Source organism: Streptomyces sp. URMC 127 (genome assembly GCF_051386535.1).
Lineage (GTDB): Bacteria > Actinomycetota > Actinomycetes > Streptomycetales > Streptomycetaceae > Streptomyces.
In genome coordinates this window covers 54,269-111,016 of sequence record NZ_JBPQTW010000001.1, presented here as the reverse complement: position 1 = coordinate 111,016, position 56,748 = coordinate 54,269, and the positions used below count along the sequence as shown (strand labels likewise).

At 71.4% G+C, this 56,748-nt stretch carries 49 protein-coding genes and 1 pseudogene (1 of these 50 running past the window's edge); 26 read left to right on the top strand and 24 right to left on the bottom strand.

Going from position 1 to position 56,748, the window contains the following annotated elements:
- A protein-coding gene (locus tag ACSNOH_RS00535; RefSeq protein WP_436719115.1) for a nuclear transport factor 2 family protein crosses the window boundary here: on the bottom strand, positions 1-45 show its start. Its footprint begins 384 nt before the window's first position; 45 of the gene's 429 nt are visible here — the first part of the coding sequence; the start codon lies at positions 43-45; its stop codon lies off the left edge, out of view.
- Between the two features lie 121 nt (positions 46-166).
- Between ACSNOH_RS00535 and ACSNOH_RS00530 the strand changes: the two genes are divergently transcribed.
- From ACSNOH_RS00530 to ACSNOH_RS00520, 3 genes are all read left to right on the top strand, one after another.
- Complete coding sequence (locus ACSNOH_RS00530; RefSeq protein ID WP_436719114.1) at positions 167-754, top strand: PadR family transcriptional regulator; 588 nt, start codon at positions 167-169, stop codon at positions 752-754.
- Positions 755-916: 162 nt separating this feature from the next.
- Positions 917-1,330, top strand: a complete 414-nt coding sequence (locus ACSNOH_RS00525) for a hypothetical protein (protein WP_436719113.1) — start codon at positions 917-919, stop codon at positions 1,328-1,330.
- Between the two features lie 3 nt (positions 1,331-1,333).
- Complete coding sequence (locus tag ACSNOH_RS00520; RefSeq protein WP_436719112.1) at positions 1,334-5,299, top strand: nSTAND1 domain-containing NTPase; 3,966 nt, start codon at positions 1,334-1,336, stop codon at positions 5,297-5,299.
- Positions 5,300-5,411: 112 nt separating this feature from the next.
- On the opposite strand, the gene ACSNOH_RS00515 is transcribed toward ACSNOH_RS00520, so the two are convergent.
- The 5 genes from ACSNOH_RS00515 to sigJ form a co-directional block, all read right to left on the bottom strand.
- Positions 5,412-5,903 (bottom strand): PepSY domain-containing protein, encoded by a 492-nt coding sequence (locus ACSNOH_RS00515; protein ID WP_436719111.1) that lies wholly within the window; start codon positions 5,901-5,903, stop codon positions 5,412-5,414.
- A 304-nt stretch (positions 5,904-6,207) separates the two neighbouring features.
- Positions 6,208-6,852 (bottom strand): DNA alkylation repair protein, encoded by a 645-nt coding sequence (locus ACSNOH_RS00510; RefSeq protein ID WP_436719170.1) that lies wholly within the window; start codon positions 6,850-6,852, stop codon positions 6,208-6,210.
- A gap of 182 nt (positions 6,853-7,034) precedes the next feature.
- The gene (locus tag ACSNOH_RS00505; RefSeq protein WP_436719110.1) at positions 7,035-7,958 is read right to left on the bottom strand and encodes an alpha/beta fold hydrolase; all 924 of its coding nucleotides are present in this window, start codon (positions 7,956-7,958) and stop codon (positions 7,035-7,037) included.
- A 196-nt stretch (positions 7,959-8,154) separates the two neighbouring features.
- Positions 8,155-11,460, bottom strand: a complete 3,306-nt coding sequence (locus ACSNOH_RS00500; RefSeq protein WP_436719108.1) for an AAA family ATPase — start codon at positions 11,458-11,460, stop codon at positions 8,155-8,157.
- A 121-nt stretch (positions 11,461-11,581) separates the two neighbouring features.
- Entirely contained in the window at positions 11,582-12,508 is a 927-nt protein-coding gene (sigJ, locus tag ACSNOH_RS00495) for an RNA polymerase sigma factor SigJ (protein WP_436719106.1), read from the bottom strand.
- Between the two features lie 101 nt (positions 12,509-12,609).
- Between sigJ and ACSNOH_RS00490 the strand changes: the two genes are divergently transcribed.
- Together ACSNOH_RS00490 and ACSNOH_RS00485 are read left to right on the top strand one after the other, a co-directional pair.
- Positions 12,610-12,978, top strand: coding sequence for a hypothetical protein (locus tag ACSNOH_RS00490; RefSeq protein WP_436719105.1), 369 nt, complete (start codon positions 12,610-12,612; stop codon positions 12,976-12,978).
- A gap of 97 nt (positions 12,979-13,075) precedes the next feature.
- A complete protein-coding gene (locus ACSNOH_RS00485) occupies positions 13,076-13,507 on the top strand; it encodes a glutaredoxin domain-containing protein (protein ID WP_436719104.1) in 432 nt (143 codons plus the stop codon).
- Between the two features lie 114 nt (positions 13,508-13,621).
- On the opposite strand, the gene ACSNOH_RS00480 is transcribed toward ACSNOH_RS00485, so the two are convergent.
- Together ACSNOH_RS00480 and ACSNOH_RS00475 are read right to left on the bottom strand one after the other, a co-directional pair.
- Positions 13,622-13,879, bottom strand: coding sequence for a hypothetical protein (locus ACSNOH_RS00480; protein ID WP_436719103.1), 258 nt, complete (start codon positions 13,877-13,879; stop codon positions 13,622-13,624).
- Between the two features lie 51 nt (positions 13,880-13,930).
- Positions 13,931-14,386 carry a 4Fe-4S single cluster domain-containing protein gene (locus ACSNOH_RS00475; RefSeq protein ID WP_436719102.1) on the bottom strand — a complete coding sequence of 152 codons (456 nt, stop codon included), beginning with the start codon at positions 14,384-14,386 and terminating at the stop codon, positions 13,931-13,933.
- 400 nt (positions 14,387-14,786) lie between these two features.
- Between ACSNOH_RS00475 and ACSNOH_RS00470 the strand changes: the two genes are divergently transcribed.
- Positions 14,787-15,299 carry an NUDIX domain-containing protein gene (locus ACSNOH_RS00470; protein ID WP_436719101.1) on the top strand — a complete coding sequence of 171 codons (513 nt, stop codon included), beginning with the start codon at positions 14,787-14,789 and terminating at the stop codon, positions 15,297-15,299.
- Positions 15,300-15,495: 196 nt separating this feature from the next.
- Here the strand turns inward: ACSNOH_RS00470 and ACSNOH_RS00465 are convergent, their stop codons facing one another.
- Positions 15,496-15,963: a spore-associated protein A gene (locus ACSNOH_RS00465; RefSeq protein ID WP_436719100.1), complete on the bottom strand. Its 468-nt coding sequence runs from the start codon at positions 15,961-15,963 to the stop codon at positions 15,496-15,498.
- A 38-nt stretch (positions 15,964-16,001) separates the two neighbouring features.
- Between ACSNOH_RS00465 and ACSNOH_RS00460 the strand changes: the two genes are divergently transcribed.
- Positions 16,002-16,853 carry an ATP-grasp domain-containing protein gene (locus ACSNOH_RS00460; RefSeq protein ID WP_436719099.1) on the top strand — a complete coding sequence of 284 codons (852 nt, stop codon included), beginning with the start codon at positions 16,002-16,004 and terminating at the stop codon, positions 16,851-16,853.
- A gap of 69 nt (positions 16,854-16,922) precedes the next feature.
- On the opposite strand, the gene ACSNOH_RS00455 is transcribed toward ACSNOH_RS00460, so the two are convergent.
- Positions 16,923-17,690 carry an SDR family oxidoreductase gene (locus ACSNOH_RS00455; RefSeq protein ID WP_436719098.1) on the bottom strand — a complete coding sequence of 256 codons (768 nt, stop codon included), beginning with the start codon at positions 17,688-17,690 and terminating at the stop codon, positions 16,923-16,925.
- Positions 17,691-17,760: 70 nt separating this feature from the next.
- Between ACSNOH_RS00455 and ACSNOH_RS00450 the strand changes: the two genes are divergently transcribed.
- The 5 genes from ACSNOH_RS00450 to ACSNOH_RS00430 all read left to right on the top strand — a co-directional run bounded on the left by ACSNOH_RS00450 (position 17,761) and on the right by ACSNOH_RS00430 (position 27,284).
- Positions 17,761-18,687 (top strand): LysR family transcriptional regulator, encoded by a 927-nt coding sequence (locus ACSNOH_RS00450; RefSeq protein WP_436719097.1) that lies wholly within the window; start codon positions 17,761-17,763, stop codon positions 18,685-18,687.
- Positions 18,688-18,940: 253 nt separating this feature from the next.
- The gene (locus ACSNOH_RS00445) at positions 18,941-20,131 is read left to right on the top strand and encodes a cytochrome P450 (RefSeq protein WP_436719096.1); all 1,191 of its coding nucleotides are present in this window, start codon (positions 18,941-18,943) and stop codon (positions 20,129-20,131) included.
- A gap of 212 nt (positions 20,132-20,343) precedes the next feature.
- Positions 20,344-22,491 (top strand): BTAD domain-containing putative transcriptional regulator, encoded by a 2,148-nt coding sequence (locus ACSNOH_RS00440; RefSeq protein WP_436719095.1) that lies wholly within the window; start codon positions 20,344-20,346, stop codon positions 22,489-22,491.
- Between the two features lie 49 nt (positions 22,492-22,540).
- Positions 22,541-25,483 (top strand): BTAD domain-containing putative transcriptional regulator, encoded by a 2,943-nt coding sequence (locus tag ACSNOH_RS00435; protein ID WP_436719094.1) that lies wholly within the window; start codon positions 22,541-22,543, stop codon positions 25,481-25,483.
- A 754-nt stretch (positions 25,484-26,237) separates the two neighbouring features.
- The gene (locus ACSNOH_RS00430; RefSeq protein ID WP_436719093.1) at positions 26,238-27,284 is read left to right on the top strand and encodes an SDR family oxidoreductase; all 1,047 of its coding nucleotides are present in this window, start codon (positions 26,238-26,240) and stop codon (positions 27,282-27,284) included.
- Between the two features lie 154 nt (positions 27,285-27,438).
- Here ACSNOH_RS00430 and ACSNOH_RS00425 read toward each other — a convergent pair whose 3' ends face one another.
- Genes ACSNOH_RS00425 through ACSNOH_RS00415 form a run of 3 tightly spaced genes read right to left on the bottom strand, consistent with a single transcriptional unit; the run spans position 27,439 to position 28,483 of the window.
- On the bottom strand, positions 27,439-27,771 hold the full coding sequence (locus tag ACSNOH_RS00425; RefSeq protein WP_436719092.1) for a hypothetical protein: 333 nt from the start codon (positions 27,769-27,771) through the stop codon (positions 27,439-27,441).
- Positions 27,772-27,794: 23 nt separating this feature from the next.
- A complete protein-coding gene (locus tag ACSNOH_RS00420) occupies positions 27,795-28,133 on the bottom strand; it encodes a hypothetical protein (protein ID WP_436719091.1) in 339 nt (112 codons plus the stop codon).
- A 5-nt stretch (positions 28,134-28,138) separates the two neighbouring features.
- Complete coding sequence (locus ACSNOH_RS00415) at positions 28,139-28,483, bottom strand: hypothetical protein (RefSeq protein ID WP_436719090.1); 345 nt, start codon at positions 28,481-28,483, stop codon at positions 28,139-28,141.
- A 337-nt stretch (positions 28,484-28,820) separates the two neighbouring features.
- On the opposite strand from ACSNOH_RS00415, the gene ACSNOH_RS00410 reads away from it, so the two are divergent.
- Positions 28,821-29,483: a hypothetical protein gene (locus ACSNOH_RS00410; RefSeq protein ID WP_436719089.1), complete on the top strand. Its 663-nt coding sequence runs from the start codon at positions 28,821-28,823 to the stop codon at positions 29,481-29,483.
- A gap of 133 nt (positions 29,484-29,616) precedes the next feature.
- Here the strand turns inward: ACSNOH_RS00410 and ACSNOH_RS00405 are convergent, their stop codons facing one another.
- Complete coding sequence (locus ACSNOH_RS00405) at positions 29,617-30,861, bottom strand: MFS transporter (protein WP_436719088.1); 1,245 nt, start codon at positions 30,859-30,861, stop codon at positions 29,617-29,619.
- Positions 30,862-31,000: 139 nt separating this feature from the next.
- Between ACSNOH_RS00405 and ACSNOH_RS00400 the strand changes: the two genes are divergently transcribed.
- Positions 31,001-31,942, top strand: coding sequence for a LysR family transcriptional regulator (locus tag ACSNOH_RS00400; RefSeq protein ID WP_436719087.1), 942 nt, complete (start codon positions 31,001-31,003; stop codon positions 31,940-31,942).
- Positions 31,943-32,064: 122 nt separating this feature from the next.
- Here ACSNOH_RS00400 and ACSNOH_RS00395 read toward each other — a convergent pair whose 3' ends face one another.
- On the bottom strand, positions 32,065-32,577 hold the full coding sequence (locus ACSNOH_RS00395; RefSeq protein WP_436719086.1) for a TetR/AcrR family transcriptional regulator: 513 nt from the start codon (positions 32,575-32,577) through the stop codon (positions 32,065-32,067).
- 206 nt (positions 32,578-32,783) lie between these two features.
- On the opposite strand from ACSNOH_RS00395, the gene ACSNOH_RS00390 reads away from it, so the two are divergent.
- On the top strand, positions 32,784-34,226 hold the full coding sequence (locus tag ACSNOH_RS00390; protein ID WP_436719085.1) for an aldehyde dehydrogenase: 1,443 nt from the start codon (positions 32,784-32,786) through the stop codon (positions 34,224-34,226).
- A gap of 94 nt (positions 34,227-34,320) precedes the next feature.
- On the opposite strand, the gene abc-f is transcribed toward ACSNOH_RS00390, so the two are convergent.
- The gene (abc-f, locus tag ACSNOH_RS00385; protein ID WP_436719084.1) at positions 34,321-35,955 is read right to left on the bottom strand and encodes a ribosomal protection-like ABC-F family protein; all 1,635 of its coding nucleotides are present in this window, start codon (positions 35,953-35,955) and stop codon (positions 34,321-34,323) included.
- Positions 35,956-36,522: 567 nt separating this feature from the next.
- Here abc-f and ACSNOH_RS00380 point away from each other — a divergent pair.
- Positions 36,523-39,183 carry a M4 family metallopeptidase gene (locus ACSNOH_RS00380; RefSeq protein ID WP_436719083.1) on the top strand — a complete coding sequence of 887 codons (2,661 nt, stop codon included), beginning with the start codon at positions 36,523-36,525 and terminating at the stop codon, positions 39,181-39,183.
- Between the two features lie 112 nt (positions 39,184-39,295).
- Here the strand turns inward: ACSNOH_RS00380 and folB are convergent, their stop codons facing one another.
- Together folB and ACSNOH_RS00370 are read right to left on the bottom strand one after the other, a co-directional pair.
- On the bottom strand, positions 39,296-39,709 hold the full coding sequence (folB, locus tag ACSNOH_RS00375) for a dihydroneopterin aldolase (protein ID WP_436719082.1): 414 nt from the start codon (positions 39,707-39,709) through the stop codon (positions 39,296-39,298).
- 52 nt (positions 39,710-39,761) lie between these two features.
- Positions 39,762-40,802, bottom strand: a complete 1,041-nt coding sequence (locus tag ACSNOH_RS00370) for a hypothetical protein (RefSeq protein ID WP_436719081.1) — start codon at positions 40,800-40,802, stop codon at positions 39,762-39,764.
- Between the two features lie 175 nt (positions 40,803-40,977).
- Here ACSNOH_RS00370 and ACSNOH_RS00365 point away from each other — a divergent pair, with 175 nt between their 5' ends.
- The 4 genes from ACSNOH_RS00365 (at position 40,978) to ACSNOH_RS00350 (ending at position 47,069) form a co-directional block, all read left to right on the top strand.
- Positions 40,978-43,236 (top strand): tetratricopeptide repeat protein, encoded by a 2,259-nt coding sequence (locus ACSNOH_RS00365; RefSeq protein ID WP_436719080.1) that lies wholly within the window; start codon positions 40,978-40,980, stop codon positions 43,234-43,236.
- A 261-nt stretch (positions 43,237-43,497) separates the two neighbouring features.
- Positions 43,498-45,018, top strand: a complete 1,521-nt coding sequence (locus tag ACSNOH_RS00360) for a hypothetical protein (protein WP_436719079.1) — start codon at positions 43,498-43,500, stop codon at positions 45,016-45,018.
- Positions 45,019-45,121: 103 nt separating this feature from the next.
- On the top strand, positions 45,122-45,604 hold the full coding sequence (locus ACSNOH_RS00355; protein WP_436719078.1) for a nitroreductase family deazaflavin-dependent oxidoreductase: 483 nt from the start codon (positions 45,122-45,124) through the stop codon (positions 45,602-45,604).
- A 157-nt stretch (positions 45,605-45,761) separates the two neighbouring features.
- Positions 45,762-47,069 carry a phosphatase PAP2 family protein gene (locus ACSNOH_RS00350; protein ID WP_436719169.1) on the top strand — a complete coding sequence of 436 codons (1,308 nt, stop codon included), beginning with the start codon at positions 45,762-45,764 and terminating at the stop codon, positions 47,067-47,069.
- 22 nt (positions 47,070-47,091) lie between these two features.
- Here the strand turns inward: ACSNOH_RS00350 and ACSNOH_RS00345 are convergent, their stop codons facing one another.
- Entirely contained in the window at positions 47,092-47,709 is a 618-nt protein-coding gene (locus ACSNOH_RS00345) for a TetR/AcrR family transcriptional regulator (RefSeq protein WP_436719077.1), read from the bottom strand.
- An 87-nt stretch (positions 47,710-47,796) separates the two neighbouring features.
- Here ACSNOH_RS00345 and ACSNOH_RS00340 point away from each other — a divergent pair, with 87 nt between their 5' ends.
- Complete coding sequence (locus ACSNOH_RS00340) at positions 47,797-48,654, top strand: alpha/beta fold hydrolase (RefSeq protein ID WP_436719076.1); 858 nt, start codon at positions 47,797-47,799, stop codon at positions 48,652-48,654.
- Positions 48,655-48,789: 135 nt separating this feature from the next.
- On the opposite strand, the gene ACSNOH_RS00335 is transcribed toward ACSNOH_RS00340, so the two are convergent.
- On the bottom strand, positions 48,790-49,683 hold the full coding sequence (locus tag ACSNOH_RS00335; protein WP_436719075.1) for a phosphotransferase family protein: 894 nt from the start codon (positions 49,681-49,683) through the stop codon (positions 48,790-48,792).
- A 235-nt stretch (positions 49,684-49,918) separates the two neighbouring features.
- On the opposite strand from ACSNOH_RS00335, the gene ACSNOH_RS00330 reads away from it, so the two are divergent.
- The 3 genes from ACSNOH_RS00330 (at position 49,919) to ACSNOH_RS00320 (ending at position 52,833) form a co-directional block, all read left to right on the top strand.
- The gene (locus tag ACSNOH_RS00330) at positions 49,919-50,956 is read left to right on the top strand and encodes a Ku protein (protein ID WP_436719168.1); all 1,038 of its coding nucleotides are present in this window, start codon (positions 49,919-49,921) and stop codon (positions 50,954-50,956) included.
- Between the two features lie 233 nt (positions 50,957-51,189).
- The gene (locus ACSNOH_RS00325) at positions 51,190-51,510 is read left to right on the top strand and encodes a cupin domain-containing protein (protein WP_436719074.1); all 321 of its coding nucleotides are present in this window, start codon (positions 51,190-51,192) and stop codon (positions 51,508-51,510) included.
- A gap of 162 nt (positions 51,511-51,672) precedes the next feature.
- On the top strand, positions 51,673-52,833 hold the full coding sequence (locus ACSNOH_RS00320) for a serine hydrolase domain-containing protein (protein ID WP_436719073.1): 1,161 nt from the start codon (positions 51,673-51,675) through the stop codon (positions 52,831-52,833).
- A 91-nt stretch (positions 52,834-52,924) separates the two neighbouring features.
- Here the strand turns inward: ACSNOH_RS00320 and ACSNOH_RS00315 are convergent, their stop codons facing one another.
- The 4 genes from ACSNOH_RS00315 to ACSNOH_RS00300 all read right to left on the bottom strand — a co-directional run bounded on the left by ACSNOH_RS00315 (position 52,925) and on the right by ACSNOH_RS00300 (position 55,810).
- Positions 52,925-53,674: a dienelactone hydrolase family protein gene (locus ACSNOH_RS00315; RefSeq protein ID WP_436719072.1), complete on the bottom strand. Its 750-nt coding sequence runs from the start codon at positions 53,672-53,674 to the stop codon at positions 52,925-52,927.
- 148 nt (positions 53,675-53,822) lie between these two features.
- Complete coding sequence (locus ACSNOH_RS00310; protein WP_436719071.1) at positions 53,823-54,383, bottom strand: CGNR zinc finger domain-containing protein; 561 nt, start codon at positions 54,381-54,383, stop codon at positions 53,823-53,825.
- Positions 54,384-54,465: 82 nt separating this feature from the next.
- A complete protein-coding gene (locus tag ACSNOH_RS00305) occupies positions 54,466-54,660 on the bottom strand; it encodes a hypothetical protein (RefSeq protein WP_436719070.1) in 195 nt (64 codons plus the stop codon).
- Between the two features lie 61 nt (positions 54,661-54,721).
- Positions 54,722-55,810 carry an alpha/beta fold hydrolase gene (locus ACSNOH_RS00300; protein ID WP_436719069.1) on the bottom strand — a complete coding sequence of 363 codons (1,089 nt, stop codon included), beginning with the start codon at positions 55,808-55,810 and terminating at the stop codon, positions 54,722-54,724.
- Between the two features lie 429 nt (positions 55,811-56,239).
- On the opposite strand from ACSNOH_RS00300, the gene ACSNOH_RS00295 reads away from it, so the two are divergent.
- The gene (locus ACSNOH_RS00295) at positions 56,240-56,488 is read left to right on the top strand and encodes a cupin domain-containing protein (protein ID WP_436719068.1); all 249 of its coding nucleotides are present in this window, start codon (positions 56,240-56,242) and stop codon (positions 56,486-56,488) included.
- Between the two features lie 74 nt (positions 56,489-56,562).
- A pseudogene (locus ACSNOH_RS00290) lies at positions 56,563-56,682 on the top strand (TetR family transcriptional regulator); the annotation flags it as partial.
- Positions 56,683-56,748: the final 66 nt, after the last annotated feature.

The window sequence follows — 56,748 nt, the reverse complement described above, 5'->3', positions numbered from 1 at the left end:
GTCGCGCTGGTCGACAGCGGCACGGAAACGATCGACGGTGGTCATGGTGCGGCTCGCCTCTCTCTTATAGTCATGAAGATGACTAGTCATGGTTATGACTACCATGGGACGTCCCTCCACCGACAGGGGCATCGACAGTAAGGAATCGACAGCAAGGAGACGCACGATGGCGCTACGGCACGCCGTGCTGGCGGCGCTGCTCGACGGTGAGCTCAGCGGCTACGAGCTGGCCAAGGCGTTCGGCCTCGGCGTGGCGAACTTCTGGCACGCCCGGCCGCAGCAGCTCTACGCCGAGCTGGCCCGGCTGGAGAAGGACGGGCTCATCGCCGGCCGGGAGGTCGTCCAGGAGACTCGCCCCAACAAGCGCCTGTTCCACGTGACGCACGCCGGGATGGCCGAGATCGAGGCGTTCACGATCGCCGCGGCGAAGCCTTCCTTCATCCGCGACGACCTGCTCGTCAAGGTCCAGGCCGCCGACCACGTCGACGCCGACGCCCTGATCGCGCAACTCACCGAACGCGCCGCCTTCGCCCGATCCCGGATCGACCTCTTCGGCAAACTGCTGCGCACGATGCGCGGCGACCGTACGGAGGAGGACTTCCTTCACCACGGCGACCGCATCGGCCCGTACTTGACGTGCCAACGCGGCCTCGCCTTCGAACAAGGCAACCGCGACTGGTGCGAGCGCACGATCGCGATCCTGCGTCGGCGGCAGCAGGCCCGTACTCAGCCACAGTCCGGTATCCGGCCCTGACACCTCATCCGCAGACAGCCGCTGCGTCGCGCAGCGCGGCCGGACCGTGGCCGGGCCGGGCCGGCTCCGCCGGAAGTCGCGATCTCGCAATCGGGTAGCGGCCTGCGAGAGGCAGCGCTATACACGAAGCCTGGCGGGAGAGCAGAGGGTCAGGGGGCGGGCGTGGATGCGGAGTTGACGGCATTGGCCTCGGCGGCGGCTACCGCCGTCGTGGGAGAGCTGGCGACCACCGGCTGGCAAAGAGCACAGGTCGCGCTCGGCACACTGTGGCGGTGTGTGCATCCGGAGCGGGCCGGGACGGTCGAGGCGGAGCTTGAGGAGACCCGCTCGGATGTGCTGGCCGCGCGGCAGGCCGGGGATGCGGACGCCGAGCAGGGGCTGGTCGGCGAGTGGCAGTCCCGGTTGCGCCGGCTGCTGGCCGCGGACCCCTCGCTCGCCGCCGAGCTGCGGCGGATCCTTGCCGAGTGGGAGCCGGGGCCGGCCGGGAACGGCATGGTGATCACCATGAACGCCCACGCATCCGGTGGCAGCAGGGTTGTCCAGGCCGGCCAGGACGTACACATCACCGGGGAGTGATCCGTGAGCTCCGGCATGGGCGGGGACGCGGCTCCGGAGCCCGGTGCCCGTGAAGGCACCCGCGAGAGCCTCCGCCAGGAGGCCCACGCCTCCGAGGGGGCCACGGTCGTCATGGCCGGCGGGAACGTGTTCATCACCTACACCAACGGCGTCCGGCAGCGTCAGCGTACGGAGCCCGGCGCCCCGATGCCGCAGTGCCCGTACCCGGGTCTGGCGGCGTTCGGGCCCGACCACGAGCGGTGGTTCTTCGGGCGCGACCGGCTCGTCACGGAGCTGATCTTGCGCCTCGACCAGCGTCTGCGTACCGGCGGCATGCAAATGGTCGTGGCTCCGTCGGGCGCGGGGAAGACCTCGCTGCTGCGCGCCGGGCTGCTTCCGCGCCTCGATCAGGGAGCCTTGGAGGATTCCGACCACTGGCCGAAGCTGGTGCTCACGCCCACCGCCGAGCCCATGCGCGCGCTGGCCAGGGGGATCGCTGCGCTGACCGGTGGAAGGGCGGCAGAGGTCGCCGCCGCCCTCGCCGCGGATCCGGTCCAGGTGCTGACGAAGCTTGCCCGGCAGTACCGGGGACGCAGTCGGGTCGTGCTGGTCGTGGACCAGTTCGAGGAGTTGTTCACGCTCTGCTCCGACGAACGGCAACGGCGCGCCTTCGTCGAGGTGCTCGCGCGCGTCACGGACGGCCCGGACAGCGTCACCCGGGTCGAGGACGGCCGGGACAGCGTCAACCGCAGCGCGGACGGCCGGGACAGCTCCGCGGCCGGTGCCGGCACCGGCGGGCCACCCGTCGCCCTGGTCGTCCTGGGCCTGCGGGCCGACTTCTACGCCGGGTGCGTCGACCACCCGCCGTTGCGGGCCGCGCTGGAGGACTCCCCGCTGGTGGTCGGGCCGATGTCCGAGACCGAGCTGCGCGAGGCGATCCGCTATCCCGCCCAGGACGTGGGCCTGGATATCGAGCCCGGCCTGGAGGAGCTGCTGCTGTACGAGCTGGGCACCCCGTGGCCCGCCCCCGCCGACGGGAGCGGCGGCCACGAGGCCGGCAGGCTGCCGCTCCTGGCCCACGCCCTGCGAGCCTGCTGGCAGCAGCGCAGCGGTCGCACCCTGACCGTCCAGGGCTATCAGGACACCGGTGGCATCCGGAACGCCGTTGCCACCACGGCCAATGACGCGTACCGGGCTCTGGACGAAACCGATCGCCTCGCGGCACGGTCGGTCTTCCTGCGCCTGGTGAGGATCGGCGACGAGACGGAGGACACCCGGCGAAGGGTTCCCCGTACCGAGCTGATCCGCAGCAGCGCCGACGGCGGACAGGCCGCGCGGGTGCTGGAGGCGTTCATGAAAGCACGCCTGCTGACCACACAGCTGGATTCCGTAGAGATCACCCACGAATCCTTGCTGCACAGCTGGCCCCTGCTGAGGGACTGGATCGACGAGGACCGGGCCGGCCGGCTGGTCCACCAGCATCTGGAGGACGCCGCGGAGGCGTGGCGCCGCAGCGGGCACGACCCGTCCTTGCTGTACGGGGGAAGCCGCCTGGAAGCCGCCGAGTCCTGGGCGGCCGGCGCACCGCCCGGTGAACCCGGCCCCACCGCACGGGATTTCCTGTCGGCCGCCACGCGCGCCCGGCGCCGTGGTGCCCGGGTGCGGGCCGGCATCACTGCCGTTCTCGCCGTGCTCGCCCTGCTGGCCACGGTCGGAGCGGTGGCCGCGTTCCAGCAGCGCGGCACTGCCCGCAGCCAGCAGCACGAAGCCGAGCGGCAGCGCGATCTCGTGCTGTACAACCAGGTCCTCGCCACCGCCGACCGGCTGCGGAGCACCGACGTGTCCCTGGCGGCCCAGTTCACCCTGATCGCCCACCGTCTGCATCCGAGCGGTGACACGTACTCGCGTCTGGTCACCGCCGGGAACGCTCCCCTGTCCATGCCCGTAGCCGCTCACCGCGCCGGCATCTGCGGCCTGGCGGCCAGCCCGGACGGCCGCACCCTGGCCACCGGCAGCGACGACTACACCGTGAGGCTGTGGGACGTGACGGACGCCACCCGTCCCAAGGCTCTGGGCGAGCCCCTGGCCGGGTTCGGCAGCGCCGTGTGCGCGCTGGCGTTCAGTCCCGACGGACGTACGCTGGCCACTGGTGGGTTCGACCGGACGGTGCGGTTGTGGAACGTCGCGGAACCGGCCCGTCCCAAGCCTCTCGGATCGCCGTTGCCGGGCTATGACAAGTCCGCGGGCTCCGTACGCGCCGTGGCCTTCAGTCCTGACGGCCGGACGCTGGCCACGGGGAGCTACCCCAGCAGCGGCGTGGCGCCGGTCACCGATCCGGGCCTCCGCCTGTGGGACGTGTCCGACCCCACCGGCCCCCGGCTCCTGAGCCAGGCCGCCGAGGGCGCCGAATTCGTCGACCGCCTGGCGTTCACCCCGGACGGTCGCGGCCTGGTGACCAGCCCCGCGGCCAAGTCCTTCAGGATGTGGGACCTCGCGGACCTCAAGCACCCCAAAGCCCTGGATGCCGCACCGGCCGGCCACAGCGAGGCGGTGAGCGCCCTGGCGATGAGCCCGGACGGGAAGACGGTGGTCACGGGAAGCAGGGACCAGACGCTACGGGTGTGGGACGTGTCCGACCCGGGCCGGGTCAAGGCCCTGGGCAGCCGGCCCGTGACCGGGCTGACGCGCGGCGTCGAGTCACTGGCGTTCAGCCGGGACGGCCGCACGCTCGCCGCCGGATGCGGTGACCTCACGATCCGCCTGTGGAACCTGTCGGACCGCACCTCCCCGGCAGCCCTCGGCCCACCACTGGCCGGCCACACCAACGGCATTCAAGCGCTCGCGTTCACTCCGGACGGCCGCACCCTGGTCGCCGGCGACAAGGGCAGGACGATGCGGCTCTGGAGCCTGCCGGCCCGTCCCCTGACCGGCCGGACGCTCGGCTATTCCGTGCCCGACCTCACCTACGCCCTGGCGTTCAGCCCGAACGGACACACCCTGGCCAGCGGTCACTTCGACAAGTCTGTGCAGTGGTGGAACGTCACCGCCCCGGAGCGGCCCGCGTCTCTGGGCCCGCCGTCGTCCGTACACACCGACCGCGTGTGCGCTGTGGAGTTCAGTCCCGGCGGACGCACTGCGGCTACCGGCAGCGGTGACCGGACGGTCCTGCTCTGGGACGTCTCGGACCCGAAACGACCCAAGGCTCTCAAACGACTGACCGGCCATGACAGCGACGTCTGCGCGCTCGGCTTCAGCCCGGACGGCCGCACCCTGGCCACCGGCAGCCGCGAGCCCGGCGGCGGCAGCGGCAAGGGCTCGCTGCGCCTGTGGGACGTCTCGGCCCCGGACCGGCCGGCACCCCTCGGACAGCCCTTGATCGACCTCACCGGCGGCATCACCGCCCTGGCCTTCAGTCCGGACGGGCACACTCTGGCCGCGTCCGGCGGAGACTCCCGGGTGCGGCTGTGGGACGTGTCGGAACGGAGCCAGGCCGCGCCCCTGGGAGATCCGCTGAGCGATCACACCTCGACGGTCGGAGGGCTGGCCTTCAGCCCGGACGGGCGCTTGCTCGCCAGCAGCGGCGCAGACGCGGTACGGCTGCGTGATGTCTCCGATCCGAAGCGGCCCAGGGCGCTGGCGACGCTGACCGGTGATCAGGGTCCGGCCGACAACGTGGTCTTCAGCCCGGACGGCCGCACCGTGGCAGTCAGCGAGGACAAGGCCATCCGGCTGTGGGACGTCTCCGACCCCCGGCGGGCGGTGTCCCGGGGAGAGCCGCTCGACGGTCACACCGGTGGCATCTCCGCGCTGGCGTTCAGCCCGGACGGCCGGACTCTGGCCAGTGCGGGGAGCGACCAGGTCATCAGGCTGTGGAACATGGATCCCGGCCAGGACATCAAGCGGATCTGTGCCGTCACGAGGAACAGCCCGGCAGCTGACGCGTGGCGCCGCCACGTCAGCACCGCTATAGCCTTCCCGGCGCCCTGTTGATCAGGAGTGTTCACCGGGCCGGCCCCTGCCCGACGAACGCCTGCGGACCGCTGCGGACCGCTGCGGACCGCTTCAGACCTCTTCGGCCCCCTTCAGACCTCTTCGGACCGCTTTAGTCGCGGTCGACGTGTTCGCGGAGCACCTTGCGGTTGGCGGCGTCGATGTCGTACGTCGTCTTGTTCCAGTCGTTGGTGGTCACGACGTCGACGGACCAGACCAGGGTCTTGCTGTCGTTGGTGTCCAGGTCGAGGGAGGTGATGGTTCCCTTCTTGCGACCGGTGGCGGTCGAGGCGGCGTCCTGCCAGGTGACGGTGGCCTTGGAGAGCCGGTCGGCGAGCTTGCGCTTGTCGTCGGCGTCCTCGCCGGTCTTGGCCTGCGACCGCGTCACCTTCCCCGAGACACCGTCGACGACGACCGTGTGCGGCGTGCCGTCGGACGTGGCGACCTCGGTCTCCCACTCCGGGCCGCCCCCGGCCGACCGCTTCAGCTCCACGGCCACCAGTTTGCTGCCCGGCACGGCCGCCGTGGCCGCACCGGCGGCCTGGTCGTAGCCGACCTTGGCCGACGGCACGAGGGCCTGCCGCTCCCTCTGGTCCTCGGTCATCCCACCGGTGGCCGAGGCACCGGGACCGCTCGCCGTCGCGGTGGTACCCGGCGGCGAGGACGGGGTTGCCGTGCCTCCGTTCCCTTTCCCGCCGTCGTCACTGCACCCGGAGACGAGCAGCCCGGAAACCGTGACCGCGCAGAGAGTACCGATCAGGCGACCGCCCAGCACATCGTTGTTCATGACGCACTTGTTGCCCCGAAGGCCCCGCAGCATGTCTGTGAGGTTGCTCTGTCACCCTCCGGCACGGGCATTTGAGACGTCCGCTGAGACGTCCGCAGCTGTTTGCCGTGGCTGTCGGCGGCTATTTGTCGTGCTGTCGGCGCACCATCTCGGAGATCCATACAGGCGCGTACGGAGACGTGCAGCCCGGGGGCGTCGGGTAGTCCCTGAGCACCTGCAGGCGCTCGCCGATGCCGATCGCTCGGGTGCGGTGCTCAGGATGGTCGATCCCGATCCGGGCCAGGCAGTGGTTCATGGCCCACTGCAGGCGGTCCGGGGCGTCTTTCATCTCGGCCTCGATGGTGTCCAGCAGTCCCGCGAGGTCGAGGCCCTCGGGCCTCTTCGTCACCCGTTCGGTGGTCAGCGCCCAGCCGGCACTGGCGACCACGGGATCCCGATCGGCGGACCAGGCCAGGCGCAGCTCTTCGCAGTGGGGGTTCTTCTTCACCACGTAGTTCACGAGCCAGTCGTGCACCTTGGGTGTGCGCGCCTCGCGCAGCATGGCGTCCAGCGTGTCGCGTTCGAACGCCTTCGGGCGGCAGATCAGGGTCGCCAGCAGTCGCGCCGCGCTGTCGCCGGTCTCCCACAGCCGGCAGGCGAGATCCTGCTGCGTCTTCAGCCGCTTGGCGAGCGCGCGCAGCTTGCCCAGGTTCACACCGTGATCGTCGCCGTGCTTCTCGTTCACCCGACGTGTCTTCGGGTCCTCGAATGCGGCCAGCTCGGCCATCACCTCGGCCAGTTGCGCCTCGGTCTGTGTCGGCTTGGCCACCTCGGCCACCTCGGCCTCCTTCCGTCTGCCGTCAAAGTGGGGGATTCACCCTATGCCGGAGCCCGGCGCCCCGAGCTCCGCGTACGGTCACGGGCCCTCGCTCAGCACCATCACTACCGGCGCGCCGCTCCCCGCCCCACTCATATACCGTCCGGGGCGGCCGCCAGGTGGGCGACGAGCGCGTCCGCGACCGTCCCCGCCACGTTCGGGGTGACGTTGTGCCCCATTCCGGGGACCATCATCAGCCGGGCTCCGGCGATCTCCTGCGCGATGAGCCGGCCGTGGCCGGGCTTGACCGGCTCGGCCGTCCCCTCGACGACGAGCGTCGGAGCGGTCACCCGGCCGAGGGCGCCCACCGGCTCGACCTCGGGGCCGGCCATTCCGGCGAGGCGGTGGTTGGCCGCGGTCCGCGGGTCGCGCATACGGTCGTGGAGCCGCTCCTCCAGACGGCGCTGGGCGTCCTCGTCGAAGTGGGCCGCGGCCTCCCGGCCGTGGAGGACACGCGCCATCTCCACCTGGAAGTCGACGGCCTCGGCCCGGGTGGCCGGCGGCGGACCGGCGGCGGCGTTCCGCAGGAAGGCGAGGAACTCCGGCTCCGGCTCGGGCAGGGCGCCCTCCGGCTGCGGCTCGCCCATGAGGGCCCGTACGAGCACCTGCCCCTCGCGGGCACCCAGGGGCGAGGAACCGATCACCGTGAGGCTGCGGACGCGGTCCGGGTGGTCGGCCGCGATCCACTGCGCGATCAGCCCGCCCGCCGAGTGGCCCACGATGTGGGCCGAGGCGAGTCCCAGGGCGTCCATCAGGCCGAGCGCGTCGTCCTTCAGATCGGCCCAGGTGTACGGGTGCTCCTGGAAGTCGCGGGCGGTGGATCGTCCCACGTCCCGGTGGTCGTAGCGCACGACCCGGTATCCGGCTCCCGCGATGCGTCCCACGAACTCGTCGGGCCACAGCAGGCCCTGGGCCATCGAGCCGGCGATGAGCAGCACCGGCGGGTGCCCGGGGTTGCCGAACTCCTCCGTCCACAGCTCGATGCCGTTGACCTCCACCATGTGTCCTCCCGTCACTGCCGTCTCCCCGGTCTTCCGTGCCTTCGCCTGCATCGCCGCCATACCGTCCCCGTTCTCCGGTCCGTTTGTTTTCCGTCCGCTTGTGCCGCGAACGAGGACAACTCTGCCGGGCGGGATCACCGGTGCCATCCGTAGGACTACTGGTGCTCCACTGGTGCTCCACCGGGCTCAACTGGTGATGCCCCTGGTGCCGTCACCGCAGTAGGCGTGCCAGCTCCGTGCGCGAGCTGATGCCGAGCTTCGGATACACCTTGTACAGGTGGTACTCGACGGTGCGCGGGCTGAGGAACAGGCGGGCCGCGACGTCCCGGTTGCTCACGCCCTCGGCGACGAGCCGGGCGATGCGCAGCTCCTGCGCGGTGAGCAGGTCGAGCGCCGCGGGACCGTCCGGGGCTGCCGTCTCCCCGGCCGCGCGCAGTTCCCCTTGCGCGCGGCGCTCCCACGGCACCGCGCCCATACGGTGGAACGCCTCGGCCGCCTGCCGCAGGTGGGGCCGTGCTTCGCCGGTACGGCGGTCACGGCGCAGCCGTTCGCCCAGGAGCAGCTCGGTGCGGGCACGGTCGTACGCGGTGGCATCCTGGTCGCCGTCGGCGGCGAGGAGTTCGAGCGCCGTCCTGAGCAGCGCGGGCGCCTCGGCGTCGTCGGCGATCAGGGCCCGGCAGCGAGCCACCAGCGCCCGCGCGCGGGGCGAGGCCTCGTCGGCGGACCACTGCCCGAGGAATTCCGTGGCGGCGCGCGCCGCGGCGTGGTCCCCGGCGGCGACGGCCGCCTCCACCCGGTCCGCGGCCGACCCCCACACCACGAGGTGGTGACCGGCACCGGGCCCGGCGGACGCGAGGGCGGTGAGGCGCTCGTGGGCCCGGTCGAAGCGGCCGAGGCCCAGGTCCAGCAGGCCGAGCGCGTACGAGGCCACGCCCGCGCGCAGGCCCAGGCGGTGCGGGATGGCGATGGCCAGCGCCTCCTGGGCGCGGGCCCGGCACTCGTCCTCCTGGCCGCGGACGGCCGCGCAGACGGCGAGGTTGGCGAGGTGGGCGGCCACGGAGTTGTCGAGGCCGGTCTCCCGGGCGAGGGCCAGTCCTTCCTCGGACAGCGCGGCGCTGAGCGCGAAGCCGCTGTTCATGCGCTCGGCCGTGGCGGCGTTCTCCAGGACGACGGGCAGCGTGCCCACCATGCCGGAGACGCGGGCGACGCGGCCGGCCCGGGCGCCGAATCGAGCGGCGGCGTCCCGCTCCCCGAGCAGACTGGCGGCGGCAGCCGCCCACAGCAACCGCGCGGCGGGGCTTTCTGCGGCGGAGCCGTGGCGGGTGAGCCGCCTGGCAGAAGCGAAGGCGTCGTGGCAGGGGCCGTCGTGACCGTGACCGTCGTGACCCGAGCCACCCTGACCGGACCCGCCGAGGCCGGGGCCGCCGTGACCGGGTCTGTCGTGACCGGGGCCGCCGTGACCGGGGCCGCCGTGACCGGACCTGTCATGACCGGGCCTCTCGTGGCCCGGCCCGCTGTAGGTCGGGCCGTCGTGCACGAGGCCGGTGCCGGACGTGTGGGTGTGGCCTGGTTCTTCGTGGCCGGTGTCTTGGTAGCCGGTGTCTCCGCGGTCGGCGGCTCCGTAGCCGGTGTCTCCGCGTCCGGCACCTTCGAAGCCAGCGCCTCCGAAACCGGTGCCATCGAAACCGGTGCCACCACCGTCGGCGCCTCCGAAACCAGCGCCTTCAAAGCCGATGCCATCGCGATCGGCGTCCCCGCCGCCGGCGTTCTCGTCTCCGGCGTCTCCGTCCGTGAGAGCGGTCAGCGCCCTGCGCAGCAGGTGTGTGCCGCGGTCGGCGTCCCCGTCGTACAGGGCGCCCATGCCGGTCAGGATGTCGCGCAGGAACACGTCGCCGGTGTCCTCCCGCTCCCCCGGCGGAGCCGTCACCGCGGCCGCCCGGCGGCCGATGCGGACGGCGGCCTCGGTGTCCCCGACGGCGGAGGCGGCCTCAGCGGCGTCGGCGAGCAGGGCGAGCACGATCCGCCGGGTCGCGCGGCCGTGCTCCTCCGGGTCACCGGCCCCAGCCGCCCCGGATACCCCGGCTGCCCCGGCCGCCTCCGCGGCCGAGAGCAGTGTCCGCAGGGCCTCGGCCGCATTGCCCGAGGACAGTTCGAACCTGGCGTCGAGCCGTGCGATCTCGGCGCGCAGGAGGGGCTCGCGGGCGAGGTCGCGGGCCGCGGCGAGGGCCGAGTGGGCCCGGCCCGGGCGGCCGCCGAGCCACGCGGCGGTGGCCGTGTCCGTCAGCCGGCGGGCACGGACCGCCGGGTCGGGGGTGAGGGCGGCGGCCCGGGCGAGGAGACCGGCGGCGTCGGCGTAGCCGCCCCGGTCGCGGGCGCGTTCGCCGACGGCGGCGAGGCCGGCCGCGACGTCCTCGTCGGGGCCGGTCGCGGCCTCGGCGTGGTGCCGGGCCGCGCGGTCGTGGTCGCCGTCCTCCGCCAGGAGGCCGGCGAGCAGGCGATGGACCGCGCGGCGGGCCGCCGGCGCCGCGCCCGCGTGGGCGGCCGCGCGGATCAGCGGGTGCAGGAAGCGGACGTGGGGCGGCCGGATCTCCACGATGCCGGCCGCCTCGGCCGCGTCCAGCGCGCCGGGGCCGGCGCCCAGCCGTGCGGCGGCGGCGCGGATCAGCCGGGCGTCGCCCCGCCCCTCCAGCGCGGCGGCGAGCAGCACAAGCCGGGTGTCCTCGGGCAGACGGGCGATCCGTTCGCCGTAGACGGCAGCGACGCCCTCTCCCACCGGCAGCGGGTCCGGCAGCGGCGCTCGGCCCGTCAGCTGATCGACGGTCAGCAGGCCGGCGGTCTCGCGCAGGGCGAGGGGGTTGCCGCCGGTGGCAGTCATGATGGTCTCGACAACCTCCGGTGCCGGGTCGGCGGCGGCGCGCTCCGCGAGCACGTCCCGAGCGCTCTGGGCGTCCAGGCCGCCCAGCTCCAGCGAGGGCAATGCGCCGAGCGCCTGCCGGGCCCGGTCGCCGTCGCGAGTGCCGATCAGCAGCCCCACGCCGTCACCCGGGCCGAAGCGGCGGGCGGCGAAGAGCAAGGCGTCGGCGGAGGCCTGGTCCACCCACTGGAAGTCATCGACGACGCACACCAGGCCCCCGTCGGACGCCGCCTCCGCCAGAAGCGACAGCACACCCGCCGAGACGAGGAACCCGTCCTGAGCGGCCGTCGGTTCGGCCAGCCCCAGCGCGGCGCGGACCGCGTCGCGCTGGGCGCCGGGCAGTGCGTCGGCCAGTCCGGCGACCGGGCGCAGCAGCTGGTGCAGGGCGGCGAAGGCCATCCCCGACTCCGGTTCGGCACCGGTCGCCGTCAGGACGCGCGCGGGCGCCGCCCGTCCGGCGGCGTGCCGCAGGAGCACGGACTTCCCGGCCCCGGGCTCGCCGCGCACCACCAGGGAGCGGCCGGCGCCGGAGCGTACGTCCTCCAGGAACCGCTCCAGCGCGCCGAGTTCGCCCTCACGCCCGGATATCCGGCCGACCGTCATTCCCGTTTCCCCCGTCACCGCCGGGGCACGGCCCTCCGCCCGCCCTCCGACAGGGCGACTGTACCCGTTCCGATCAAGCCCGCTGCCGGCCGTTCCCGCTGGTCGGAGCGGTGCGCAGGGCCTAGTCGCGGTCGGTCCTCCCCCGCCACGGCCGCAGTTTCTCCGGGTTGCGGACCGCCCAGATCCGGGCGACGCGCCCGTCCGAGACGTCGAACGAGGCCACGGTCATGACGACGCCGGCACGCCGGGCCACCAGGCCCGGCACACCGTTGACCGACCGCTCCAGGAGTTCGAGCCCCGGAGCCTTGTCGGCGATGGCGACCATGTACTGGGCGATGCGCGCGCCGCCTTCGACCGGGCGCAGGACGGTGCCGACCATGCCGCCGCCGTCGGCGGTCATCACGGCGGCCGGGTTGAGGAGACCGACGAGGGCTGCGACGTCCTTGGTCTCCCACGCCTCTTTGACGCGCCTGACCACGTCGGCCTGGCCGGTCACCGCCGCCGGGGCGCGCGCGGCGCTCACCCGCCGCCGGGCGGAGGACGCCAGCTGCTTGCAGGCCGCGGGCGTCCTGTCGAGAACGCCGGCGATCTCGGCGAACGGGTAGCGGAAGACGTCGTGCAGGACGAACGCGACCCGCTCGGCGGGCGTCATCGACTCCAGGACGACGAGGAAGGCCATGCTCACCGACTCGTCCAGGACGATCTGGTCGGCGGGATCCGCAGGACCGGTGGGCTGGATTCTGCCCTCGCGGTCCCACTCGGCGCGGTCCGGCAGCGGCTCGGGCAGCCACGCCCCGACATAGCGTTCACGGCGGGCCCGCGCCGAACCGAGCAGGTCCAGGCAGATGCGACCGGTCACCGTCGTCAGCCAGGCGCCGGGAGACAGGATCTCCTCCTGCCGGCTCGGCGGCAGCGCGTACCAGCGTGCGTACGCGTCCTGTACGGCGTCCTCGGCCTCGGTCACCGAACCGAGCAACCGGTAAGCCACATTGATCAGCCGGCGTCGCTCGCCGGCTGTCTCGTCCGTGCTGGTCCCGGCAGTCCCCATGCGTCCGGCCGCCCCCTCGCCTTACCTTTTGCAGGCCCGCGTCGTCGGTCTGGTGAGACCTTATCGAGCTCCTGCCCGAGGGCGGAAAAGGGGACTGTGACATGGCCACTCAGGTGACGGCGAAGGCACAACGCAATTCCGCTTTCCTGCGGATCGCAATCGCCCTGCAGACGTTGACCATCTTCCTTCAGGCGGTCTCCGCCGGACTGCTGCTGACCTCGTCCTACGGAGAGACGCTGCACAGTGCCGGAGCCCGGGTGATGTACGGGGCATCGATGCTGTATCTGCTCGCGGCAGTCCTGGCCTGGAAGCCGGGCGGCGGCTCGCCCCGTCCCATCTGGCACGCTTCAGGGTTCCTCGTGCTCGCCTCGGTCCAGGTCGTGCTGGGCATCGCGCACGTCCCATCGGTCCATGTGCCCCTGGGCGTCCTGATGTTCGCCCTGAGCATGCTGGCGCTGATCCGGCGCTGAACTCCGGCAACGGGCAGGCGCCGACCGAAGCCGACGGGGTGCGCAGACGAACCGTCGATCACCCCGAGCTGCGCCACCGCCACTACCCTGTACTCCCGTGACACGCTCCTGGGCCCTACCGACGCTGCTCGTGGTGTGCGGCGCGCTCGTTGCCGCCGCGTCGGCCGTCTGGGGCATGCCCGGCATGGCCGTTCCCGTGCTGGTGTTGTTCGTCCTGCTCGCAGGACTGCACTCGCCACTGGCGTTCCCGCGGTCGATCGGTGCGGAGGAGGCGCAGGACCGCAGCGCGGTCGACGGGCGCCCGATCGTCTACTGGCGATCGGGCTGCAAGTACTGCTTGCGGCTGCGGATCCGCTTGGGCCGCAACGCCCGTCGGCTGCACTGGGTCGACATCTGGCGCGACCCGGCCGGGGCGGCTGCGGTGAGGGCGGCCAACCAGGGCGACGAGACCGTACCGACCGTCGTGCTGGCGGGCCGCCCGCACGTCAACCCCGACCCGGAATGGGTGCGCTCACAGCTCTCCTCCTGACGGCCGCGCCATCGGCAGCGCGCCGCGCGGCAGGCGGAGATGGGCGTCCTCGCGCCCAAGAGGCGGCGCGCAGCGGTGATTCAGACTCGTCGACCTGAATGCGTTTCCTGGCGCTCATGAGATGCCCGGACCCGGGAACCGGCCGGAACGGTCGGGCCGGACTGAACGGTCGGACGGGGTTGAACGGCCGGACGGGACTGAACGGTCGGACCGGCCGGAACGGTCGACGGCGGCGTCGAAGACCGCGAGGAGGTCCGGAGGCGGGACGCCGATGAGGAAGGCCTCGGGGCCGCCGACGGCGATCTCGGCGGTGCGGTGCCGGTTCTCGAAGTCGTATCCGCTGCCGGAGAGGCGGCCGGTGAGGTGGTGCACCCGCTGGTTGGCGCTGCCGCGCAGGCCCCGGCCGTCGTCGCGGGCCTGTACTTACGGGCCGTCGACGAGGACGTCCACCTCGGCGAGGAGCCGGGGCACGCCCGGCGACGGCGGGTGCGACCGGAGCCGCTCCAACCGGTGTCCGGTGAAGCAGACGACGGAGAGCCCGGGGCGGGCCCGCCGCGCGAGGCGCGCCACCTCCGCCAGCCCGCCGGCCTGCTGCATGGGTTCGCCGCCAGAGAAGGTGAGGCCGTCGACCGCCGGGTCGGCGAGGAGCTCCGCGCACAGTGCGGCGGGGGTGGCCGTGCGGGCGGGCGTGGCGGGGATCCAGTCCGGGGACATGCAGCCGGGGCAGCTGAAGGGGCAGCCCTGGACCCAGACGACGGACCGCCAGCCGGGCCCGAGGGCGGTGGTGCCGACCCAGGTCGCCGCGACGCTGAGCGGCGCACCGACCGGGGGCGGGGCGTTCGCCGCCGGGCTGTGCGCGGGCGCGTGCCGTCGCGGCACAGCGGAATCGACCGTTTCTCGTACGCTGCTCACTGAATCCCCCGTACATGAGCCCCGGCTCGTTCGGACGAGCGTTTTTCGGGCTCCTCAGAATCCACCCGGGCAGAAGGGTGGTCAAGGGGCGCGGAACGGAATGCTGCACGCCCCTCAAATCGGCTTCACGCCTGCCGTCGACGCCGCTGCAATCCGGATTCCCGCTTTCCAATCCGCATAGCGGCAATTGCTCGTTGAACCCGGCTTTCGCGTCGGGCCGTCGACGCTGGAGCCCCACTTGATTACGCATGCACCACGGACAGAGCCGACCGCTGAGTTCCTCTGTGGGTGTAGATGTAGCCGCCGGACCGGGACAATCCCCGAAATCACCCGACGGCGGCGGGCCGGTACGACTACCGTACGGATGATGACGACCCAGCAGCCCGCCGACGGCTTCTACCTCCGCAACGCCGCCTCAGGCCTCGTCGTCCGCGACGGACACGTGCTCCTGGTCCGCGGGACCTGGCCCGACCCCGACTCGGAGAGCTACTGGCTCCCCGGCGGAGGCCAGGAGCCCGGCGAGACGCTGGCCGCCTGCGCCGAGCGCGAAGTCCTCGAAGAAACCGGCGTCCGTGTCACCGCGGTTCAGATGCTTCTCCTGCGCGAACGCATCGCCGGCAACCACCCGCAGAGCGGCATTCGCCCGAGGCCCGGTCACCACCGCGTCGAGGCCGTCTTCTGGTGCGAGATCCTCCACGAACCCGGAACGCTCGGCGGCACCAACCACGACGACGCACAGACCGGCGTCGAATGGGTCCCCCTCGACAAGGTCGCCGACCTGCCGATGATCCCGCCGTTCCTCCAACGGCTGCTCCCCGGTCTCGCCGCCGAGGCCGCGGCGGGAACGGCGCACGCGTTCTACGCCGGAGACATCGAATGACGCCCCGAACCACCGGCGTGCTCCCGGCGTGCCGAAGCCGCCCGCGAGGAGCAGGGAGCCCCGGCAACACCGCTGCGCCGCGCGCAGCGACCGCCGGGCGCATGCTAGACCCGCGCTCAGAAGCGTGGAGCGGAGCGACAGGCGGGGCTGCACGTCCGGCCGCCCGCCGCTCCGCCCACCCGTCTCGGCCCCCGGGTCAGCGGTTCTGCTGCCCGGCCTGAGCCAGGGTGCCGCAGTTTGTCTTGTACCGTGCCACGACGTAGCCGTCGATCTCGCCGCCCCAGTCGACGCACTTCCCCTTGGCGTCCAGGTAGACCGGCCCCGAGTACGAGGTGTAGAAGCCGTACTGTTCCTGCTTCGACTTCAGCTCTTGGTTGCGCTGAAGCCAGGAGCCCACCCACAGCCGCGAGCCGGTCGAGGCGTTCCGCTTGGTGACCACGCAGTTCTTGCCGGTGGCCGCGTTGTAGGCCAGGAAGACCGCCCCGCGGCCGGGGATCGGGATCTGGTTGACCTGCGCGTATCCGGTGCCGCACTCCTTGTTGTACGTGGCGGCGGCGCGAGCCGGAGCGGCGGTGGACGTTCCGGTGCCGGCCACGACCGCGGTGACGGTGGTGGCGGCGACCAGCACAGCGCCCGCAACGCGGGTACGTACAGCACGCTTCACTGTTCCTCCCGTAGAAGTCACAAGGTGCTTGGCGGTTGATGGTTGATGGAGGTACGCGGGACGGCCGTCTCCGTACCCACACAGACACCCCGCATCCCAAAGAAGTTGCACGCCCCTTCACCCTCACAACCCAAAACCGGCCACCACGTCAATCGGGCGGCTCCCCTGGCCGTTGGCCCAGTAGAGGGTCCGGCGGCTCCGGGGTCCGCGGGGGACGCACAGGCGGCCATTACTTCGGCGGGCCGCTGTTCGCCGCCGGAATCGCCGACGAACTCGAAATCGCCCTGCTGGAGCCGGCAGACGACTGGCTGACGGCCCTGCCCCACGAGTACACCCTGCGGAACGTCGTGTCCTCAACCTTGAGCGAGGCGCGACGCCTGACCCGACCGGCCTTCGTGAAGCCACCGAGCGACAAAAGCTTTCCGGCCGCAGTCCACACCGACGGCAGCACACTGCCCCGCACATCGGACCTGCCGCCGGACACACCGGTTCAGATCAGCGATGTCGTCACGTGGGCCAGAGAATTCCGCCTCTTTGTGCTGGACGGTGAATGCCGTACAGGCAGTCAGTACGCGACATTCGGGCGCTTGGACGCGGCTCCGCTGCGCGGCCATCCTGACGAGGAAGTCGTCCGAGAGTTCGCAAGCAACCTGCTGGCCGCGCACAGCCATACGCTGCCCAGCGCGGCCGTCCTCGACGTGGGTCTGCTGTCGGCATCCGGCGGTGACGCCCACGGCTGGGCTGTAGTCGAGGCCAACATGCCGTGGTTCGCCAACTGCTACGCATCGGATCCTGATCGAGTCCTCGACGTGGTGCTGCGAGCGGCCGGCCCACGGTCACGGCTGGCTGCCCGGGACCGCGGTTTCTGCCGTCACCTCAAGGACTCATGAGCGAGTCAGCCGAGAACTGGAGGAGTCCGCCGAGGACGGCTGCACCCTGCCGCTCCGGCCCCTACGCGCTCAGGCAGCCTGTCCCGTGGCGGCGACGACCAGTTCCCGCAGGGTGACGCGCTGGGGCAGCCGGTATGCGTAGGTGATCGCGGAGGCTACGTCCTCCGGGGTGAGGATCTCTACCGAGTCCTTGAACGCCTGGTAGTCGGTCTTGACGGCCTCGTCCGTCGTGTGGGACAGCAGTTCCGTCTCGACGGCACCGGGGGCGATGGTGACGACGCGGACGCCGTGCGGGGAGACCTCCTCCCGGAGGCTTTCGGACATGCCGTGCACCGCGAACTTGGTGCCGCTGTAGACCGTGTGGTGGGCGTACGACTTGCGGCCGGCCACCGAGCTGACGTTGATCACCGTGCCGTGACGGCGCTCGATCATGCCGGGCAGCACGGCCCGCACGCCGTTGAGCAGTCCCCGCACGTTCACGTCGAGCATCCGGTCCCACTCGTCCACGGGCTGCCGGTCCACCGACCCGAGCAGCATCACGCCGGCGTTGTTGACCAGCAAGTCAGCCGGTCCGTAGAGGGCTTCGGCCTCCCGGACGGCGTCCGCCAGCGCGGCGCCGTCGGTGACGTCGACGGACTTGACCATGGTGTCCGGCAGCCCCAGTGCCTCCAGGCGTGCGGTGTTGCGGCCCAGGAGCAGCAGCGGGTGGCCTTCCCCGGACAGTGCGCGGGCAGTGGCGGCGCCGATGCCGGAGCCGGCTCCGGTGACGATGGCGAGGGGCTGTGCGAAGTACGGGAAGCGCGGGGAGTGCGGGAAGTGTGCCGGGTGCGTGTTCATGCCTCCAGCATCAGCCGAGGTGATCAGTTGAACAACGGCCGTTCGCGAAACGATCGATAACCTGCAGGTTATGGAACGACGAGACCTTCAGATCTTCCTCACGCTCTGCGACGAGCTGCACTTCGGCCGCACAGCGGAACGGCTGCACGTCTCGCAGGCGAGGGTCAGCCAGACCATCAAGCAGTTGGAACGGCGCATAGGCACCGCCCTCTTCGACAGGACGAGCAGGCGCGTCTCCCTGACACCGGTCGGCGAACGGCTGCGGGACGACGTGCGCCCCGCCTACGAGATGATCGAGGCTGGCGTGGCCCGGGCCGTCGCCGCGGGGCGGGGCATGGCCGAACCGCTGAGGGTGGGCTTCACCAGCCCGCTGGCGGGCGAGCTGGTGATGGCCGCCGCCACCGCGTACCGCGAGCAACATCCGGCGGCGGGCGAGGTCCTGCTCCACGAGACGGCGCTCTCCGATCCCCTAGGCCCCCTCCGCGACGGCACCCTCGATCTCGTCCTCGCACAATTCCCCGTCATGGAAGACGACTTGCGCACCGGGCCCGTCCTCATCTCCGACACCCGTGTCCTGGCCGTCTCCACCCGGCACCCGCTCGCCGGCCGCTCCTGGGCCGCGTACGAGGATCTCGCCACCGACAAGGTCCTGACCCTCTCGGGCGCCCTCCCCGCGTACTGGCTCGACCATCTGATCCCGCCCACCACGCCCGCCGGACGACCCGTCGAGCGCGGCCAGGAGGCGGCCACCCGCCAGGAGCTCCTCACGCTCGTCGGCGCCGGCCGCGGCATCCATCCGACCGCCGCTCACGAAGCCCGCTACTACGCCCGCCCCAACGTCAGCTACGTGCCCTTCTGTGACGCGCCACCGCTGGAGTACGGCCTGGTCTGGCGCGCGTGCACCGAGACGTCCCGTGTCCGCGCCTTCGCCGACGCGGCGGAGAACGTCGTGCGGCGGCATGACGGCCCGACCAACGTCTGTTCGGATTGTCGCTGAGCACCTTTCCACCCGCCCGTCAGGGAGGGCGCGTCCGGAATCGACCGACTCCTTCATCGCCCTCCTGGCATGCCGTCAGCATTGCCTTCACTTCAATCCATTGCAACGTATCGTTGCGTTCAATCTCTACGCCATTGCATCAATTCCATAGCTCTCACCAGGGAGAACACCTCTCAGATGATTGACGTATTCATGAACGCAACGTAGCTTTCGTGTTCGTCAAACACGTACTATCGCGAGATGAGGAACAGCCATGCCTGAATCCATCCACACCGTCACGGCCCTGCCGACGACGCGTCAGCCGGGCTGCCCCTTCGACCCGCCGGCAGAGCTGATCGACGCCCACCGGCACGGTTCCGTCAGCCGCTTCATCCACCCCGGCGGGAGGCCCGGCTGGCTGGTCACCGGGTACGACCTGGTCCGGTCGGTCCTGGCCGACCCGCGGTTCAGCGCGCGCAAGGAGCTCCTGAACGTGGGTGACTTCGAGGTTCCTCCGGCGCCGCCCGGCGAGTTCCTGCTCATGGACGATCCGCAGCACCGCCGCTACCGCAAGCCGCTGGCGGGCAAGTTCACCGTGCGGCGCATGCGGCAACTCACCGAGCGCATCGAGCAGATCACCACCGACTGCCTGGACGCCATGGAGAAGGCCGGGCCGCCGGCGGACCTGGTGACCGCGTTCGCCAAGCCCATCCCCACCATCATCATCTGTGAGCTGCTGGGCGTGCCGTACGAGGAGCGCGGGTTCTTCCAGGAGAACATCGACTCCTTCCTCGGCGGGGAGACGAGCGAAGAGGAGCTGATAGCGGCCTACACCGCGACCCAGGACTACCTCGCGCAGCTCGTGGCCGCCAAGCGCGCGAACCCCACCGACGACGTGCTCAGCGACCTCACCGACAGCGATCTGACGGACGAGGAACTGCAAGGAATCAGCCTGATCCTGCTGGTGGCCGGGCTCGACACCACCGCGAACATGCTGGCACTGGGCACCTTCGCCCTTCTGCAGCACCCGGACCAACTGGCCGCCCTGCGCGCCGAACCCGAGCTCACCGACCAGGCCGTGGAAGAACTGCTGCGGTATCTCACCGTCGCCAAGACGTCCATGAGGACGGCGCTGGAGGATGTCGAGCTGGGCGGCCGGACCATCGAGGCCGGCACGACGGTCGTCCTGTCGTCCAATACCGCCAACCGCGACCCCGAACGCTTCCCCGACCCCCACGTACTCGACCTCCGGCGGCAGCACGGCGGTCACCTGGCCTTCGGCCACGGCGTCCACCAGTGCCTGGGGCAGCAACTGGCCCGCATCGAGATGCGCGTCGCGTTCCCCGCGCTGATCAACCGCTTCCCCGCACTGCGTCTGGCCGTGCCGGCGGAAGAGGTTGCCCTGCGCCCGGAGACCGCGGACATCTACGGGGTCAAGAGCCTTCCGGTCACCTGGGACGTATGACCTCGGTCCCGTCCCGCGCGATCCCGCCCGACCGGAGTAGCGGATTTTTTGATGATATTCATAAGCGAGCAAGACGCGTAAGAGAGGCAGCAGTCATCGCGTGACCGTGACGACCGTGCCGTAGCTGTACCGGGGACCAGGGGGACAGCCGTATCCGGGAAGGCATCCGGACGCTGCATCCGGGGGAACCCGGGGGGACAGGGACGAGAGCAATGACCGCCGACACCGTGCGTTTCTCCGTGCTGGGTCAGCTGCGGGCATGGCGCGGCGACCGCGAGCTCGGTCTCGGGCCTCGGCAGCAGCGGACCCTGCTCGCGCTGCTGTTGCTCCGGCAGGGCGAGCCGGTGACGGCGGCAGCGCTGGTGGCCGAGGTGTGGGGCGAGGACTCGCCGCCGCGGGCCGTGGGAACCCTGCGCACGTACGTGTCGCGGTTACGCAAGCTCCTGGAGCCCGGGCGGGACGCCGGCTCGGCTCCTGGCCTCCTCGTCTCCGTCTTCGACGGCTACGCGGTACGCGTGCCCCGGAGCGCGATCGATGTGGGCGAGTTCGAGACCTTCGTCGCCGCTGCGGAGGGCGAACGAATAGCCGGCCGCCCGGCCGAAGCCCGCGACCTGCTCGGCTCCGCCCTCGCCCTGTGGGGCGAGGAGCCCTTGCGCGGGCTGTCCGGGCCCGGCATCGAGGCGCAGCGGGCACGGCTCGCCGAGCGCAGGCTGGCCGCACTGGAGAACCGGCTCGCCCTCGACGTGGAACTCGGCCGGCACGCAGCCGTGCTGGGCGAACTGCTGGCGCTCGCGGAACGCCACCCGCTGCGGGAGCCCCTGCACGCGCTGCTCATGCGGGCACTGGTGCTGTGCGGACGGCCGGACGAGGCGCAGGCGGCGTACGCGCGCATCCGCCGTGCGCTGGCCGAGGAGTTCGGGCTCGATCCCGGGCCCGAGCTCTCCGCCCTCGCCCGCGACATCGCCGCCGGCGGCGCCCTCGCTTCGCCGTATCCGGCCGCCGCCGAGCGGAAGGGCAGGGAGCCGGACGGCTTCCCCTGCCCCGCCCAGCTCCCGGGCGACATTCCGGACTTCACGGGCCGCACCGGTGCGGTGCGCAACGTGTGCGAGCTGCTCGCCGCTCCCCCGGGGTCGGCGGCCACCGTCGTGGCCGTGTCCGGTCTGGGCGGCATCGGCAAGAGCGCGCTGGCCCTGCACGCCGCGCACCGGATGCGGGCGAGCTTCCCGCACGGGCAGCTGTACGCGGACCTCCGGCGCCCGTGCGGGCACCCCGTCGCCCCGGGCACAGCACTCGGGTCGTTCCTGCGCGCGCTCGGCGTCGCCGATGCCGGCATCCCTGCCGGGACCGCCGAGCGTGCCCTCCTCTTCCGTGCCCGGTTGGCGGACCGGCGCATGCTCGTCGTCCTCGACAACGCCGCCGGCGAGGACCAGGTCCGCCCCCTGTTGCCGGGCACGCCTTCCAGCGCCTTCCTCGTCACCAGCGGCGTCAAACCGACCTGGCTGTACGGCGCCCGGTTCGTCCACCTCGACGTCATGGCGCCCGACGAGGCGCTCACCCTGCTCGGGCAGGTGATCGGCCCGGAACGGGCCGCCGCCGAGCCGGCGGAGTGCGCCCGGCTCGTGGAGGCGTGCGGCTTCCTGCCGCTCGCCGTGCGCATCACGGCCGTACGTCTGGCCACCCGTCCCTCGTGGACCGTCGCCTCGCTCGTGGAGCGGATGGCGGAGGGAGAGGGACGGCTGGCCGAGCTCAGGGTCGCGGGCCTCTCCGTGGAAGGTGTCTTCCGCCGGGAGTACGAGCGGCTGCCCGCGCCGCTGCGGCGGGCCTTCCGGTTGCTGCCCCCGGCGGACAGGCCGGACGCCGCCTTCCGGGCCGCCGACGTCGCGGCCTCCCTCGGCAGGCCGCCGCACGGCGCCGAAGAGCTGTGCGAGTCGCTGGTGGACATCAGCCTGCTGGAGTCACCCGCGCCGGGCTGGTACCGGTTCCACAGCTTGCTGGCCGAGTTCGCGCGCACGTGCGCCGGCCCTGACACCGGCGTGCGGACAACAGCCGGTTCCGGACCGCGAGGTGCCGTACAGCAGCGTTCGGTACCGCAAGGGTCCGTCCAGCAGCGTTCCGGACCGCAAGGGTCCATACAGCAGCGTTCCGTACAGCAGCATGACGCCGCCGTGCCGTTCACCGCCCCGCCCGGCACGGCGGCGCACATCCTGCGGAGCCGCCGACTCAGGGCGGCGGCGTACGCGCGTGCCACCGCCCGCGCCAACGCGCGGGACGGCTCCCGGTACGAGGCGATGCCGGGCGCGACGCCCTCCCGCGCGTCAGGGCCCTCCGACCAGGCCTCGTGCACGGCCTGCGCTTCGTAGCCAAAGAGCCACCCGTACCGCGCCACCCACCCCCAGCCCGGAGTGCAACGTGCCCTCTTCCCCGTATTCCCCCTATCCCGATGCCACCGATGCCCCTACCCCTCGTCCCCGGCTGTCCTTCCGCATCCTGGGCCCCGTACAGGCGGTCGTCGACGGCACCGAGACGGACATCCGGCCGCCGCTGCGCGCTGCCGTGCTGGCCGCCCTGCTGCTGCGGCAAGGGCGGCGCGGATCCACGGCGGCGCTCGTCGAAGACGTGTGGGGCGACGCCGCGCCCTCGCGCGCTGTCGGCGCGCTGCGCAGCCACGTGTCCAGCCTGCGCGGGCTGCTGGAGCCCGGACGTGCTGCGCGCACCCCGGCCCGGGTGCTGGTCTCCCACGACGAGGGGTACGCGCTGCGCCTGGAGCCGGGCGCCCTGGACCTCGCGGAGTTCGACCGGCTGACGGACGCGGCCGGGCGGGCGCGCTCCGCCGACCGGCCGCAGGAGGCGCGCGCCTTGCTGGACGCGGCGCTGCGGCTGTGGCGGGGCGAGCCCTTGGCGGGCGTACCCGGCCCGTACGCCGACGCCCAGCGGGCCCGGCTCGCCGAACGGCGCCTCCGCGCCGTCGAGGCACGCTGGGAGGCGGAACTCGCCCTGGGCGGGCACGCCGCGGCGATCGACGCGCTGCGTGCCCTGGCGGAGGAACACCCGTCGCGGGAGCGGACGCAGGAGCTGCTGATGACCGCCCTGTACGAAGCGGGCCGGCAGGCAGAGGCGCTGGAGGTGCACGCCCGGGCCGCTCGCGCGCTGCGGGCCCGCGGGGCGGTGCCCGGTCACGCGCTGGAGCGGGTCCACCGGCGTGTCCTGGCCGGGGCCGCGGTCAATGCGTCCGCCCCGGCGGCCGGGGGCGTTGCGGCCCTGCGCCTGCCGCCGGGGACGGCCGACTTCACCGGGCGCGAGGACGCCGTCGAGCAGCTGCGCAGCGCGCTGGATCGCGGCCGGGTCGTGGCCGTCAGCGCCGTGAGCGGCATGGGCGGCGTCGGGAAGACCGCTCTTGCGGTGCACGTGGCGCACAGCCTGCGCGCGCGGTTCCCCGACGGGCAGCTGTTCGTCGACCTGCGGGGCACCGACGCCGCGCCCGCCGAACCGGCCCGGGTGCTGGGCGACTTCCTGCGGGCCCTGGGCGTGGTTCCCGGGCGCGTCCCCGCGCTGCCGGCCGAGCGGGCTGCGCTGTACCGCTCGCTGATGGCGGATCGCCGGGTGTTCGTGGTCCTGGACAACGCCCGCGACCTGGACCAGGTGCGCGACCTGCTGCCGGGCGGTGCGGGCTGCGGCGTGCTGGTCACCAGCCGCACGCGGCTGGCGGGGCTGCCCGGCGCCACCCTGGTCGACCTGCGGGAGCTGGCCGGGCACGAGGCGTGGGCACTGCTCGTCCGGCTCGTCGGCGAGCGGCGCGTGCGGGCCGAGGAGGAAGCCGCCCGGCAGCTCCTCGACAACTGCGGGCGGCTGCCGCTGGCGATCCGCATCGTCGCGGCGCGGCTGGTGGCGCGGCCCGCGGCCTCCGTCGCGCAGACCGCGCGGGCGCTCGCCGACGAGCGGCTGCGCCTCGCCGAGCTGTCGGGCGACACCGACGACGTCGAGACCACCTTCCGGCTGGGCACCGGCCTGCTGGACGCCGAGCAGCTGCGGGCGTTCCGGCTGCTCGCCCTGCCCGACGTCCCCGAAGTGAGCCGCGCGTCCGCGGCGGTCCTGCTCGACCGCACCGAGCGGCAGGCCGAGGACCTGTGCGAGGCCCTGGTCGACCTGAGCCTGCTGGAGTCCGTGGGCCCGGGCCGCTACCGCTACCACGACCTGCTGCGCCTGTACGCGCGCAAGACCGCGGCCGAGGAGATACCCGCCGGTGAGCGCGACGGTGCGCTGCTGCGGCTCCTGGAGGCCTACCTCGTCCTCGCCCGCGCCGCCTACCGCGCCGCCACGGCGGGTGACGCCTTCCCCCTCACCCTCACTCAGGTGTCTTCCGTACGGGGCCGCTTCGCCACGCAGGACGCCGCCACGACGTGGCTGCTCGACGAGCTCTCCGCGCTCCTCTCCCTGACGGAGCAGGCCGCGCGCCATCCCCGCATCCCGGTCGCGATCGCCGCCGAGCTGCTGCTGGCCTCCGACCCGCTGGGCCGCCACGCCGACCAGCCGCACGGCCTGGAGCGGGCGGCGCGGGCCGTCCTGGAGGCGGCCGAACGCTCCGGCGAAACAGGCGCCGAGGCCGTCGCGCACTACATGCTGGGCGGCGCCCACGCCCAGCGCTTCGACCTGGCCGCGGCCATGCGGCACTTCCAGGTTACGGCCGGCATCTGCCGCCGCGAGGGACACTCGACGCTGCTCGCGCTCACCCTCGCCGTCCTCGCGGGCGCCGCCCTGGGCCTGCACGACTTCCCGGGCGCGCTGGAGCACCTCACCGAGGCCCTGCCGCTGGCCGAGGCGGCGCAGAGCCCCGGCTGCGTCGCGTACGTCCGTGGCTTCCTGGGCCTCGCCCAGCTGGCGACCGGGTCGCCGGAGGCCGCGCTGGAGTCGGGCCGGGCCGCGGTCGCGGTCACCGAGGCCTCCGGCGACCGCGAGGGACAGGCCCAGGCGTTGCGCGTGCTGGGCCAGATCTGCCTGTGGCTGGGCCGTCCGGACGAGGCGCTGGACCGTCTCACCCGCAGCCTGGAACTCTGGCGCGCCACCGGCTCCCGCTTCCGCGAGTCCCTGGGGCTGAGCCTGCTCGCCGAGGCCCACAACCTCCTGGGCCGGCCCGAGGAGGCCGCCGCGTGCGCCCAGGAGGCCAGGGAGAGCGCCGAGCAGTACGGCGGCGGCTACCTGCTGGGCCGGGCCCTGGCCCAGCTCGGCCACGCATGCGCGGCACGCGGCCGGACGAGCCAGGCGGCCTTCCACTACCGGGAGGCGCACGCCCTGTTCGACCGGCTGGGGATGCCGGAGGCCCGTGAGATCGCGGCTCGGCTGCAGCAGACCGGCTGACCGCTGCAGCAGACCGGCTGACCGACGTAGCCGGAACACCAGAGCCGGACCACCGGAGCTGGAGCACCGGCGCCCGCCGAGACCTCGGCGGGCGCCGGTTTTTTCATGCCCGCGCGATGACGTCACAGGCCTGCCGGCAGTCCGTTGACGCAATCCGTTGATGCAATCCGTTGACGCGTGGTTGATCGAACGCGGATCCGGCGGTGACACGCTCATCGAGCCCGCCCTACGGCCCCGTTCCCCCGAGACCAGTACCTCAATGATCGACCGTACGGTGGTGCGGTCTTCTGCCCGGCGCCCAGCGGTGCCCAGGGGCCCGCCCCGATGGCCGGTTGCTACGGCTTCCGCGCCGTCGAGGACCTGCGTGTCCCACCCACGACGCCCCGGCCGGCGCCGAACCGACTACCACCCCCTGGAAAGGTCACCCATGAGCTTCCCGGACACCGGGCGCGAGGTGCTCACGCAGAACACCGGGCTCCGCGAGCCCCCTGGCTCGCCCCGGTCCCGAACAGCCTGACTTTCCACCCGCCGTGCCGGGGCTGGATGGCCGAGGCGCTCTGCGCGGCCCTGGACGGCCGAGTGCTACGGGTCGGGTGCGGGTTCGGCGGGCAGGACGCCTGCCGCGTGCTGTCCCCCGGGCACTGAGCCGCGCCCGTAGCCGCTCCCCTGTTCGCGCAGGCCTGTTCGCGCCGCAACACCGTCCCAGGAACCCCGCCCCCAGCAGCAAATACAGGAAATACCGGAAGAATCCGCCATGCGCATCCTCCTCACCGGGGCGACCGGCCTCGTCGGCACGGCCGTCACCGACCGCCTGATCGCCACCGCCCCGCCCGGCACCGAGCTCGTCCGCGCCGCACGCCGCAACGCCCACGTGCCACTGATCCGCTGGGACATCGGCGCCGAACCGCCGCCGGCGGAGCTGGCCGACCGCTGGGACGTCATCGTGCACACCGCCGCCTCGAACCGCTGGACCATGACCCGTGCCGAGGCCATGCACGCCAACGTCCGCCCCCTGCGCGCCGTCCTGGCCCTGGCCGGCCCCGAGACCCACGTCGTCCACGTCTCCACCGCCTCCGTCGGTGGCGTGCGCAGCCCCGAGGACCTGAGCGACGCCGAGTTCGAGGGCTACGGCAACGGCTACGAGTGGTCCAAGGCCGTCTGCGAGGAGATCGTCACCACCGAGCACCTCGGCCCTGCCACCGTGATCCGCCCGCCCCTGGTCGTGGGTTGCCGCGCCGACGGCCGCATCTCCCGCTTCTCGGGCCTCTACACCCTCTTCCCGGCCCTGGTCTCCGGTCTCGCCGCCGTCGTGGTGGGCGACCCGGACGGCTACGCCGAGATCAGCCCGCTCGACGAGGTCGCCGACGCCGTCGCGGCGGCCGCCCTGGGCCCCGCCCCGGCCGTACTGCGCACCGAGACCGTCGCCGCGGGCGGGGCCGGCCTGCGCCTGAGCACCCTCATCGACATCACCTGCGACACGATCAACACCTTCCGGGCCGCTCACGGCGCCGGCCCCATCGCCACGCCGCCGGTGGTCTCCACCGACAGATGGAACTCCTTCTTCCTCCCCCTTGCCCGGCAGGAGCTCTCGCCGGTGCAGCAGCAGGCCGTCAGCCTGCTCGCCATGTTCCAGAGCTGCACCAGCATGGCCGAGCCCTTCGAGCCCACCCGCCCCGTACGCGACCCGGGCGAGGTGCTGGCCGCGTCCGTACGTCACTGGGCCCGCAGCAACCCCCGGCAGGCCCTGGCCGCGCCCAGCCCCTGGACCCTCGTTGCGGCCAGCAGCCAGGAGAAGCCCTGACCGTGCACGCGCTTCCGACCAGCGGCAGCCCCGGCCCCGACCCCGGTCCGCCACCAGCAGCCTCCACCCCGGGCCGGACAGCGGCCGGCACTCGGAGCCGTACGGCGGGCCGCATCCCGTGCCCGGGAAGGCGGCCCGCCGACCGGTGGGGCGGTCAGGGCACGAACTGCACGCTGTTGAGCGAATCGCTGCCGACGTCCAGGGTGCCGTGGGCCGGCACGTCCCGGACGACGCCGCTGCCGCAGACCGTGCTGTTGTAGACCTTCGCCCGGGTGTTGGTGTTGTTCTCGACCCTGGAGGCCGCGAATTCGAAGAAGAAGCAGGTGTTGTTGGGCGGGTCGACGAAGTTGCCCACCAGTCCGCTCGTGTTCCGGTAAGTGAACGAGCCGGAGGCGGCCTGGGCGCTGGTGGAAAGGCCCGTGGCCAGGACGAGGGCCGTGCCGAGGGCCAGGGCTGCCCGGCCGGTTCGCGAGAGTACTGGGTTCATGGTGTTCGCACCGTCCTTTGCCTTCAGCCGAACTTGATGCTCTGCGGCCGGTCGCCGCCGAATTCGAGCCTTGTTCCCTTGAACACGAACACGAGGAAGTCCGTGCAGCCCCGGTCCCGGTACAGCGCGGCGTCCGTCCCGGTGCCGTTGCTGACCTTCACCGCCGGGGAGTCGAAGAAGATGCACTCACCGTCGGGTGGGTTTTCCCGCCGGTGCTCCACTCCCTGTGAGTCCGTGTACGTCAGGACGCCGATGGCCGCCGAGGATCCGCCCGGGAACCCGCCGAGGAGAGCGAGTGCCGTGGCCGGGACCAGCACCGTCCGTCTCGCCCGCCCCGCGAGTCCTGCCCGTGTGCCGCGCATGCCGGTCAGCCCCCCAACTTGGCGCTGCGCGGCTTTGCCCCGCCGAATACCAGGGACGAGCCCGCGTGGATGTTGATGAGGAAGGTGCTCTCCTCGCACAGGCTTCCGGTGAAGAGCCTGCCGTCCGTGTCCGTGAAGTTCGCGACGCTGACCGCTTCGGCGGTGAAGCTGTAGCAGACACCGTTGGTCGGGTTGTCCTTCGCGTGGTCGATTCCGCTCGAATCCCGGTAGCTCAGCGTGCCATTGGCCGCCCGGGCCTCGGCGGAGAGCCCCGTGATGAGGGCGAGCGCGGCGCCGAAGACCGCGACCGGTCTCGCGGTGCGCCGCAATGCGCGCCTCAGGGTTTCCATGGGTGCGTTCCCCCTTTCCGGTCCTTCGCCGGTGCGAAGGCCTTGAGTCGAGAGTCCGCCGATTTCAAGATTTCTTGAAGAGTCGGTCGCTGTCATCACCCGTTCGGCTCATACAGCCGGTGCGTCTTCCGGGATTTCGGATGGCCGGCGTGACGGCTCGGGACCGCGCATGACGGGCCGGTCGTCCTCCGGGCCGAGGACGGCTCGCCCGTGCGGCGGAGGCGGTCGGTCCTCGCGGGCGATGATCAAGGAGCGGCGCGGCGGCCAGGATGATCACGTCGGATCACGGACCCACGGACAACGAACAACCAACAACGCCAACTCCCCAGGAGCAACAGTGATTTCCTCCCGTCGCAAGACCGCCGCCGTGCTCGCCGCGCTCGCCGTGGCCGTCACCCTGACCGGTGCCGCCACCGCCTCCGCCTACGCCGAGCGCCACGAGGAGCGCAAGCCCGCCGTGACCAGCGCGGCCTCGGCCCCGACCACGGCCTCGGCCTCCACCGCAAGCGTGACCGGGAGCGCGGCCTTCGAGCTCCCCTTCTACAAGGACAAGGACGTCCGCTCGTTCAGCTTCGACGTGCACGGCGCCCCGTACACCCGCCCCCTGCCGGGCGCGCCCACCGGCCTGCCCGCCGACGCCAAGGGCACGATCAAGATCTCGCACTACTCGGCCGACCGGAAGACCACGTACACCTCCGAAGGCAGAGTGGACTGCCTCGTCACCGGCCCGCACACCGCAACCGTGACGGCGATCGTCACCAAGGTGAGCCCGGGCATGCCGGCGGACATGGTCGGCAAGCGCGTCGGCCTGAGCGTCTACGACGGCGGGAAGGGGGAGCCCGACCGCGTCGGGTTCTCCTGGGACGGCGTGAACCTCACCGACAAGGGCGAGGACTCCCCCGTCGGCACCTGCATGGCCCCGGCCCCGTACGCGCCCGTCGTCAAGGGCGGCTACACCGTCAAGCACGCCGAGCTGCCGGCGCCCCCGCAGAAGAAGTGACCACGCTGGCCACCCTTCGACGCAACCGGCTCGGAGGCGACGCCACCGGTACGGCTGCCGCAAGGCGAAGGCCGCCTCGTTGCCCGCGCGAGGCGGCCGCCTTGTGGCCGGCGGAGCAACGTACGGCATGGCGTCATCCGTGGCTACGGGACGGTTCCGGCTTGTGCTGCGACGTCCGGTCCCGCCCGGGCAGCAGGAGCGGGGTGGCCAGGATGAGCAGTCCCGCGGTCGTGAGAACGGTGCGGGGGCCGGTGAGGTCGGCGAGCAGCCCGCCGAGTGCGGTGAGGGCGGCGATGGACGCCTGCTGGCCGATCGACCAGGCCGACAAGGTGCGGGCGACGAGATGCCTCGGGGTGCGTTCGAGCCGGTAGGTGGCGAGCACCGGGGTGTACAGGCTCATGTTGATGACGATCGCCAGCTCGACGGCGATCACGGTGACGAGTCCGGCGACACCGGGGCGGACGAATGCCAGGCCGATCAGCCAGACGGCGCGCAGGGTGCCGGCGGTCCGGAAGACCCGGTACCGGCCGTAGCGGGCCACGACCCGCCGGGCCAGCCGGGAGCCGATCAGCCCGCCGAGGCAGGGGGCGGCGAAGGCGAGGCCGTACTGCCACGGCGCGAAGTAGAGCCGGCGGAGCATAAGTACGGCGAGCACCGGCTCCGTGGCCATGATCAGGCCGGAGACGAGCATGTTGTTGAGGTAGAGCGCCCGCAGAGCGGGATCGCCCATGATGTGCCGCCAGCCGTCGAGCACCGCGCCCGCCCGCATCCGGTTGCCGCCGGCCGGGCGCGGTGCTTCCTCCCGGCCGCGGATCGCGGTGATGGCCAGCGCGGAGAGGAGGTAGCTGAGCGCGTCGGCCACCACGGTGGTGACCGGCCCGGACAGGCCGATCGCCGCCCCTCCCAGTGGTGGTCCGACCGCGATGGAGCTCCAGCTCGTGGACTCGAACCGAGCGTTGGCCACGAGCAGGTCGTCCGGCCGGACGAGGGCCTTGAGACAGGCGCCGCTCGCCGCACCGAACGCGATCTTGGCCGCGGCGATCACGATCGAGACCACGAGCAGCTGGACGAAGCCGAGCCGGCCGAAGGCGTACGCGACCGGGATCGTCGCCATGGCCACGAACCGGATCAGATCCATGGCGATCATGACCGGGCGCTTGCGCCGGAACTCCACCCACGGTGCGAGCGGCACCGCGATCAGCGCGCCCACCGCAGGTCCCACCGCGGACAGAGCGGAGACCTCCGCGGGGCCCGCGTGCAGCACGAGTACGGCGATCAGCGGCAAGGCCCCGAACCCCAGCCCGGACCCGTACGCGCTCACCGCGTACGCCGCCCACAGCCAGCCGAACGGCCGGCCCAGCCGCCTCCTGCCCACCATGCTCAGCGCACTCCCTCGACGCCCCGGCCGAACAAACCAACGTTGACCAGCGAGAGCTAATCGGGCAGCGCAGCAGCAGGTCAAACAACCGTCCTGCCTGCCATGCACAACCACAGGTTGTTCACTAGGCTCGGTCGGCGTGGATCTCGAAGCAGTGCGCACCTTCGCCGCCATCGCGGAAGCCGGCCAGTTCCAGAAGGCCGCCGTCGACCTGTCGGTCACCCAGCAGGCCGTCTCCAAGCGCGTCGCCGCACTGGAGCGCGACCTCGGCGTGCGGCTGTTCACCCGCACGCCGCGCGGCGCCGACCTCACCATCGACGGGCAGGCGTTCCTGCCCCACGCACGCGAGCTGCTGCGCGTCGCCGAGCGCGCTGTCACCTCCGTGCGCCCCGGCCGCCGTCCACTGCGCGTCGACATCATCGCCTCGCGCGGCGCGGCGTCGGGCCTGATGCGCGGCTTCCACCGTGCCCACCCCGAGATCGACCTCGACGTGGTGATGCTGCTCGAAATCGAGGCGGCCGTCACCGCCATCCGCTCCGGTGCGATCGACGCGTCCTTCCGCGCCGTCACCGCGCCGGGCCTGCCCCTGCCCGAGGACATCGAGTCCGTCCGGGTCCTCGACGAGCCGCTCCAGCTGCTCACCGGCCCCGCGCACGCGCTGGCCGGCGCCAAGTCGGTGACCGTCGCCGAGCTGGCCGGGCACCGGATCTGGATGCCCGGCATCGTTCCCGGCAGCGAGTGGGGCGCCTACTACGACGATCTCGTCGCCGCATTCGGACTCACCATCGAGGCGACGGGCCCCAACTTCGGCTCCGACGCGCTCCTCGACACCATCGCCGACACTCCGGCCCTGGCCACCTTCATGAGCGAGCAGACACGGCTCGTCTGGCCCGCCGGCCACGGCCTGCGCCGCATCCCGGTCACCGACCCGACGCCCGTCTACCCGCACTCGCTCCTCTGGCACCGCGACAATCCCCACCCGGCGCTGGCCACCCTCCGCGCCCACCTCGCCGCCACAGCGACCGACCACGACACCGCGGGGACCTGGGCGCCGGACTGGGTGATCCCACGCTCAAGCTGATTCGGCACTGAAACCGATCCCACGCTGAAGCCGATTCCGCGCTGAAAGCGATTCCGTCCTGAAGGCGATTCCGTCCTGAAGGCGATTCCGCGCTGAACGACGCCGTGTCAGCCGGCGCCGTGTCAGCCGGCGCCCGCGCCGAGCCCGTTCAGGAGCGTGTCGACCACTGTGTCGGCGGCCCGGGCGGGGCTGAGCTCGGTCAGCTGGTGCGAGGCGATCTTCATAAGCTGCGGCAGGACCGCGCTCACCCACCCGTCCGGCAGCCCCGAGCGGAGCAGTCCCTCGTCCGTGGCGCGGCGCAGGAAGTCGTCGAGCTCGCGGACCGAGCGCTCGCGCCGCTTACGGACGGGCTCGTCGGCCAGCATCCGGCTCAGTTCCACCGGCCACGTGCGGTTGACGCCGATGATGCCCTCGACATAGCGGTGCAGGGCCACGGCGACCGGGGCCTCGCGCAGCCGGGCGTCCTCGGTGGCCTGCTCGATGGCCGACAGGCGCGCCTCGTAGATGGCAGCCAGCAACTCTTCGCGCGAGGCGAAGTTCCGGTAGACGGTGCGCCGGTCCACGCCGGCCTCCGCCGCGATGGCGGCGATGCTCGCGGCCGGATCGGCGGCCAGGAGACGTGCACCGGTCCTCATGACCGCTTCCAAGTTGCGCGCTGCGTCGGCTCTCACCCCCACAGGATAACCGGATCTGCAGCGGAAAACCCCACCTACCGCAACCCTTATGTGGCCACTACAGCAAGAAGCGCTACATTAGCGTGACAGTTTAATGAGGCGGTTACCAGCTACGGCTACGGCTACGGCTACGGAGAAGCCTCAGCTACGGGCAGGAGAGACAGCACGTGATCACGTACAACAAGCTCTTCATCGGTGGCACCTGGACGGAGCCGAGCGACCCCGAGCCGCTCGTCATCCTCTCCCCGCACGACGAGTCGGTCATCGGCCGCGCCGTCCAGGCCCGGCCGGCCGACGTCGACCGCGCAGTGGCCGCCGCCCGCGCCGCCTTCGACGAAGGCACCTGGCCGAACACCCCGCCGGCCGAGCGGGTCGCGGTGCTGCGCCGACTCAACGCCCTGCGCGAGGCCCGGGCGGAGGAGATCGCAGCCCTGATCAGCGCCGAGAACGGCTCCGCGGGCTGGTTCACCCGCGCCGGGCAGCCGGGCCTGTCCCGTCAAGCCGACGCCTACCTGAAGGCGGCCGAAGACCTGGCATGGGAGGAGGTGCTGTCCCCCACCGACCCCGCGGCCACCGTCCGCAGCATCGTCCGCCGGGAGGCCATCGGCGTCGTCGCCGCCGTCATCCCGTGGAACTCACCGTTCTCGGCCGCCATGGCGAAGATCGTTCCAGCGCTGCTGGCCGGAAACACGGTCATCCTCAAAGTCTCGCCGGAGAACTCGCTGAGCATGGCGCTGCTGGCCGAGTTGCTCTCCGGCTGCGGGCTTCCCGAGGGCACGATCAGCGTGCTGCCGGCCGACCGCGAGACCAGCGAGCACCTGGTGTCCCACCGCGACGTCGACAAGGTCGCGTTCACCGGCTCGACCCGCGCCGGCCGCCGGATCGCTTCGATCGCGGGCGAGCAGCTCAAGCGGGTCAGCCTGGAGCTGGGCGGCAAGTCCGCCGCCGTCTTCCTGCCCGACGCGGACCTCGCGAAGTTCAAGGCGGGCCTGAAGTTCTCCTCCCTGCTCAACAACGGCGAGGCGTGCATCGCGCACACCCGCATCCTCGCCCCGCGCAACCGCTACGAGGAGGTCGTCACCGCCGTGAAGGAAGTCGTCGAATCGCTGAAGGTCGGCGACCCCCGGAACCCGGACACGTTCATCGGTCCGATGATCCGCCGCGACCAGCAGCAGCGGGTGCGGGACTACGTCGAGACCGGTATCAAGGAAGGCGCGCGCCTGGTCACCGGCGGTCCCGGGGTGCCGACCGGCCTGGAGACGGGCTACTACGTCACCCCGACCGTCTTCGCGGACGTCGACAACTCGATGCGGATCGCCCAGGAGGAGATCTTCGGCCCGGTGCTGGTCGTCATCCCCTACGAGGACGAGGACGACGCCGTGCGCATCGCCAACGACTCCGCGTACGGCCTGTCCGGCGGCGTGTGGAGCGCGGACGAGGCACACGCCCTTGAGGTCGCCCGCCGCATACGGACGGGCACCGTCACGATCAACGGCGCCCCCATCGGCTTCGACGGCCCGTTCGGCGGCTTCAAGGCGAGCGGCCTGGGCCGCGAGTACGGCTTCGCCGGGCTCAACACCTACATCGAGTACAAGACCATCACCGCCTGACGTCCCTGCACGTCGACCTCCCGGGCACGCCGGTGCCCAGCCGTCGAACGGTGACCGCCCAGCGCGAGCCGTCAGGCCGGGCCGGCCCGGCGGCTCACCTCTCGGGGGCTGCCGTCTCCCTCAGTTCGCCGCCGGTCAGCTGCAGCCACCGGTTCACGCCGATGTTGTGCAGGAACCGTTCGTCGTGGCTGACCACCACGAAGGCTCCCTGGTAGGAGTTCAGGGCGCCTTCCAGCTGACCCGTGCTGACCAGGTCGAGGTTGTTCGTCGGCTCGTCCAGCAGGAGCAGGTGCGGGGCCGGATCCGCGCACAGGACGCACGCCAGGGTGGCGCGCAGCCGCTCGCCGCCGGAGAGGACACCGGCGGGCAGGTGGGCGCGGGCGCCCCGGAAGAGGAAGCGGGCGAGCAGGTTCATCCGCTCGGCCTCCGGACGCTCCGGGGCGTACGCGGCGAAGTTCTCGGCCACCGTACGGTCCAGGTCCAGCAGGTCGAGGCGCTGGGAGAGGTAGGCGATGCGCCCGCCGGCCCGCTTGATCTCGCCGCTCTCCGGAGTCAGGTCGCCGTTGAGCAGGCGCAGCAAGGTGCTCTTCCCGGCGCCGTTGGGGCCGGTCAGGGCGATGCGTTCCGGGCCTCGGATCGTCAGGTCGGCGCCGTCTCCGGCGAAGACGTCCGTGTCGCCGAGCCGGACGCGGAGCCGTTCGCCGAGGAAGAGGTTCCGTCCCGCGGGCACGTTGGTGGCGGGCAGGTCGACGGTGATGCGCTGTTCCTCGCGCAGTGCGCGCCCGGCCTCGTCCAGTCTGGCCTTCGCCTCGCTGACCCGGCCGGCGTGCATCTGGCCGGCCCGTCCGGCGGCTTCCTGCGCGCCGCGCTTCATGTTGCCGGCGAAGATACGGGGCAGGCCGGCGTTCTTCAGGTTGCGGGCGGCGTTGCTCTGGCGGCGTTCGGCGCGCTCGCGGGCCAGCTGCATTTCGCGCTTCTCGCGCTTCAGCTCCTGCTCGGCGCTGCGGATGTTCTTCTCGGCGACCTCCTGCTCGGCGCGGACGGCTTCTTCGTACGCGGTGAAGTTGCCGCCGTAGAAGCGGAGTTCGCCGCGTTCGAGTTCGGCGATGCGGTCCATGCGGTCGAGCAGGGCGCGGTCGTGGCTGACGAGGAGCAGGCAGCCGTTGAAGTCCGCCAGCACGTCGTAGAGCTTGTGCCGGGCGGCGAGATCAAGGTTGTTGGTGGGCTCGTCGAGCAGCAGCACGTCGGGCTGCTTGAGCAGTTGGGCGGCGAGACCGAGGGTGATGACCTGGCCGCCGCTGAGGGTGCTCAGCGCGCGCTCCAGCGTGACGCCGGCCAGGCCCAGGCGGTCGAGCTGGGACCGGGTGCGCTCTTCGATGTCCCAGTCGTCACCGATGGTGGCGAAGTGCTGCTCGTCCACGTCTCCCGACTCGACGGCGTCGATGGCCCGGATGACCGGGGCGACGCCCAGGACGTCGGCGACGGTGAGATCACCGGCCAGGGGAAGGCTCTGCGGCAGGTAGCCGAGCGTGCCGGCGACGGAGACGGAACCGGCACGGGGCTGCAGGTCACCGGCGATGAGCTTGAGCAGGGTGCTCTTGCCGGTGCCGTTGGGTGCTACGAGGCCGGTGCGGCCGGAGCCGAGAGCGAAGGACAGGTCCTGGAAGACGGGGGTGTCGTCGGGCCAGGAGAAGGACAGGTTGGAGCAGATGACGGAAGCGTCGGACATGGAGGTGACCTCGTGAGGAAGGAGGCAGGGATGACAGCACTGCCTCGACAGCAGACAAGGGGGAAGAAGAGACGACAACGAAGCCACTGCGGCGGCGCCTCTGCGCACCGGCCGGTGGCCTGTCGGGTCCGGGTATCACCCGGAGATGTCGTCGTCCACCACCATGTCCGGTCTCCTCACTTCATGATCAGTTCCGTGCAGTGTAGCAACAGGGGTGAGGGGCCGTGAAGGCGTTTTCGTCCCGCGGATCCCTCGCCACCGGGCCGGGTGGCGGCCGGCTGTCGTTCCCTGCACAGGCAGGACGTACCGCGTCCGAAACTCACCCACGAACTTTCGTCTCCCGCATTGCCGAGCGCACGCGGCCCCCGCTTGCATGGCTTGCCTGACAATTCCGCGGAAGGGAAGCGGAAGGGAAGAAGAGGGGGAATCGTGCGTCCGAGAAAATGCAGACAGGCACGCATCGGATTACCGGGTGCGGCAGCGCTGATCGGCGTTGCCGCACTCGTCGTTTCCGCGGTTCCGGGGACGGCGGGGGCCGCGCCGGGGCCGCACACGAGCCCCGGAGAAGTGATCCCGGGACAGCGCACGGCGACGCCCGGGCTGGTGAGCGGCATCCGGGAGCCGGTGGCGGCCGGGGGAAGCGCCGCCGACGCAGCGATCGGGCACCTCGCCGCCAAGGAGAACCGTTACCGGATCGCCCGCCCCGATCGCGACCTGAAGCCCGTACGGACCACCACCACCGGCCGCGGCGAAACCGTACGGCTGAGGCAGCAGCACCGAGGCGTCTCCGTCCTGGGCGGGGAGTACATCGTCCGGATGGAGAACAAGGACGGCGAGAGAGTCGTCACCGGCACGTCGGGAAAGTACTTCACCGGCCTGAAGGTCGCCACCGAGCCGGAGGTGGACGCGCAGGCGGCGGTCGGCCTGGCGGTGGGCGCGGTCGAGGAGCAGTTCGGCCCGCGGCGGTCCGGCGACGGTCCGGAGGGCGCCGATGAGCCGCTGACCGGCACCGCCCGCGGTCTCGTCGTCCTTCCCCGCGGTGCCGGGGTGCTCACCCAGCACGTCACCGTACGGGGCACCGACCCGGCCACCGGGCTGCCCGTCCTGGTCGAGGTGTACATCGAGGCGAAATCCGGCCATCCGGTCCTCCAGTACAGCGGCCTCAAGTCGTTCACCTCTCCCCCGCAGACGCCGGAGGCCGGGCGTTCAGCCCGTTCACGCACATCCTCTACGTCCTTCACGCCCTTCACAAAGAACGACGGCGGGACGAAGGGCTCCGGCGTCAGACTCGACGGGAAGACCGTCGAGCTTCAGGTGGACCACGACGAGGCTCGCAAGGAGTACGTGACGCGCGACCGCAGCCGGACCCCGGCCGGCAGCGACACGAACCTGATCTCCACCTGGGACGCGCGCGGCCTGACCTGGGGCGAAACGGCGGGCAAGTGGCCCATTCCCGGTCTCAAGGAGTTCGGCTCGCCCACCCCCGCCTTCGGCCCGGAAGCCACCGGCCTCGGCGTGGTGGACGCCCACTGGGCAGCGGGCATGGTCCACGACTACTACAAGAAGGTCCATGGCCGGGACGGCCTGGACGGCCGGGGCATGCCCGTCAACTCCCTGGCCGGCCTGGGCCTGGAGAGCGCCTACTCCGTGTGGGACGGCGTCAAGGTGACCTACGGCGGCGGCAACCAGGAGTACCGCCCGTACTCCTCCGCACTCGACGTCGTCGGCTACGAGCTGACGCACGCCGTCGTCGAGAACAGTGCGGGCCTCGTCCCCGCCGCACAATCCGGCTCCCTCGGAGAAGCGATCGCCGACTACTTCGGCAACGCCATCCAGAGCGACGCGTACGGCCTTCCCATGGACAGTCCGGACTCCGGGCTGCTGGGCGAGACGCTGTGCCGGACGAAGGGACCTCGCGCGTGCGCCGCCCGTGACATGAACGACGGCCGGACCACGTCCAAGTCCTTCCTCGGCGTGGCGTTCTCCAACGACAACGGCGGAGTCCACCTCAACTCCACCATCTTCTCGGGCGCCCTCTGGGACATCCGCGAGGACCTCTCCCCCACCCTCGCCGACAAGATCGTCTACAAGGCGCTCACGGAGTACATGACCCCGATGGACGGCTTCACCGAGGGCCGGGCCGCGGTACTCGCCGCTGCCCAGGACCTGAAGGTCTCCGGCAAGGAGCTGACGGCCGTCGAGCGGGCCTTCAACGCCCACGGCATCGTGCCCGGCTGGGAACTCGCCCTCGGCGTCGACTCCGACCTGCTCTTCGGCAGGATCAACACCGATGCCGCGGTCGGGACCGGCGGCGGCTGGTGGGTCACGTCGAAGGCCGGTGACGACGGCGCCGAACCGAACTCCGTCTGGTCCGGACGCGTGGACGGCACCGGCGCGCCCCGGCTCATCAGCCCCAACGACGGGCGGTACCACACGCGCGCCGCCACCGACGGCAAGACCGTGGTGTGGAAGGCGTCCCGGGGCAGCAGGTCACCGGAGGTCCTGGCCCGGCCGCTCGCCGGCGGCCCCGTCAAGAAGCTCTTCTCGACCAACGCCTACCAGGCCGGCATCAGCTCGCTCCACGTGGAAGGGAAGATCGTCACCTTCACCCTCCACCGGTACCGCGGCGGCAGCCGCGTCATCTATCTGCGGATGGGCGAAACGGATCCCGTTTCCATCGAACCCGCGAGCCCCGGACGCCACTTCGCGACGGGCAATCCGTCGCTCAGCAACGGCCGGATCGCCTTCTCCCACTACCACCGCGGTGCCTACGACACCGAGGTCCTGGACGTCGCGACCGGCAAGCGGACGGTGATGCAGCAGCTCGGCACGCCGCGGGGCACCGGCGCTACGGCCATCACGGCCACCCACGTCTACTGGCTGGCCTCCCACGACCCGGAAGCCTCCGTGACCGCAGTGCGCCGCGCGAACCTCGACGGCACCGGCACCGTCGACATCAGCCCCGCCGCGGGCAAGGACGCATGGCAAGGAAGGGCCCTGACCGCCACCGACGCAGCGGTGACCGTCTCGGTGTGGATGCCCGACGAGAAGATCCACCGACTGTTGCAGCTCTCCCCCGACGGAACACGCTTCGGGCGGGTCTCCTGCAACCGCGGCGAGCAGATCGCCCTCGCCTCGGCGGGCGGCAGGCAGGTGCTCTGGGTCGACCCGACCACCGGCTACAACAACCTGGTCACCCGCGTCCGCCCGGCAGGCACCTGCAACTGAACCCCGGTCGTACGACCGGACGCCGCTGACCGGCGACTCCCGCTGGCCAGCGGCGTCTGAACAGGCAGGGGCGTCTCTGCCCGGGAGGGGCATCTCTACCTGGCAGGGGCGCCTACCCGGTAGCGGCGCCCCGCTCGATGATGATGCCGACCGTGTGGCCACCGCTGAGCGGCCGGGGCTTGACGAGCTCCAGCCGCAGCCGGCGTACGGGAAACTCGTCGAGGATCATCTGCGCGGTCCGCTCGGCCAGGGTCTCGACGAGCTGGAACGTGCCGGCTCCGACGAACTCCCTCAGGCGTTTCGCGACGACGCTGTAGTCCAGCGCCTCGCGAAGGTCGTCGGCTGCGGCGGCCGGAGTGATGTCCGTGGCGAGCTCGACGTTGATCACCACGATCTGCTCGACCTGCCGTTCCCACTCGGCGACGCCGATGAGGGTCGGGATCTCCAGGCCGCGGATGAATACGGTGTCCATGCCCTCCATACGGCCCGTACGGCCCGCGCGGCCCGTACGGTCGATCTGTTCCATGTGTTCCCCGTGTTTCATGATGCCGGTGCCTTTCTGTGCGACCCAGCGCTGTTCACTGCGCACCGGAAGCGGATCCGGAGGCTCCGGAGAACAGCGCATGCGCGGTCCGGTAGGCGTCGAGGAAGTGCTCCCGGTCGACCCACGGCTTGGCCAGGGCGTAACGGCGCCAGTCCTGGCGGGCGTCGAGGAGTTGCTCCGTACGTATGTGGAAGTAGCGTTGCCGGCACCACAGCCCGTCGGCGCTGATGGCCCACTGTTCGTTCGGCAGCTCGATGATCCGGCCGAGGTCCTGCTGCTCCTGTCCCGTACGAGCCGCGATCGCCGTGCGGAGCGTCGCGACCAGCAGGCGCAGCAGCCCGTCGATGTCGCGCAGGGCGGCCGCCGCCGTGACGGTGGAGGCCGTGCCGGGCACCGTCCCTGTTCGCCGGGCGGTGAGCCGGCGGGCCGCGGCGGACGCCTGCTCGTCCCGCGCCCAGACGGTCTCGGAGACCGCGGAACCGCCCCGGTCCTCCAGCATCAGGGAGAGGACCTCGCCGGCGCTCGGGCCGGGCTGCGCCTGGGGCGGTACGGCGGGGGTGGCGTTCCGGCGCAGGTCCAGGCGCAGCCACAGGTCGGAGCCCGGGAGCCTCGTGCGCACACCGCCGTCGTCCACGGCCTGCAGGCCGGCGGCCTCGCGGAGGAGGGCCGCCAGACGATCCGCGGTGGGCGCCCGTTCGGCGTCACGGAGCAGGAGTTCGCGCCGCCGGTGACGGTCGAGGAGGCCGTCCCGGCTGGTCTCGCCGAGGGTGTCGAGCCGGGCCCGGGTGGCGCGCATCTGGGCCTGGATGTCCGCCAGGTCGCTGGAGAGGGCGTCCTGCGTGCTCCGGAGCCGGCGTTCGAGCACGCGGCCGAGGACGAGGAGGGGCACGATGAGGACGAGCGAGCTGCCGAACTGCAGCAGCAGTCCCGGCGTGTACTCCTCGCCCTGCATCAGCCAGCCCCACACCACCAGTGCGAGCCCCACCAGCGTGGCGACGGTGAGGACGGTGATGTCTCCGGGTGGTCGAAGGCGGCTCGGCCAGGGCCGCCAGGGCAGTCTTCCGTGATCGGTCACCGTCCGCCTCCCCCGTACACAACGTGCTTCGTTGTGCGTACCAACCGGTAGTCCGGCTGCGATAGTTCAGAGTAAGGGTTCGGGAGCGGAGCGTAGCCCGTCTGGCCGAAGTCCGGGGCGGCTCCGTTCTCCCGGACGGGGCCCGGGCGGCCCCGCGACTTCTCAAGGGGGAGCCGTGCTGGGATGCACTGCGGATCCCGGGTGCCGGGTCATCGGCATGCCGGTCGCCTACGGTCTGGAGACGTTCAAGGACCGCACGCACGAACGGGCCGACGTGATGGCCCGTCTCACCGACCCGCGGGCCCGCCTGGTGGCCATCATCGGGCGGCGCGGGATCGGCAAGAGCGCGCTGGCCGCCAAGGTGGCCGAGCAACTGGCGAGCAGCGGGAGCGGGACGGGGCAGGCCTGGAGGGGGATCGTCAACGTCAGCAGCCGGACGTCCGGCATCTCCCTGGAGCGGATCTTCCATGACTGTGCCAGGCTCCTGGGCCAGGCCCAGCTGGAGGAGTTGCTGGAGGTGTGGACCAGCCAGCGGGCCACGGCCGACAAGGTGGCGCAGCTGTTCGCCGCTCTCTCCGGCGGGCCGTACCTGATCCTGCTGGACAACTTCGAGGACCGGCTCGACGACCGCGGAGAGCTGTGCGACCAGGAGCTCACCGCGTTCTTCGACGCCTTCTTCAGAACGCGGCACGGCGCCAGGATCCTGATGACCACCCAGGTGCCCGTAGCCCTTCCCCCCGAGCTTCGCCGCTACCAGTCCCGCCTCTACCTCGACCAGGGGCTGCCCGTGCCGGACGCGGTCGAGCTGCTGCGCGAGCTCGACGCGGACGGGGAGACCGACATCGTCCGCGCCTCGCGGCAGGATCTGGAGCGCGCCGTACGGCGTGTGTACGGAGTGCCGCGGGCCCTGGAGCTGATCGCGGGCGCGCTGAGCGAGGACTATCTCACGCTGCCCACGCTCGACGAGGTGCTGGAGACGTTCGTCGAGCGCGGGGACGTCATCGCCTACCTCGCCCAGGACCGGTTCCAGCGGCTGGACGCGGAGAGCCGGCTGGTCCTGGAAGTGCTCGCCGCGTTCGGCCGCCCGGCCTCGCGGGACGCCGTCTCGTGGGTGCTCGGCCCGCTGGCACCGGATGTCGACGTCCCGGCGGCGCTGGCACGGCTCGCCTCGCACGGCCGCATGGTCACGGTCGACCGCGCCCGCCGCATGTTCGCGCTGCACCCCATGGACGCGGACTTCATCTACGGGGAGCTGCCGTCCGACGGCCTGCTCGGCTGCCGTTCGCTCAACCGCCGCGTGGCTGACTGGTACGCCCGGCAGAAGCCGCCCCGCGAGCAGTGGCGGTCGGTGGACGACGTGCTGCTGCACCGCTACGAGTTCGACCACCGGATACGCGCCGAGGACTACGAACCGGCCGCGGCGGTCCTCGACGAGATGGACTACTTCCTCACCTGGCGCGGCTCCGTGGGCGCGGCGAGGGACATGCACCAGAAGTTGTCCGGGCGCCTGCACGACGACGAGACCCGGCTGGCCCACCTGGTCGGCTTCGGCCTGGTCCTGCTGTTCGGCGGCCCGCACCACCAGGCCGCCCACGTGCTGGGAGAGGCCGCCGACCTCGCCGAACGTTTGGGTGACCAGCAACGCCTGGCGCAGGCGCTGTTCGCCCTGGGCGACACGTACCGCCAGCTCAACCAGCTCGACGAAGCCATCCGCCCGCTGCAGCGCGCCGTCGAACTCGAGGACCGGCTCGGCGACGCCGAGCGCCTCCTGCGCGCGCTGATGAGCCTCAGCCTCACCCACAGCTACCGGGGCGAGGTGCGGGAAGCGCTGGAAGTGGCCGAGACCATGCGGGCCAGGTCGCTGGAGCTCTCCGACGACCTGGGCCGCGCCCAGGCGAACGACGCGGCGGCCTGCGCGTACTTGGCCTCGGGCGACTGGAGCCGCGCCCTGGCCATGGCCGGCGCAGCGACCGCGCTCTACGAGGAAGTGGGGGTGACGGAGGCGCTGGGATACGTCCACAACGTCCAGGGGGTCGCCTACCTGGGGCTGGGGGACGTGGAGCGGGCCGAGGCCGAGTTCGTCCAGGCGAACACCGACGGCGCCGCCGTGGGATCGCCGCGCACCGAAGGGATCTGCCTGTACAACCTGGCCTGGGCTCACTGGACGGTCGGCCGCCATGCCGACGCCCTCGCCGCGGCCCGGCGTTCGAAGGCGGCCTTCGAACGGGCGGCGGTGAGGGGCACCGAGGTCGCGGACAGGCTGGCCCGCGCCGCGCAGGCGGTGGTCGCGGGCGAGGCGGGCGAGGCAGCGCGGCATCTGCGCGCCGCTGCCGAGCAGTCCAAGGGAAATGCGGACTTCGTCCCTCCGGCCTGGTTGCTGGCGGAAGCGGAACGGCTGACGACGGAACGGCAGACGACGGGCAGCGCTGACTGACGGTCTGCGTACCGTCTGCTGACCGCCCACTGACCGTCTGCTGATCCGGAAATACGGGTCGCTGCGGTCTTCCGGGGGAAGGCTCCTCCGGGGCAGGGTGTCTCTCCGGGCCCCGGGGAGCCGGGGTGCTTGGGCTTGAGCTTGGGCTTGCGTTTGCACTGGCGCTGGCGCTGGCTCCCGCTTGCGCTGAAAGCCCGGCACCCGGACACGGGCCGTACCGCTGACCGCTTACCGCACGCCGCTTCGACCCGGAAGGTGCGCATGACTTCTGCTGCCGCCGGCCCGCCGCCGCCCGGCCCCGCCGGCCGCCGCCGTGACCTGCAGGACTGCGAACGGGCCCTGGTGGCGGCCGCCTCGCGCTACGGACGGGAGCCGGGCGAGGAGGTGGTACGCGCCTGCATCGCCGTCCTGGAAGACCTCAATGCCCGTGAGGGCGGCGAGGGCGCCGAGGCCCCGGGATCGGCCCCGGGCTCAGGATCGGGATCGCACGACGATGCCGACGGCCTGCGCGTACGCACCCTGCGCGTCCTGCTCACCGCGTCCGAGCTGTGGTGGCGTGACGGAAACGGGGGCGGGGGCGGCGACGGCACCATCGGCGTCGAGCCGTGGCCGGCCGTGCCGGTGCGCACGCTCGTTGCCCGGGCCGAGGCGGGGGCCTCCCGCGCCGCCGACCCGGCGCTGAAGGCGACCGCCCGGCACATGGCGGGCCAGCACCTGGTCGTCACCCACAGCCTCGATGCCGCGCTCGCCGCGCTCGCGGAGGCCGTCGAACTCGCCCGTTCAGCGGGAGACACGTTCACCGAGCTGGAGGCGCTCACCGATCTCGGCCACTGCACGGTCGGCCGGGACCTCAAGGCCGGCGTCGGCATGCTCGAACGGGCCGAGACGCTGGCCTCCCGCCCACCGAGCACCTTCCTGCACCCCGAGCAGGCGGCGCTCCTTCCCATGACCCTCGCCCGGCTCACCGGTCACATCGGCGTCGCCGCGTTCGACCGCGGCGCCTTCGACACCGCCGAGAGCCGCCTCCGCGACTCCCTGCGCCGCCTGTCACCCCGGAACACGCCCGGTCCGTACGCGAAGATGACCAACTTCCTCGGCCAGCTGCTGACCGCGGCGGGACGGTTCGAGGAGGCCGAGTCTCTCCTGACCGAAGCGGTCGGCCGGCTCGCGCCCCGGGCGACCGCGAGCACCCATCAGGGCTACAACCTGGGGCTGCTCGGCAAGCTGTACCTCGAATGGGACCGCCCCGCCCAAGCGGCACCCCCGCTCCTCGCGGGCTGGGACCACCTTCGTGCCGCCCCCCACGTCTCGCTCCTGCCTCTGCTGCGGAACTACCTGGGCGAACTGCTGATGCACCCCGGCTACGCCGACCGGGACGTCAGCCGCGCCTGCGAGCTGTTCACCGAGACCGTCGAGGAGTGCCGCCGCACGGGCTTCCAGCGCAGCGAGATTGCGGCCCTGATGCTGGGAGCGCGCGGCGCCTTGCAACTCGGTGATCCGGAACGGGCACTCGCCTTGAGCGGCCGGGCGGTGGAACGGCTCGCCGAGACGGGCGAGATGCCTGCCCTGCGCTCCGAGGAGGTGTACTTCACCCGGTACGAGATCCTCCGGTCAGCGGACCGGCAGGAGCAGGCCGGTCACTGGCTGGACCGGGCGAGGCAAGTCCTGCTGGCCAAGGGCCGTACGATCACCGATCCGGCCGCACGCAACGCCTTCTACACCCGGGTCCCGACCAGCCGCGCCATCCTGACCGCGCACGACCGGCGAGGGGACACCGCCTAGGCCGGCACCGTAATCGAAGTAATCGAACAGCGGTCTCCCCTTCGTGCGGGGCCTGTGCTGGACTGTCCCGGCACAGTCCGCACACGGCGATGGGGTGAAGGCGATGCCTCTTGAGGGCGAGTACGAGCCGAGTCCGGCGCAGTGGGTGCGCGAGCAGGTCGAGCTGTACGAGAGTTCGGGTGGCACACAGGGCACGACGCTCTGGGACACGGGCCTGCCGGTCGTCATCGTCACGATGCGCGGCGCGAAGAGCGGCAGGATCCGCAAGATTCCGCTGATGCGCGTGGAGCACGAGGGGCGGTACGCGGCGGTGGCCTCGAAGGGCGGCTTCCCGCGCCACCCGGTCTGGTACTTCAACCTCAAGGCCGACCCGCGGGTGGATCTCCAGGACGGCCCCGGACGCCAGGGCATGGTGGCCCGTGAGCTGACCGGGGACGAGAGGGCCCGGTGGTGGCAGCGCGCGGTCGCCGCGTATCCGCCGTACGCCGAGTACCAGGAGAAGACCGACCGGGTGATCCCGGTCTTCGTACTCGAACCCGAACACCTGGCCGGGCCGACGCATGCCCCGATGGGCGACCCGCCATAACCCGCCCTTCATCGGAAAACTGCCCTATCCTGCACAAAGAGCAATATTTACCGACAAGGCCCATCAAATCGGCCAAACAACGATGCCTATAGTATGACGGGTGTTTTCGCGAATAAGCTGCAGAAACAAGTCCGCCGCGTTGCTTCGGCCACGGGCGATCCTGTGGACCACCGCGGGTGTGCTGGTCCTCGGGCTCCTCATCGCGCTGGAGATCGTGGCGCGGCGCTGTGCCGGCGTGCCGGGGCCACTGACCACCCAGGTGGGCGAGGTGATCTTCGCCCCCAAGCCGGGGCCGCTGTACGGCGGCATGGCGCTGATGATGGTGGTGCTCACCTGGCGGCAACGGTTCCTCGCAGCCGCTGTCGCGATCGGCATCGACATCGTCTTTGTACTGATCCGGTGGGCACTCGACGTCAAGGTGCCCGAGGGCCATTACTTCGGCAACGGTGCGCTGTGGGTGCTGCTGGGTTACGGGGTCATCGCCGTCACGCGCCGCACCGGCCAGGAACGCACCCTGCTGCTGAAGGGCGTCGGACTGGGCCTGCTGCTGGTGACCGGCCGCAAGATCGGCGACTCATGGCTGCTTATTACGTCGAAGACACGACCGATGGTGCTCGACCAGTACGTGGCAACCGCCGACCACGCGCTGGGCAACCCCTCCTGGCTGGCAGGCCGCATCGTCAAGGCCACGGCCCCGATCGGTGACCACGTCCTCGACCTGGTCTACGGGCAGCTCGCGGTGGCCGCGGTCGTCGTCGCGCTGTACCAGCTGCGCAACGTGGCGGCCGAGCGGCGCTTCCCGAGCCACCACCTCGTGCGCACCTTCCTGGTCATCGGCCTCCTCGGCCCGGCCATCTACATGATCTTCCCCGTCGTCGGCCCGGTCTTCGCCTACGGCCCGGGCGCCTCAGGCACCGGTGGGGTGGAGTGGGCGGTGGCCGATCTGTGGCCGCACACAACGCCGCCGATCAGCGCCCCGCATCCGGTGCTGTACGACGGGATCACCCCTCGCAACTGCATGCCCAGCCTGCACACGGCGTGGGCCACCGCGATCTTCATTCATTCCCGTAAGGGCCCACGGCTCCTGCGGTTCGCCGGGGCCTTCTGGCTGGTCGCCACCCTGACCGCAACGCTGGGCTTCGGCTACCACTACGGCGTGGACCTCGTGGCCGGTGTCGTCTTTGCGCTCACGATCGAGGCGGCGATGCGCTCGCTCGACCGCGGCTGGGACCGGTCGGGAACCCGGCTGGTCGCCTACGGCACAGCCGTCTTCGCCGCGCTCTTGGTGTCGTACCGCTATCTGCCGATGGAGATGGCCGAGTACCCGTGGGTGTCGGGGCCGCTCCTCATCATGGCGATGATCTCAGTGATCTACGGCTATCTGCGGACCACCAGGCGGTGGGACAAGGAAGCCCCGGAGTCTGCACCGGCGCAGCAGCCGGAATCGCAGCCCGAACTGGTCTGAGCAGGCTGCGCACCCCGGGCAGTCACCGGCGCGGCCGCTCACCCTGTTCCATGGCCGAACGCAGCAGCACGGCCATGGACTGCCCGGCCGCTCGCAGCGGCTCGCGGCTGCGAGCGGCCCGGGACAGGATGAATGCCCCCTCCAGGATCATGACCAACGAGTAGGCGAGCGACCGTGCCGTGTCGCTGTCGGGGACCCAGCGGGCGAACCACTGCTCACCTGCTTCGACCCATTCAGTGAAGACGTCCGCGGTGGCGATGCGGAGAGTCTCGTTGGTGCTGGCGACTTCCAAGGCCACCGTGGCGATCGGGCAGGCGTCGGCGTACTCGGTCGCCTCAAGGTCGTCGGCGGCCGTCTCGAAGGCGTGCGTGACGGACTCGACCGGGTCCGCGACGGTGTCCAGCAGTGCCATCACCATGCGGCCGTACGCGGCTCCGGCGGTGCGGACCGCTTCCTCGGTCAGTTGCTGCTTGCCGCCGGGGAAGAAGTGATAGATGGACCCGAAGGGTGCGTCCGCTTCCGCCGCGATCCGCTTCAGGCCGGTGCCCGAGTAGCCGTTGCGGCGGAAGAGCAGCGTCGCTGCGTCCTGGATTCTGGTCCGGGTGTCCGGCCGGCCTTGTTCCTCCTGGCCCTGCCCCATCGCCCTTCGCTCCCTCCGCACCGAGGTCTAGGCGCGCTTCGCCCACCTCCGCTAGATTACAGTAGAACGATCTATCAAGGGGGTGCGATGCCGGAAATCGAGCTGTCGTACGGACCGATCGACTACCAGGACACCGGCGGAGAAGGGCCGGTGCTGGTGTTCTGCCACGGTGTCCCGATGGACGGGGAGCAGTGGCGCAAGGTGGTGCCCCTGCTGGACGGGTACCGCTGCATCCTGCCCACGCTGCCGATGGGCGGTCACCGCCGACCGATGAAGCCGGACGCCGACCTCTCCCACCGGGGTCTCGCGCGGCTGCTGGGCGAGTTCATCGAACGGCTGGGGCTGGACGACGTGACCCTCGTCCTCAACGACTGGGGAGGCGGCCAGTTCCTGGCACTGGAGAAGCAGGGCCGAAGGCTGGGCCGGATGGTGCTGGTGGCGTGCGAGGCGTTCGACAACTTCCCGCCGGGGCCGGCCAAGGCCCTGGCCGTCGTCTGCAGGATTCCCGGCGGGGCCCGGCTCCTCACCCGGCTGATGCGCATCCCCTCCGTACGGGCCAACCGCCGTGGATACGGTGGAATGAGCCTGCGCGGCATTCCGGACGAGCTCATGGACAAATGGTTCGCTCCGGCGAGTCGCAGCAAGGCCATCCGCAGGGACTTCACCAAGTTCGCCACCTCGGCGCCCGACCGCCGGACGCTGCTGGCCTGGAGCGAGCAACTGCGCGACTTCGACCGGCCCGTCCTGGTCGTCTGGGCCACCGAAGACCCGTTGATGCCGCGTGAGCACGGGCCCCGGCTGGCGCAGCTGTACCCGAAGGGCAGGCTGGTCGAGATCAACGACTCCTCGACCCTCGTCCCCGAGGACCAGCCCGAGCAACTCGCCGCGGTCCTGACCGACTTCCTGACGCAGACCGGAGCAAAGCCGGCCCGGCTCTCAGGCTGAGGCGCTGAGGCGCTGAGGCGGGAACGGCAGCCGTTCGGCTCCATGTCCCGGCCGTCGCCGATCGGTGTCCATCAGTGCCGATCAGTGCCGATCAGTGCCCGTCGGTGCCGATCGGCGCGTTCGCTGGAACGCGCATCACGAGGTCTGGGCTGCCGGACCAGGGCGCCACTCCGTCCGCAGTGCGTCCCAGTCCCGGGTGAGAGCGGCAAGGCGGGTCTGCTGCCAGGGCGAGGTCGGCAGGTCCTGGTGGGTGCGCAATTCGCGGGTGAGGAGCATGGCCCGGTTGACGGTGAACGCTGCCTGGCCGGCGGAGCCGCCGGCCGCGACGCGTTCCTCGATCAGGGTCCGGGCCGCGGGCGTGGCGTGGAGCAGGACCCAGAGCAGGGCCCAGTCCAGGTGAGGTAGGTAGAAACCGGCGAATTCCCAGTCCAGGAGCCCGACGCGCGGCTGGTCGAGGAGGATGTTGCCGGGCAGCGGGTCGCCGTGGGCGAAGTGCCGGGTGGGCCCGGCCTCCTGCAACAGGTGGGTCAAGCCCTCGTGGTCGGACTCCTGCAGCAGGCCGTACTCGAAGTAGCGGTCCAGTCGGCGCTCATAGTCCCAGCCCCGGGCAAAGGCCCCCGGCGCGGGGGCCCACTGGGCCAAGGTGCCCAGGGCGTCGACGGCCATGCCCACGTCCTGGCGGGCGAGCGGCGTCGGCGGGTAGCGGTCGGAGCTGAGGCAATCCCCGGACAGCCGCTCCAGCAACAGCACCCCCTCCCCTGCGTCGGCGGCGAGCAGACGCGGCACGCGCACCGGCGGTGCGCTGCGAGCGAAGGCCAGGTAGGCAGCGACCTCCCTGCCAAACTTCTCCCTCCAGAACGCCTCCCGGGTGGCGAGAACCTTCGCGACCGTCTGCTCACCGGCACAGGTCCCGGCGATCAGGACGCTCTTGTCGCTGGCGTGCAGCAGCCCCGCAGGCAGGAAGCCGGGACACAGACGCCGGACCAGTGCCACGGCGTCGGTCCACATGGACGGGGTGAGGGAGTTCATCGCGTTCGGGGATCCTTCCTGGTCACGGACCCGGGCGAGCGGGGCAGGCAGACAGCGGGTCGGATCCAGCCTGCCAGCGGCAAGGGTGCAGGTAGTGATGTACTGCCACAGGGCCGGCCACTATTGGCTGAACCGGGCCGTCATCCGTCCCGCCCCTCACGCCGTGCGAGGCACGACGAGGAGTGCGAGCGTGGCAAGCGGACGTGGCAATCGCACCCCGGTGTGAACGGTGCAGATGGAGGTGGTGGCGGTGGCCAAGCGGCCGGTCTGGTCGGGCGTGCTCACCTTCGGCCTGGTCACCGTTCCCGTAGGGCTGTACAGCGCGGTCGACGAGCACACCATCCACTTCCACCAGTTGCAGCGCGGCACCTCCGACCGCATCCGGATCCGGCGCGTGAACGAGCGCACCGGAAAGGAGGTGGCGAACGAGGACATCGTCAAGGGCTACGAGTTCGCCGAGGGCGAGTACGTGGTCGTCGAGCCGCAGGAGCTTGAGGACATCGCGCCGGGCCGGTCGCAGACGATCGACGTCAGCGGGTTCGTGGACCTGGCCGACGTGGAACCCGTCTACTTCGCCACCACGTACTACCTGGCCCCGCGCGGCAAGGAGTACACCAAGGTCTACGAGCTGCTGCGGCAGGCCATGGAGCAGACGAACCGGGCGGGCATCGCAACACTGGTGATGCGCGGCAAGCAGTATCTGACCGCGGTGCGGGCGGTCGAGAAGGTGATGGTGCTGCACTTGCTCCACTGGGCCGACGAGGTCCGCGATCCCCTCAAGACCCTGCCCGACCTGCCCGTGAGCCGGGCGGCGCGCGGCAAGGAACTCGACAGCGCCGTCCAGCTCATCGAGGCCCTCGCCATCGACTGGAAGCCCGAGGAGTACCGCGACACGTATCACGAGCAGGTGGAACAGCTGGTCAAGGCGAAGGCGGAGGGCAAGGAGATCGTGGCGGCCGAGGAAGCGCCGCAGGCCACCAACGTCGTGGACCTGATGACCGCCCTGCAGCGGAGCATCGATCAGGCCGGCGAGAAGCCGGCCCCCCGCTCGGCGCGCAAAGGCGCCGGCCGGGCTCCACGCGCCAAGACCGCGAAGAGCCGGCCCCGCGCCACCGGCTCGGGTGCCCGGCGTCGCGCCGGCCGGGAGAGCGACCTGGGCCGGCTCAGCAAGGACGAGCTCTACCAGCGGGCCACCCGTCAGCAGATCCCCGGCCGGTCCAAGATGACCCGCGACGAACTCATCAAGGCCCTCACCTCAACCAAGGCTGCATGACCTGCCGGCTACCTGCAGGCTACCTGTCGACAACAGCCCTTTATCCGGTACGGTCCGGCGCCAGGCTGATCCCCCGGAGCAAGAGGAGCTGAGCCATGGACCGCTCTCGAAGACTGAGGATGCTCGTCGCAGCAGGTGCTCTCGTCGCGACAGCCGGGTTTTCCCTTCCTTCGGATGCCGCCACTCCGGCGCCCGGAATCAGAGAGGTGGCACAGGGGACGCAGACCGGTCCCGTGAACGTGACGGTCCCCGGACCCGTCCAGGTCAATTTCCGTGAACTCGTCTTCCCGCCCGGCGCAGCCACGGGAAAGCACTGCCACCACGGCCAGTTGGTCGCCGTCGTGAAGTCCGGCACGCTCACTCACTACGCGCCCGTGTACCCCGGCGGAGTCCACGTGTACCGCACCGGTGACTCCGTCGTCGAAGGCACGGGATACGTCCACGAGGGCCGCAATGAGGGATCCACTCCCCTCGTTCTCTGGGCCACGTACATGACCCCGCAGGGAAAGCCCCTGGCGGAGACCGATCTGTCCAAGTGCGGCCAGGGGAGCTGATCGGCTCGCGGGTCCGGTCCCGGACTCCGCCCGTCATCCGGTGACGTGATCGCGCCAATCCCGGCCGAAAGTCGCGCATTCCCTTGCTCTCGAGCAACCTCCGTCCCGCCGGCCGAGTCATTTCCGGTGATCAATGCAGATGCTCGCGCGAGGGGATTCGGCATGGCGATACGTACGGTACGAAACGGGCTGATCGGTGCGGTGGCGGCCGCGGTCGTGGGCGGCTCGGTGCTCGTCTCCCCGGCAGTCGCAGCGGCAGAAGCACGCCCGGGCGCAACGGCCGGCGCGGCCGGTCACGAGAAGACCCGGGCCGCGCTGAACGAAGCCGTCAAGGACGGCGCCGGTGCGCTCATCCGGAGCGTGGACCGGAACAGAGTATGGAAGAGCTCTGCGGGTGTCAGCGACCTCAAGACCGGGGCGCCGCGCGGCGCCGACGACACGTTCCGCGCCGGGAGCATCACCAAGACCTTCGTCGCCACGGTCCTCCTCCAGCTGGAGGCCGAGGGGAAGCTGAGCCTGGACGACTCGGTGGAGCGGTGGCTGCCGGGAGTCGTCCGCGGGGACGGGTTCGACGGCAGCAGCATCACCGTCCGCCAGTTGCTCAACCACACCAGCGGGCTCAAGGACGCCTGGGATGACCCGGAGTTCCTCAGCAAGGTGACGGGAAGGGAATTCCTGGAACACCGCTACGACACCTGGACGCGCGAACAGCTGGTCGCCGCGGCCCTGCGGCAGACGCCCGCGAAGAACACGGGCCAGGGCACGCACGACTACTCCAACGTCAACTACACGCTGGCCGGGATGGTGATCGAGAAGGTCACCGGGAAGGCCTGGGCCGACGAGGTCAAGCGCAGGATCATCAACCCGCTGGGCCTGGATTCCACCGTGCTGCCCGGGACCGACCCCCGTATGCCCGCCCCGCACAGCCGTGGCTACCGCAAGCTCCTGGCCCCCGCCGACCAGGAGGCCTTCGACGTCACCGAGTTCAACCCGTCCATGTTCACGTCCGCGGGCGACCTGATCTCGACAGCGGACGACCTCACCCGCTTCTACCGCGCGCTGCTGGGCGGCCGGCTTCTGCCGCGTCAGCAGCTCAAGGAGATGAAGACCACCGTTCCCGCGGGCGGCACCGGTTACGGTCTGGGGCTGTCCTCCGCCACGCTGTCGTGCGGGGTCACCCTGTGGGGCCACGTCGGCCGGGTACCCGGCTCGGTCACCATCGCTGGTGCCACGCCCGACGGCAGCCGTTCGGCGACGATCAACTTCAACTCCGATTGGAACAGCGACCCTTCGCGGGTCCTTGAGGCAGAGTTCTGCGGCTGATCCACGTCTGACGCGCGCCCCGCCGCCCACAGGCCTGCTCGAAGACGAAGATGAAGATGACGATGACGAGCAGGCTGTGGCGGCGAGGGCCTCAGGAGCCGGCCAGAGCGCGGTCGAGGAGGGGAAGGAGACGGTCCCAGTGGCGCTGGAGCCCGGCGGGGTTGAAGGCGCTGGTGTCGGACATGGTGAAGCCGTGGGCGGTGCCGGGGTAGACCTCGGTGGTGTAGCCGACGCCCGCGTCGTCCAGGGCCCGGTTGAGCTCGCTCATGGCCTCGGGCGTGATGTCGCCTTCGGCGAAGCCGAAGTGGACCTGGGCGGTGAGCTTGGGGGCGAGGCAGTGCGGGCTGTCGGGCGCGTCCGTGACCAAGGGCCCGGGATGGAATCCGGCGACGGCGGCCACCCGGCCGGGGTGGGCCGCTGCGGTGCGCATCGCCAGGGCGGCGCCCATGCAGTAGCCGATCGCGGCGACGGGTCCGGCGCTGACCTCGGGCTGGGCAGTGAGGAACTGGAGGTACGCGTCGGCATCGCGCATGGCCCGTTCGGTGGTGTGTGCCTCGTACATAGGCATCAGCTGGGCGAAAACCTCGGGCCGGAGCTCTTCCGTGATGCGCTCGGGAAGGTCGATCACCGGTGCGGGGCCGTGCCGGTAGAAGAGGTTGGGGACGAGTACGTAGTAGCCGTGCTCCGCCAGCTCGCGGGCCATCTCCTGCAGTACGGGCCGCAGGCCGATGGCGTCCATGTACAGCAGCACTGCCGGGTGCTGCTCGCCGTGGTCGGGGAAGGCGGCGAAAGCGTCAGCCTGGCCGTCCGGGGTGGGTATCTGCAGCGTCTTGGTGGGCATGGTGGATCTTCCTCTCTTGATCTACGAACCGTAACAGTGGCAGTCAACCCATCGCGGCGGCCCACCCCTTGACGCCGGCCCAGTTCGTGACGCCCCTGCGGGGGACGGCGCCGGCGCGGCCGAAGAGGCTCGTCACCTCGTCACCTCGTCATCCGGCGGAGGGGACGACGGTCTTCCTCCGGGCCCGGTACGCGGCGGCCTTGATCTTGTTGCCGCAGGACTCCATGCCGCACCACTGACGCCGCTTGCCGCGCGAGCGGTCGATGTAGACGCGGGTGCACTCGGGGTTGCCGCACTCCTTGAGCAGCGGGACGTCCGGGCCGCTGAGCAGTTCCACCGCATGCCGGGCAACGGTGGACAGCGCTTCTCGCTGCGTTGCCGCCGTCCAGCGGCCGGAGTGGGTCAGCTGCGGTGCCGCGGGCGCCCGGCGGGCCGCGTCGTTGACCACGGCCAGCGCCTCGTCGGCGAAACCCGCGCCGAGACGCCGGGCCGTGACCAGTTGATAGACGGCCTCCCGTACGGTCGTCGCCCGCACCACGTCGGACGGCCGGGCGGGCGAGACGGAGTCGACGATGCCGGACTCCACGTACCACGCGTCGAGGCGGTCCGGCGTCGCGAACATCTCGAATCGCACCGTGCGCCGCGCCCGGAGCGTGGCCGCGAAGTCCAGGGCCGGATTGCCGCACACAAACACATGATCCAGGTTCACGTCACCATCCTGACGGGTGACTCAACGTGCTCGCAAGGATCGTCAGCCGTTGCAGGAAGGCTCCTCCCCCGTCCACCAGGCGTCAGAGCACCAAGTCCCACGCCAGGCAGGAAAGGAGGTTTGCCGCCCCTTCGGGGTCGTAGGTGCCTCGTGCCGGGTCCTTCGGCGAGGACGCCGTCGTCTCGACCATGTCCTCGTAGGCGATCCGCTCGGGCAGCGCACCGAACCGGACCTTGCGCATCGCCGCGCCGTTGTCCTGCACGTTGCGGTCCTGCATCGTCAGCCTCCCGCTTTCTCCGTACGGTCGTTACTGTCGTTTGCGCGCTCTTGATGTCCGATCAGAGGCGGTGGGCGTCCATGACGGCCTGAGCGAAGGCCTCGGGCGCCTCCTGCGGCAGGTTGTGACCGATGCCCTTCAAGGCGCGGTGGTCGTACGGGCCGGTGAACCTGTCGCGGTACGCGGTCCCGTTGCCCGGCACCGTGAACGGGTCGCATTCGGCGTCGAGCGTCACCGCCGGCACGGTGATGACCGGCCGGGCGGCGAGCCGCTTCTCGTACGGCTCGTAGCGCCGTTCGCCCTCGGCGAGGCTCAGCCGCCAGCGGTAGTTGTGGATCACGATGGCGGCGTAGTCCGGGTTCTCGAAGGCGGCGGCCGTACGCTCGAAGGTCGCGTCGTCGAAGCCCCATGTCGGGGACACGGTGTCCCAGACCAGCCGCGTCAGGTCGTGCCGCTTGTCCTTGTCCTCCATGGCGATCCGGCCCCGCTCCGTGGAGAAGTAGTACTGGTACCACCAGGCGTGTTCGGTCGCCGGCGGCAGCGGCTGGAGGTTCGCCTCAAGGTTGACGACGAGGTAACCGCCCACCGACACCAGGGCCTTGCACCGTTCGGGCCACAGCGCCGCGACGATGTCGGCGCTCCGCGCTCCCCAGTCGAATCCGGCAAGCACCGCCTTCTCCAGGCCCAGCGCATCCATCAGCGCGATGGTGTCGAGGGCGAGGGCGGACTGCTGCCCGTTTCTGAAGGCCCGGGACGATACGAAGCGTGTCGTGCCGTGGCCGCGCAGGTAGGGAACGATCACTCGGTATCCCTCCGCCGCCAGCAGGGGCGCGACATCGACGTAGCTGTGGATGTCGTACGGCCAGCCGTGCAGGCAGATGACCGGCGTGCCGCGCTCCGGCCCCACCTCGGCGTAGCCGATGTCCAGCAGACCGGCCCTGACCGTCTTGAGCGGCGGAAACGCGGTGCGTCCGCGGGGTCCGGCCGCGGACGCGGGGGCCGGTCCGGCCTGCCGCGCCGTTGCGGACGAGGCCTGCGCGGTTCCGGACGAGGCCTGCGCTGTTCCGGACGGCCCCGCCACCAGTGTTGCGGCGACCGCGCCGCCGGCGCTCAGACCGAGAGTCTTGCCGAACGTACGCCTGTCGATCATGTGGAGCCCTCCGCGCGTCTCGAAGTGCCGGCCTGCGGCCGGTGTACGCCGCAGGAGATCCCACGCGCCCAGGGTTTCCCGGAACGACCGCCGAGGGCGCGCCTGACGACTGTGGCACAGCGCGCGTCACCGGTCAAACAAGTGATGCATGCCAAATCACCGCACGCCAGGGAGGTTTGAGGAGTCAGGTTCTCCCGAAAACAGCGCTTCTCGCTCTTGCGCCCGCCGTGCCGGGACGGCACTCTTCGGATGACAGAAAGAACGATCGTTCTTCCTTGGAAGACTCCTCGAACGGAGCCCGACGATAATCGACCGCCGTACCAGCCCCGTGGGAACAGCGGATCCCACGGACCCCGCTTCCGGAGTCACCCGGACCGTCCTCCAGCGCCACCCCTCCCCCGCCGAAGGCTGGAGACCGTTCAGACCCTGGTGGAGATCCCCAGAGGCAAGGAGTCCGGCCGGCACAGCCACCCCGGGGTGGAGGTCGGATACATCGTCCGCGGCGATGTGCTGATGGTCTTCGACGACGGCAACGTCCTGCGACTGCGTACCGGCGACCCGTTCTTCATCCCCTCCGGCGTCATCCACAATGCCCGCAATGTCGGCAGCGTGACCACGATGATGCTGTCCACGTACGTCGTCGACGAGACGAAGCCTCTGGTCACGACGTACGAGTAGGCGCCCGCGGAGCCCCGCTCCGAGGTCGGCGCCTGACGGCGCGGGACCGGACCTCCCTTCCCTACGCTGTGCCCATGACCACGGGAGCCACCGGAAGAGCCCACCCCAGAGAACGCCTGCTGGACACTGCGGGGCGCCTGTTCTACGCCCGGGGCATCCAGGCCGTGGGAGTGGAGCAGCTCGTCACGGAGGCAGGGGTCACCAGGGCGACCTTCTACCGGCACTTCTCCAGCAAGGACGGGCTGGTCGTCGCCTACTTG

Coding starts and splice junctions, on each gene's coding strand:
- ACSNOH_RS00530 (WP_436719114.1), top strand. CDS start 167: ATGGCGCTACGGCACGCCGTGCTGGCGGCGCTGCTCGACGGTGAGCTC.
- ACSNOH_RS00515 (WP_436719111.1), bottom strand. CDS start 5,903: ATGACCGAGGACCAGAGGGAGCGGCAGGCCCTCGTGCCGTCGGCCAAG.
- ACSNOH_RS00510 (WP_436719170.1), bottom strand. CDS start 6,852: ATGGCCGAGCTGGCCGCATTCGAGGACCCGAAGACACGTCGGGTGAAC.
- ACSNOH_RS00500 (WP_436719108.1), bottom strand. CDS start 11,460: ATGACGGTCGGCCGGATATCCGGGCGTGAGGGCGAACTCGGCGCGCTG.
- sigJ (WP_436719106.1), bottom strand. CDS start 12,508: ATGGGGACTGCCGGGACCAGCACGGACGAGACAGCCGGCGAGCGACGC.
- ACSNOH_RS00490 (WP_436719105.1), top strand. CDS start 12,610: ATGGCCACTCAGGTGACGGCGAAGGCACAACGCAATTCCGCTTTCCTG.
- ACSNOH_RS00470 (WP_436719101.1), top strand. CDS start 14,787: ATGACGACCCAGCAGCCCGCCGACGGCTTCTACCTCCGCAACGCCGCC.
- ACSNOH_RS00460 (WP_436719099.1), top strand. CDS start 16,002: ATGGTTGATGGAGGTACGCGGGACGGCCGTCTCCGTACCCACACAGAC.
- ACSNOH_RS00455 (WP_436719098.1), bottom strand. CDS start 17,690: ATGAACACGCACCCGGCACACTTCCCGCACTCCCCGCGCTTCCCGTAC.
- ACSNOH_RS00450 (WP_436719097.1), top strand. CDS start 17,761: ATGGAACGACGAGACCTTCAGATCTTCCTCACGCTCTGCGACGAGCTG.
- ACSNOH_RS00445 (WP_436719096.1), top strand. CDS start 18,941: ATGCCTGAATCCATCCACACCGTCACGGCCCTGCCGACGACGCGTCAG.
- ACSNOH_RS00440 (WP_436719095.1), top strand. CDS start 20,344: ATGACCGCCGACACCGTGCGTTTCTCCGTGCTGGGTCAGCTGCGGGCA.
- ACSNOH_RS00430 (WP_436719093.1), top strand. CDS start 26,238: ATGCGCATCCTCCTCACCGGGGCGACCGGCCTCGTCGGCACGGCCGTC.
- ACSNOH_RS00425 (WP_436719092.1), bottom strand. CDS start 27,771: ATGAACCCAGTACTCTCGCGAACCGGCCGGGCAGCCCTGGCCCTCGGC.
- ACSNOH_RS00420 (WP_436719091.1), bottom strand. CDS start 28,133: ATGCGCGGCACACGGGCAGGACTCGCGGGGCGGGCGAGACGGACGGTG.
- ACSNOH_RS00415 (WP_436719090.1), bottom strand. CDS start 28,483: ATGGAAACCCTGAGGCGCGCATTGCGGCGCACCGCGAGACCGGTCGCG.
- ACSNOH_RS00405 (WP_436719088.1), bottom strand. CDS start 30,861: ATGGTGGGCAGGAGGCGGCTGGGCCGGCCGTTCGGCTGGCTGTGGGCG.
- ACSNOH_RS00395 (WP_436719086.1), bottom strand. CDS start 32,577: ATGAGGACCGGTGCACGTCTCCTGGCCGCCGATCCGGCCGCGAGCATC.
- abc-f (WP_436719084.1), bottom strand. CDS start 35,955: ATGTCCGACGCTTCCGTCATCTGCTCCAACCTGTCCTTCTCCTGGCCC.
- folB (WP_436719082.1), bottom strand. CDS start 39,709: ATGGAACAGATCGACCGTACGGGCCGCGCGGGCCGTACGGGCCGTATG.
- ACSNOH_RS00360 (WP_436719079.1), top strand. CDS start 43,498: ATGACTTCTGCTGCCGCCGGCCCGCCGCCGCCCGGCCCCGCCGGCCGC.
- ACSNOH_RS00355 (WP_436719078.1), top strand. CDS start 45,122: ATGCCTCTTGAGGGCGAGTACGAGCCGAGTCCGGCGCAGTGGGTGCGC.
- ACSNOH_RS00345 (WP_436719077.1), bottom strand. CDS start 47,709: ATGGGGCAGGGCCAGGAGGAACAAGGCCGGCCGGACACCCGGACCAGA.
- ACSNOH_RS00340 (WP_436719076.1), top strand. CDS start 47,797: ATGCCGGAAATCGAGCTGTCGTACGGACCGATCGACTACCAGGACACC.
- ACSNOH_RS00335 (WP_436719075.1), bottom strand. CDS start 49,683: ATGAACTCCCTCACCCCGTCCATGTGGACCGACGCCGTGGCACTGGTC.
- ACSNOH_RS00330 (WP_436719168.1), top strand. CDS start 49,919: ATGGAGGTGGTGGCGGTGGCCAAGCGGCCGGTCTGGTCGGGCGTGCTC.
- ACSNOH_RS00320 (WP_436719073.1), top strand. CDS start 51,673: ATGGCGATACGTACGGTACGAAACGGGCTGATCGGTGCGGTGGCGGCC.
- ACSNOH_RS00315 (WP_436719072.1), bottom strand. CDS start 53,674: ATGCCCACCAAGACGCTGCAGATACCCACCCCGGACGGCCAGGCTGAC.
- ACSNOH_RS00305 (WP_436719070.1), bottom strand. CDS start 54,660: ATGCAGGACCGCAACGTGCAGGACAACGGCGCGGCGATGCGCAAGGTC.
- ACSNOH_RS00300 (WP_436719069.1), bottom strand. CDS start 55,810: ATGATCGACAGGCGTACGTTCGGCAAGACTCTCGGTCTGAGCGCCGGC.